This window comes from Pseudomonas migulae, assembly GCF_043225285.1.
GTDB classification, from domain to species: Bacteria; Pseudomonadota; Gammaproteobacteria; order Pseudomonadales; family Pseudomonadaceae; genus Aquipseudomonas; species Aquipseudomonas migulae_C.
In genome coordinates, this window is record NZ_CP171224.1 from 5515391 (window position 1) to 5571071 (window position 55681).

The 55681-nt window shown below is 60.9% G+C and carries 54 protein-coding genes (2 of these 54 cut by a window edge); 18 read left to right on the plus strand and 36 right to left on the minus strand.

From position 1 onward, the window contains the following. Positions 1-815, minus strand: partial view of an NAD(P)H-dependent flavin oxidoreductase gene (locus ACF6ZU_RS25435; RefSeq protein WP_392888107.1) — the 5' portion only. 250 nt of this gene lie to the left of the window's left edge; the window shows 815 of its 1065 coding nt (coding positions 1-815); the start codon lies at positions 813-815; its stop codon lies off the left edge, out of view. 194 nt (positions 816-1009) lie between these two features. Here ACF6ZU_RS25435 and ACF6ZU_RS25440 point away from each other — a divergent pair, with 194 nt between their 5' ends. After that, positions 1010-1993, plus strand: coding sequence for an MDR family oxidoreductase (locus ACF6ZU_RS25440; RefSeq protein ID WP_392888109.1), 984 nt, complete (start codon positions 1010-1012; stop codon positions 1991-1993). On the opposite strand, the gene ada is transcribed toward ACF6ZU_RS25440, so the two are convergent. The 5 genes from ada to ACF6ZU_RS25465 all read right to left on the minus strand — a co-directional run bounded on the left by ada (position 1994) and on the right by ACF6ZU_RS25465 (position 5149). After that, positions 1994-3058: a bifunctional DNA-binding transcriptional regulator/O6-methylguanine-DNA methyltransferase Ada gene (gene ada / locus ACF6ZU_RS25445; RefSeq protein WP_392888111.1), complete on the minus strand. Its 1065-nt coding sequence runs from the start codon at positions 3056-3058 to the stop codon at positions 1994-1996. It abuts the gene before it with no gap. 86 nt (positions 3059-3144) lie between these two features. Beyond that, entirely contained in the window at positions 3145-3825 is a 681-nt protein-coding gene (alkB, locus tag ACF6ZU_RS25450) for a DNA oxidative demethylase AlkB (protein WP_392888113.1), read from the minus strand. Continuing rightward, positions 3815-4522 (minus strand): 2OG-Fe(II) oxygenase, encoded by a 708-nt coding sequence (locus ACF6ZU_RS25455; protein ID WP_392888115.1) that lies wholly within the window; start codon positions 4520-4522, stop codon positions 3815-3817. Before ACF6ZU_RS25455 ends, alkB begins: the two co-directional genes overlap by 11 nt. Before the next feature lie 126 nt (positions 4523-4648). Next, entirely contained in the window at positions 4649-4825 is a 177-nt protein-coding gene (locus tag ACF6ZU_RS25460; RefSeq protein WP_392888118.1) for a hypothetical protein, read from the minus strand. A gap of 21 nt (positions 4826-4846) precedes the next feature. Next, the gene (locus tag ACF6ZU_RS25465) at positions 4847-5149 is read right to left on the minus strand and encodes a DUF1883 domain-containing protein (RefSeq protein WP_392888119.1); all 303 of its coding nucleotides are present in this window, start codon (positions 5147-5149) and stop codon (positions 4847-4849) included. A gap of 229 nt (positions 5150-5378) precedes the next feature. Between ACF6ZU_RS25465 and ACF6ZU_RS25470 the strand changes: the two genes are divergently transcribed. Further along, positions 5379-5738, plus strand: a complete 360-nt coding sequence (locus tag ACF6ZU_RS25470) for a hypothetical protein (protein WP_392888121.1) — start codon at positions 5379-5381, stop codon at positions 5736-5738. A gap of 73 nt (positions 5739-5811) precedes the next feature. Beyond that, positions 5812-6042: a hypothetical protein gene (locus ACF6ZU_RS25475; RefSeq protein ID WP_392888123.1), complete on the plus strand. Its 231-nt coding sequence runs from the start codon at positions 5812-5814 to the stop codon at positions 6040-6042. An 11-nt stretch (positions 6043-6053) separates the two neighbouring features. Here the strand turns inward: ACF6ZU_RS25475 and ACF6ZU_RS25480 are convergent, their stop codons facing one another. Continuing rightward, on the minus strand, positions 6054-6335 hold the full coding sequence (locus tag ACF6ZU_RS25480; protein ID WP_392888125.1) for a hypothetical protein: 282 nt from the start codon (positions 6333-6335) through the stop codon (positions 6054-6056). Positions 6336-6468: 133 nt separating this feature from the next. Then, positions 6469-6657 (minus strand): hypothetical protein, encoded by a 189-nt coding sequence (locus tag ACF6ZU_RS25485; protein ID WP_084323334.1) that lies wholly within the window; start codon positions 6655-6657, stop codon positions 6469-6471. Positions 6658-6935: 278 nt separating this feature from the next. Between ACF6ZU_RS25485 and galU the strand changes: the two genes are divergently transcribed. Both galU and gorA read left to right on the plus strand, forming a co-directional pair. Next, complete coding sequence (galU, locus tag ACF6ZU_RS25490; protein WP_003182953.1) at positions 6936-7775, plus strand: UTP--glucose-1-phosphate uridylyltransferase GalU; 840 nt, start codon at positions 6936-6938, stop codon at positions 7773-7775. Positions 7776-7905: 130 nt separating this feature from the next. Then, complete coding sequence (gorA, locus tag ACF6ZU_RS25495) at positions 7906-9264, plus strand: glutathione-disulfide reductase (RefSeq protein WP_392888129.1); 1359 nt, start codon at positions 7906-7908, stop codon at positions 9262-9264. A 79-nt stretch (positions 9265-9343) separates the two neighbouring features. On the opposite strand, the gene ACF6ZU_RS25500 is transcribed toward gorA, so the two are convergent. After that, positions 9344-10348 (minus strand): DNA-binding protein, encoded by a 1005-nt coding sequence (locus ACF6ZU_RS25500; RefSeq protein WP_392888131.1) that lies wholly within the window; start codon positions 10346-10348, stop codon positions 9344-9346. 281 nt (positions 10349-10629) lie between these two features. Here ACF6ZU_RS25500 and ACF6ZU_RS25505 point away from each other — a divergent pair, with 281 nt between their 5' ends. From ACF6ZU_RS25505 to ahpF, 3 genes are all read left to right on the plus strand, one after another. Further along, positions 10630-11562 (plus strand): site-specific integrase, encoded by a 933-nt coding sequence (locus ACF6ZU_RS25505; RefSeq protein WP_392888132.1) that lies wholly within the window; start codon positions 10630-10632, stop codon positions 11560-11562. Between the two features lie 256 nt (positions 11563-11818). Beyond that, positions 11819-12382 carry an alkyl hydroperoxide reductase subunit C gene (ahpC, locus tag ACF6ZU_RS25510; protein ID WP_010460707.1) on the plus strand — a complete coding sequence of 188 codons (564 nt, stop codon included), beginning with the start codon at positions 11819-11821 and terminating at the stop codon, positions 12380-12382. 124 nt (positions 12383-12506) lie between these two features. Beyond that, the gene (gene ahpF, locus ACF6ZU_RS25515; protein WP_392888134.1) at positions 12507-14072 is read left to right on the plus strand and encodes an alkyl hydroperoxide reductase subunit F; all 1566 of its coding nucleotides are present in this window, start codon (positions 12507-12509) and stop codon (positions 14070-14072) included. A 147-nt stretch (positions 14073-14219) separates the two neighbouring features. Here the strand turns inward: ahpF and gloA are convergent, their stop codons facing one another. After that, complete coding sequence (gene gloA / locus ACF6ZU_RS25520; RefSeq protein ID WP_392888135.1) at positions 14220-14741, minus strand: lactoylglutathione lyase; 522 nt, start codon at positions 14739-14741, stop codon at positions 14220-14222. Between the two features lie 144 nt (positions 14742-14885). On the opposite strand from gloA, the gene ACF6ZU_RS25525 reads away from it, so the two are divergent. After that, on the plus strand, positions 14886-15410 hold the full coding sequence (locus ACF6ZU_RS25525; protein WP_392888137.1) for a DUF4946 domain-containing protein: 525 nt from the start codon (positions 14886-14888) through the stop codon (positions 15408-15410). 166 nt (positions 15411-15576) lie between these two features. Here ACF6ZU_RS25525 and ACF6ZU_RS25530 read toward each other — a convergent pair whose 3' ends face one another. From ACF6ZU_RS25530 to ACF6ZU_RS25540, 3 genes are all read right to left on the minus strand, one after another. Further along, the gene (locus ACF6ZU_RS25530; protein WP_008075430.1) at positions 15577-15942 is read right to left on the minus strand and encodes a histone-like nucleoid-structuring protein, MvaT/MvaU family; all 366 of its coding nucleotides are present in this window, start codon (positions 15940-15942) and stop codon (positions 15577-15579) included. A gap of 233 nt (positions 15943-16175) precedes the next feature. Beyond that, complete coding sequence (locus tag ACF6ZU_RS25535; RefSeq protein WP_392888139.1) at positions 16176-17711, minus strand: EAL domain-containing protein; 1536 nt, start codon at positions 17709-17711, stop codon at positions 16176-16178. A gap of 115 nt (positions 17712-17826) precedes the next feature. Next, complete coding sequence (locus ACF6ZU_RS25540) at positions 17827-18699, minus strand: LysR family transcriptional regulator (protein ID WP_392888141.1); 873 nt, start codon at positions 18697-18699, stop codon at positions 17827-17829. Positions 18700-18777: 78 nt separating this feature from the next. Between ACF6ZU_RS25540 and ACF6ZU_RS25545 the strand changes: the two genes are divergently transcribed. Then, positions 18778-19722, plus strand: a complete 945-nt coding sequence (locus ACF6ZU_RS25545) for a DMT family transporter (RefSeq protein WP_392888143.1) — start codon at positions 18778-18780, stop codon at positions 19720-19722. A 252-nt stretch (positions 19723-19974) separates the two neighbouring features. Next, entirely contained in the window at positions 19975-21051 is a 1077-nt protein-coding gene (gene hppD, locus ACF6ZU_RS25550; protein ID WP_392888144.1) for a 4-hydroxyphenylpyruvate dioxygenase, read from the plus strand. Between the two features lie 130 nt (positions 21052-21181). Here hppD and rarD read toward each other — a convergent pair whose 3' ends face one another. From rarD to ACF6ZU_RS25565, 3 genes are all read right to left on the minus strand, one after another. Beyond that, on the minus strand, positions 21182-22063 hold the full coding sequence (gene rarD, locus ACF6ZU_RS25555) for an EamA family transporter RarD (protein WP_392888146.1): 882 nt from the start codon (positions 22061-22063) through the stop codon (positions 21182-21184). A 200-nt stretch (positions 22064-22263) separates the two neighbouring features. Next, entirely contained in the window at positions 22264-23277 is a 1014-nt protein-coding gene (locus ACF6ZU_RS25560) for an aldo/keto reductase (RefSeq protein ID WP_392888149.1), read from the minus strand. Between the two features lie 197 nt (positions 23278-23474). Beyond that, on the minus strand, positions 23475-24785 hold the full coding sequence (locus ACF6ZU_RS25565) for an MFS transporter (protein WP_392888151.1): 1311 nt from the start codon (positions 24783-24785) through the stop codon (positions 23475-23477). A gap of 161 nt (positions 24786-24946) precedes the next feature. On the opposite strand from ACF6ZU_RS25565, the gene ACF6ZU_RS25570 reads away from it, so the two are divergent. The 4 genes from ACF6ZU_RS25570 to ACF6ZU_RS25585 all read left to right on the plus strand — a co-directional run bounded on the left by ACF6ZU_RS25570 (position 24947) and on the right by ACF6ZU_RS25585 (position 30718). Continuing rightward, the gene (locus ACF6ZU_RS25570; protein WP_392888153.1) at positions 24947-26074 is read left to right on the plus strand and encodes a sugar diacid recognition domain-containing protein; all 1128 of its coding nucleotides are present in this window, start codon (positions 24947-24949) and stop codon (positions 26072-26074) included. 318 nt (positions 26075-26392) lie between these two features. Then, the gene (locus ACF6ZU_RS25575) at positions 26393-27535 is read left to right on the plus strand and encodes a glycerate kinase (protein WP_392888154.1); all 1143 of its coding nucleotides are present in this window, start codon (positions 26393-26395) and stop codon (positions 27533-27535) included. A 328-nt stretch (positions 27536-27863) separates the two neighbouring features. Then, entirely contained in the window at positions 27864-29489 is a 1626-nt protein-coding gene (locus ACF6ZU_RS25580; RefSeq protein ID WP_392888155.1) for a methyl-accepting chemotaxis protein, read from the plus strand. 41 nt (positions 29490-29530) lie between these two features. Next, a complete protein-coding gene (locus tag ACF6ZU_RS25585; protein ID WP_392888157.1) occupies positions 29531-30718 on the plus strand; it encodes a pyridoxal phosphate-dependent aminotransferase in 1188 nt (395 codons plus the stop codon). Between the two features lie 131 nt (positions 30719-30849). On the opposite strand, the gene ACF6ZU_RS25590 is transcribed toward ACF6ZU_RS25585, so the two are convergent. From ACF6ZU_RS25590 to ACF6ZU_RS25635, 10 genes are all read right to left on the minus strand, one after another. Further along, positions 30850-31827, minus strand: a complete 978-nt coding sequence (locus tag ACF6ZU_RS25590; protein ID WP_392893930.1) for an NAD(P)-dependent oxidoreductase — start codon at positions 31825-31827, stop codon at positions 30850-30852. 21 nt (positions 31828-31848) lie between these two features. Next, the gene (locus ACF6ZU_RS25595; RefSeq protein ID WP_392888159.1) at positions 31849-33147 is read right to left on the minus strand and encodes an MFS transporter; all 1299 of its coding nucleotides are present in this window, start codon (positions 33145-33147) and stop codon (positions 31849-31851) included. Between the two features lie 47 nt (positions 33148-33194). After that, on the minus strand, positions 33195-34259 hold the full coding sequence (locus tag ACF6ZU_RS25600; RefSeq protein ID WP_392888161.1) for a sugar kinase: 1065 nt from the start codon (positions 34257-34259) through the stop codon (positions 33195-33197). Next, positions 34252-35034 (minus strand): sugar phosphate isomerase/epimerase family protein, encoded by a 783-nt coding sequence (locus ACF6ZU_RS25605; protein ID WP_392888163.1) that lies wholly within the window; start codon positions 35032-35034, stop codon positions 34252-34254. The genes ACF6ZU_RS25600 and ACF6ZU_RS25605 overlap by 8 nt, the downstream gene beginning before the upstream one ends. Before the next feature lie 160 nt (positions 35035-35194). Next, complete coding sequence (locus ACF6ZU_RS25610) at positions 35195-36220, minus strand: LacI family DNA-binding transcriptional regulator (RefSeq protein WP_392888165.1); 1026 nt, start codon at positions 36218-36220, stop codon at positions 35195-35197. 136 nt (positions 36221-36356) lie between these two features. Continuing rightward, on the minus strand, positions 36357-36965 hold the full coding sequence (locus ACF6ZU_RS25615; protein ID WP_392888167.1) for a LysE family translocator: 609 nt from the start codon (positions 36963-36965) through the stop codon (positions 36357-36359). Positions 36966-37017: 52 nt separating this feature from the next. After that, positions 37018-37857: an AraC family ligand binding domain-containing protein gene (locus ACF6ZU_RS25620; protein ID WP_392888169.1), complete on the minus strand. Its 840-nt coding sequence runs from the start codon at positions 37855-37857 to the stop codon at positions 37018-37020. Positions 37858-37933: 76 nt separating this feature from the next. After that, entirely contained in the window at positions 37934-38575 is a 642-nt protein-coding gene (locus tag ACF6ZU_RS25625; protein WP_392888171.1) for a DUF1345 domain-containing protein, read from the minus strand. A gap of 169 nt (positions 38576-38744) precedes the next feature. Then, on the minus strand, positions 38745-41843 hold the full coding sequence (locus tag ACF6ZU_RS25630; protein WP_392888172.1) for a multidrug efflux RND transporter permease subunit: 3099 nt from the start codon (positions 41841-41843) through the stop codon (positions 38745-38747). 15 nt (positions 41844-41858) lie between these two features. Next, on the minus strand, positions 41859-43016 hold the full coding sequence (locus ACF6ZU_RS25635; RefSeq protein WP_392888173.1) for an efflux RND transporter periplasmic adaptor subunit: 1158 nt from the start codon (positions 43014-43016) through the stop codon (positions 41859-41861). 268 nt (positions 43017-43284) lie between these two features. On the opposite strand from ACF6ZU_RS25635, the gene ACF6ZU_RS25640 reads away from it, so the two are divergent. After that, positions 43285-43986 (plus strand): response regulator, encoded by a 702-nt coding sequence (locus ACF6ZU_RS25640; RefSeq protein ID WP_392888175.1) that lies wholly within the window; start codon positions 43285-43287, stop codon positions 43984-43986. A 4-nt stretch (positions 43987-43990) separates the two neighbouring features. Further along, entirely contained in the window at positions 43991-45292 is a 1302-nt protein-coding gene (locus tag ACF6ZU_RS25645; RefSeq protein ID WP_392888177.1) for an ATP-binding protein, read from the plus strand. Positions 45293-45398: 106 nt separating this feature from the next. Here ACF6ZU_RS25645 and ACF6ZU_RS25650 read toward each other — a convergent pair whose 3' ends face one another. Genes ACF6ZU_RS25650 through ACF6ZU_RS25665 form a run of 4 tightly spaced genes read right to left on the minus strand, consistent with a single transcriptional unit; the run spans position 45399 to position 47829 of the window. After that, a complete protein-coding gene (locus tag ACF6ZU_RS25650) occupies positions 45399-46166 on the minus strand; it encodes an anti-sigma factor family protein (protein WP_392888178.1) in 768 nt (255 codons plus the stop codon). Beyond that, on the minus strand, positions 46163-46660 hold the full coding sequence (locus ACF6ZU_RS25655) for an RNA polymerase sigma factor (protein WP_392893932.1): 498 nt from the start codon (positions 46658-46660) through the stop codon (positions 46163-46165). Before ACF6ZU_RS25655 ends, ACF6ZU_RS25650 begins: the two co-directional genes overlap by 4 nt. Positions 46661-46706: 46 nt before the next feature. Then, a complete protein-coding gene (locus tag ACF6ZU_RS25660; RefSeq protein ID WP_392888180.1) occupies positions 46707-47237 on the minus strand; it encodes a tetratricopeptide repeat protein in 531 nt (176 codons plus the stop codon). A gap of 28 nt (positions 47238-47265) precedes the next feature. Continuing rightward, positions 47266-47829, minus strand: coding sequence for a cytochrome b (locus ACF6ZU_RS25665; RefSeq protein WP_392888182.1), 564 nt, complete (start codon positions 47827-47829; stop codon positions 47266-47268). A 131-nt stretch (positions 47830-47960) separates the two neighbouring features. On the opposite strand from ACF6ZU_RS25665, the gene ACF6ZU_RS25670 reads away from it, so the two are divergent. Then, positions 47961-48734, plus strand: coding sequence for a class I SAM-dependent methyltransferase (locus tag ACF6ZU_RS25670; RefSeq protein ID WP_392888184.1), 774 nt, complete (start codon positions 47961-47963; stop codon positions 48732-48734). Between the two features lie 114 nt (positions 48735-48848). On the opposite strand, the gene ACF6ZU_RS25675 is transcribed toward ACF6ZU_RS25670, so the two are convergent. The 6 genes from ACF6ZU_RS25675 to ACF6ZU_RS25700 form a co-directional block, all read right to left on the minus strand. Next, positions 48849-49802, minus strand: coding sequence for a D-2-hydroxyacid dehydrogenase family protein (locus tag ACF6ZU_RS25675; protein ID WP_392888186.1), 954 nt, complete (start codon positions 49800-49802; stop codon positions 48849-48851). A gap of 13 nt (positions 49803-49815) precedes the next feature. Then, positions 49816-50838 carry an alpha/beta fold hydrolase gene (locus ACF6ZU_RS25680; RefSeq protein ID WP_392888188.1) on the minus strand — a complete coding sequence of 341 codons (1023 nt, stop codon included), beginning with the start codon at positions 50836-50838 and terminating at the stop codon, positions 49816-49818. An 85-nt stretch (positions 50839-50923) separates the two neighbouring features. Next, positions 50924-51358 carry a YqaA family protein gene (locus ACF6ZU_RS25685; protein WP_392888190.1) on the minus strand — a complete coding sequence of 145 codons (435 nt, stop codon included), beginning with the start codon at positions 51356-51358 and terminating at the stop codon, positions 50924-50926. Then, positions 51358-51804, minus strand: a complete 447-nt coding sequence (locus tag ACF6ZU_RS25690) for a DUF411 domain-containing protein (RefSeq protein WP_392888191.1) — start codon at positions 51802-51804, stop codon at positions 51358-51360. The genes ACF6ZU_RS25685 and ACF6ZU_RS25690 overlap by 1 nt, the downstream gene beginning before the upstream one ends. A 1048-nt stretch (positions 51805-52852) precedes the next feature. Further along, the gene (locus tag ACF6ZU_RS25695) at positions 52853-54844 is read right to left on the minus strand and encodes a methyl-accepting chemotaxis protein (RefSeq protein WP_392888193.1); all 1992 of its coding nucleotides are present in this window, start codon (positions 54842-54844) and stop codon (positions 52853-52855) included. Positions 54845-55022: 178 nt separating this feature from the next. Next, a protein-coding gene (locus ACF6ZU_RS25700; RefSeq protein ID WP_392888195.1) for an aldo/keto reductase crosses the window boundary here: on the minus strand, positions 55023-55681 show its 3' portion. Its footprint extends 337 nt past the window's final position; 659 of the gene's 996 nt are visible here — the last part of the coding sequence; its start codon lies beyond the right edge, outside the window — the gene reads right to left on this strand; the stop codon is at positions 55023-55025.

Sequence of the window (55681 nt, forward strand, 5' to 3'; positions counted from 1 at the left end):
GTGACGGCCGTCTCGCTTTCCTTGGCGGTGCGCAATGCCTTGTGGTGGGAAGCGCTGACCTTGGCCTCCGGCGTGAACAGATACGCCGTACCGACCTGCACGGCCGATGCACCCAACAAAAAGGCCGCTGCGACGCCACGTGCATCGGCGATACCGCCGGCGGCAATCACCGGCACTTTCACCGCATCAACGATCTGTGGGATCAACGCGAAAATGCCCACCTGACTGCTCAGGTCGTCGCTGAGAAACATGCCGCGATGGCCGCCGGCTTCGTAGCCCATGGCAATGATCGCGTCACAGCCATGCTCCTCCAGCCAGATGGCTTCTTCGACGGTCGTGGCGGAAGACAGCACTTTGGCCCCGGTTGCCTTCACGCGGTCCAGCAGGGATTTTTCCGGCAGGCCAAAGTGAAAGCTCACCACTTCGGGACGAAGTTCTTCGACGACTTCGCAGGTTGCGTTGTCGAACGGCGCACGATTGGACACCGGTGTCGGCGCATCGAAATCCACGCCCAGTTCCCGGTAGTAAGGTTCCAGCAGGTTCTTCCAGTCCCGGGCGCGTTGCTCGTCGGGGGCTGGCGGTTGATGGCAGAAAAAATTGACGTTGATCGGGCGCTGGGTCTGTTGGCGAATCGTCTTCAAGTCCGCGCGCAATTGTTCGAGGGTCAACATGGCCGCGGGCATCGAGCCCAGGCCACCGGCGTTGCTCGCCTCTATGACCATGGCCGTGCCGGTGGCGCCGGCCATCGGGGCCTGGATGATCGGCAGTTCGATCCCAAGCAGATCAAGAATTCGGGTGTCTGGCCATTGGCTCATTTGCAAGGTGCTCCGACGTCAAAACAGGGCAGGGACGGTAGTGGGGAAGTTGTACCAGCAATGACGGGCGCAAGACCAATGGAGTTTTTGCATGGGGAAGTGTTGTGGTCGGTTGGCTTAAAGTCGGGTACGACAAAATGTTGCCGTGTGTTATTTCAACTGCACCACAATCAGTGAATCAGCAGGAGACAGTCATGTTCCAGGGCATTTTGATCGACAAAGACGACAGCGGTTACCGGGCGACACTGCAAGAGATCAATGACGATCAACTGCCCGAGGGCGATGTGACGGTGCGGGTGGCGTACAGCACGCTGAACTTCAAGGATGGCCTGGCGATTACCGGCAGCAGCCCGGTCGTACGAAAATTCCCGATGGTGCCGGGCATCGATCTCGCGGGTACCGTCGAAAGCAGCGGGCATGCGGACTACAAGGTCGGTGATCAGGTCGTACTCAACGGCTGGGGCGTCGGTGAAGGGCATTGGGGCGGGCTGGCACAGAAGGCCCGTCTGAACGGCGACTGGCTGATTCCATTGCCCCGGGAGTTCACCGCCGCCCAGGCCATGGCCATCGGCACTGCGGGTTACACGGCGATGCTGAGCATTCTGGCGCTGGAGCATAACGGCGTGACGCCGGAGCAGGGCGATGTCCTGGTCACGGGCGCCAACGGCGGTGTCGGCAGTTTCGCCATCGCGTTGTTGAACAAGCTTGGCTATCGGGTCGTTGCGTCCACAGGCCGCACCTCCGAGCACGATTACCTCAAGCAATTGGGCGCCAGTGAAATTATCGACCGCGCCACGCTGTCCGAGCCGGGTAAACCACTGGCCAAGGAGCGTTGGGCGGCCGTGATCGACTCGGTCGGCAGCCACACCCTGGCCAACGCCTGCGCCAGCACCAAGGCCAATGGCACCGTCGCCGCCTGTGGCCTGGCGCAAGGCATGGACTTTCCGGCTTCTGTCGCGCCGTTCATCTTGCGCGGCGTGACCCTGGCCGGGATCAACAGCGTGACCCAGCCCAAGGCCAAGCGAGTGCTGGCGTGGAATCGCCTGGCCAAGGATCTGGACTTTGCCTTGCTGCCGCTGATCAGCCACGAAATCGGTTTGAGTGAAGCCATCGAGGCGGCGCCACGACTGCTCGCCGGTCAGTTGCGCGGCCGGGTGGTGGTCGACGTCAATCGCTGATTACGTCGCCTCACGCTCCAGCAACTGGCGTTTACGCTCCACACCCCAGCGATAACCCGAGAGGTTGCCGTCGCTGCGCACCACGCGGTGGCATGGAATCGCCACCGCCAGGCTGTTCGCGCCGCAAGCCTGGGCCACGGCGCGCACCGCTTTCGGTGCGCCGATGTGTCGGGCGATATCGGCGTAGCTGGCGGTGCTCCCGACAGGAATCTCCCGCAGGGCTTGCCAGACGCGCTCCTGAAACGCTGTACCGCGAACATCCAGCGGTAAATCCAGGCCCAGGGCCGGGGCTTCGATAAAACCGACGACCTTGGCGATCAATTGCTCGAATTCATGATCGGCGCCAATCAGGTTGGCGCGGCGGAATTTATCCTGCAGGTCGCACACCAATTGGTGCGGATCATCACCCAGCAAAATCGCGCAAACCCCGCGTGCACTTTGCGCCACCAGAATCGCCCCCAGCGAACACTGGCCGACGGCAAACCGAATGTCGTTGTTCTGCCCCTCGGCGCGGTAGTCACCGGGCTTCATGCCCAGCAGTTGATCTGCCGCTTCATAAAAACGGCTATTGGAGTTGAAACCGGCGTCATACAGGGCGTCCGTGACCGAGCTTCCGTCGGTCAGGTGTTGGCGAACCTTGCGTGAGCGATGGGCCGTGGCGTAACCCTTGGGTGTCAGCCCGGTGACGGTTTTAAACACCCGGTGGAAGTGAAAGCTGCTGAGGCCCGCGGTCTCGGCCAACTCGCTCAGAGCCGGCAGTTGCTCGGCGGTCTCGATCTGCCGGCAAGCAGCGGCCACCGCGGCGGCGTGTTGCGCGGCGACCTCGGTCTGGTCTTTCGCTGCGCGTTTGCTCGGGCGGTAACCTGCTGCCTGGGCTTGCTCGGCCGTGTCGAAGAACTCGACATTCTGCGGTTTCGGCAAGCGCGCCAGGCTGCTGGGGCGGCAATAGATGCCGGTGGTTTTCACCGCATACACGAACTGCCCATCGGCGCGGGGATCACGGGCGACGACGGCGGCCCAGCGGGGATCGTTCTCAATGGCGATTGTTGTTGATTGGCGTGTCATGGCTGCATGTCCTTTGACCTGTTTGATTCAGATTAACCAGCCGGTGGAGTCGTCGCACTCCGGGGCTTGCGGTCAAATTCGAAGACTCATTCAGCGGTACGAAAAGTGAAGTTGATCCGTTGCTCGCCCATTCGCGGGTGATGGCCCTCCTTGATCGGCAAGACCCCGTGATACCGCAGGCGATCAACGCCGCCCCAGACCACGATATCGCCATGCAGCAATGGCACTCGCTGGCTTTTATCGCTGCGCTCGAAACCGCCGAACAGAAAAAGGGCGGGCAAACCCAGCGACACCGAAACAATCGGTGCTGCGTAGGATTTTTCGTCCTTGTCCTGATGCAATGACATCTTTGCACCGGGGATATAGCGGTTAATCAGGCAGGAATCGGGCAAGAAATCAGCAAAACCGGCTTCTCGCGCCGCCGCCTGGGCGAGGGCGAGAAACACGTCTGGCATCGCGGGCCAAGGGGCGTCGGTCCGTGGATCGTTGCGGGTATAACGATAGCCGCTGCGGTCGGTGGTCCAGCCCCAGGTGCCGCAGCTGCTCATTGCTGCCGACATGGTGAAACCGCCGGGCGTGACCATCTGCCGAAACGGCGCAGCCGCCAGAACCGCCTCCAGCGCAGGCAGCAACTGATCCAGCCAGGGCAGGGCAAAGCCTCGCAAGACGTAGGACTGTTCGCCGATCTGTTCGCGCCGTGGCTGCTGCTCGGGTTCTGCGTCGGCAAACAAGTCGAAAGTGGTCGGGTTCATGGCGTCATAACGCATCGTGAAAGATGATCCCAAGGGTATGACGTTTTCCGCTGTGCAGGCGACTGACACCGTGCCGGAGCGTGACCCGATAATAGCCACGAACGCCTTTGACCGGTCGTTGATTGACGGCAAAGATCACCGCGTCGCCCTTTTTCAGCCCGATGACCTGAGGGCGTGACTGCATCCGTGGGCGTTGTTCGGTCAGGACAAACTCACCGCCAGTGAAATCATGCTCCGGTGCTGACAGAAGAATCGCCACCTGCAGCGGGAAAACGTGTTCGCCGTACAGGTCCTGATGCAGGCAGTTGTAGTCCTGCGGCCCGTATTGCAGCAACAGCGGTGTAGGTCGCTGCTGACCGGCGGCATGACAGCGTTCGAGAAACGCCTGGTGTTCTTCAGGGAAACGAATGGGCAGGTCTATCTGCTCGTACCAGCGATTGGCGATCGGCACCAACCGTGGATAGAGCGCACTGCGCAGTCGGGCGACGAGATCCGGCAAGGGATAGCTGAAGTATTTGTACTCGCCGCGGCCGAAACCGTGGCGGGCCATCACGACCCGGGAGCGGAAGGGCTCGGGTTTCGGGTAAAGCGCGCTGACATCGTCACATTCCGCTGCACTCAGCAGTGACCGGATAATGGCGCAACCATCCTGATCGAGCTGAAGCTGAAGACTGTCCCAGTCGAGTGCATCGAGCGTACGCTCGTTAAACATGTCCTGACTCCTTGGCTGGTGGGCAAAGTCGTCAGTCTGGGCAGCATGCGCGGTGTTGGCACTCCGGCGCTTGCGGTCGAATTTCAGCGGAGGGAGCAGACATCCCGGTTGTCGCTCCGAATCGTCCTACAGCGCTTTGCTGACGGTAATGTCGCTGATGACGTCTTCGCCCTGGCCATGAATGGCGTCCAGCGCGACTTTGGCTTCCGCTTCGGTGCCGTTTTCCAGCTGGGCGAATTCGAAGCGGCGTTCGCCGTTGAGTTTGTATTTGATGACGTACTTGGTCGTTTGGGCCACGGTCATGTCTACCTGTATTCGGGCGGCTCAGCTCAGTTTCGAGGTGGAGCGGCGGATGATCTTGATCGAGTGAGTCAGGGTCGGCTTGCGGGTCACGCTGATCGGCCGACGGTTGACGGTGTCGATGGTGATGTTCCAGAAACCGGTGCTCGGTGCAGTAATACGGGCCGGGAAGGTGTCGAAAGCACCACCATGGTAAGTGTGACGGCCGCCGTTCTTGAAGCTGCGGAAGTTGGCGTCGTTCATCAAGCGGATGTTGCACGTTTGGGAGCACTGGATGACGACGATATCGTCTTCATTGAGGTGCTCGCGCTGGTGGATAAATTTCATGAGGCGCCTCCAAAAGGGCTTTTTCTACAAAATCAAAACGATAGCAAGGGCGATTGGCGCGCAGTTTATCAGCCCGGACGGGTTATTATCCGGTCGTCGAGGTTCGCTTTGACAATTAAAAACAGTTATTCGCCGTTCCATGAGCAATACCGCCATGAGCGATAAAAGCAGTGAGCCTCGGAGAAAACCAGCATTTGTGCTGTCCGAGGGTCTTTATCGGAGGTTTAGTATGAAGTGGGGTGCGTGGGTCTTGCCGTTTGCATTAGTCATCAGTGGTTGTGCGAGTGTCTCGGAAATCAACGAGACGCTGCCCACCATGAACGTGATTTCCGGCAAGAAGCCCAATGAATACGCGCAATGCCTGACCGAGAAACTGGCCGGCAGCCGCGGTGCCCTGCAAATCGAACCACAGCCGAAGGAAGGTGTACGGGTGATCGTGCCGCAAAAGTTCTCCTCGGGCCCGGCCGCCGTATTCGATATCGAAGAACGTTCCAGTGGCAGCAGCATCAAGCTGCATGAGCGCATCTCCAACGTGCCATTGCGCCCCATGGATGTGCGCAACGCCGCCACCGCGTGTATCTCCGGCTGATAGACTGGCGACCGTCAGCATCGATGCCGTCAAAGCAAACGCTTTGGCGGCATTGTCATTTCTGGAGTCGAGCATGAAGCGAGAGCAGGTACGGGAGCGGCATAAGGAGGGTCTTATCGCGGCTACCCATGTGATTCAGAACCCGGCGAACTCGGGGGAGTGGATCGTGTTTTTCAAGAAAAGCGCCGGGCGCAGTTACTTCCTGGTGGATGACAACGACGAAGTCGAATCCTTCGCTCGTCTCGACGATCTGATCGAGACCGTGCGCGGTCTCGGGATCAAGTTCGCCGAAATTCACATGTAGGGCAGGGCGCCTTACTTGCAGACCACCACGACGCTGCGGTTCTTGTAGTTGCCGACGTCAACGCCCAGGGTCTTGTCGCTTTCCTTGGTCGAAGGTGTGCCGTCGGTGCCGACGATCCGATAGCCGGTGCCCGCACAGGACGCATCGGCTTTTTCGTAGCAGGACGCCCAGGAATTGGCTTCCCCGGAGCAATCGATGGCCAGGCCTTGCTCGCCGTTGTTCAGGTAGGTGGTTTCGGAGGTGGCGCAGCCGGTCAGGGCCAGCAGTGCAAACAAGGGCAACATTTTATTCATGGGGGTGATCGTCGTCAGGATAAGGGGCTAAGCCTGTGACAGCGCCGGAATCAAAAGGTTATAGCGAAAGGCCACTTCGTTTTCCGGCAATCGAAAAAAAGCCCTGCGCCAGGCAGGGCTTGAGCAAGACAGATCAGCTCTTGTCTTTACCGCGACGTTTCGGGGCCGGATGTTCCAGCTCCAGGACGGACGCCACTTCAATCGCCAGCGCCTCGGTCGGGAACGGCCCGGCAATGTTCTCGCCGCCTACGCTGTCCACCCACCACTGGCCGTCTTTCGCCTGATTGATCAGGAACCCGTTGACACTTTTCGCTACCGACATCTATCTGCCTCGTTGGCTGGTTCAATTGCGCCATGATAGCGCCAAATGCCCCAACGGGGGTTGATGGGCGTATGGTGGTGCGATTGCGTGGTTGGCAATAAGCCAGTGATGCTGCGAATTTCTGCTATCTATAAATGGCGCCAGAACGATCTGCGGAACTATCCGCGAGAATATTTCTCTATGATGGCATCGGTTAGCCAGCGCGGGGCATTGTAAGGTGCACGCCGCCTGATTAGACTGCGCCGAAACTCGTACACACAGCCCTTTCAAGGACTTATATGATCAAGAAATGCTTGTTCCCAGCAGCCGGTTACGGTACTCGCTTCCTGCCAGCGACTAAAGCCATGCCCAAAGAAATGCTGCCGGTGGTAAACAAGCCACTGATCCAGTACGGCGTCGAAGAAGCACTGGACGCCGGGTTGACCGAAATCTCCATCGTCACCGGTCGCGGCAAGCGCGCTTTGGAAGACCACTTCGACATTTCCTACGAGCTGGAAAACCAGATCAAGGGCACCGACAAGGAAAAATACCTGGTCGGCATCCGTAAACTGCTCGACGAGTGCTCGTTCTCCTACACCCGTCAGACCGAAATGAAAGGCCTGGGCCACGCGATCCTGACCGGTCGTCCGCTGATCGGTGACGAACCGTTCGCCGTGGTACTGGCGGATGACCTGTGCGTCAACCTCGAAGGCGACGGCGTCCTGACCCAGATGGTCAAGCTGTACAAGCAGTTCCGCTGCTCGATCGTTGCGATCCAGGAAGTCGACCCGCAGGAAACCAACAAGTACGGCGTGATTGCTGGCGAGATGATCCGTGACGACATCTACCGCGTTCACAGCATGGTTGAAAAGCCAAAGCCTGAAGATGCGCCATCGAACCTGGCCATCATCGGTCGCTACATCCTGACCCCGGACATTTTCGACCTGATCGAACAGACCGAGCCAGGCAAGGGTGGTGAAATCCAGATCACCGACGCCCTGATGAAACAGGCACAAAACGGCTGCGTCATGGCCTACAAGTTCAAAGGCAAGCGTTTCGACTGCGGTGGCGCCGAAGGCTACATCGACGCGACCAACTTCTGCTTCGAGAACTTCTACAAGACTGGCAAGGCTTACTGATAGCGCCTGACTTGTTTGTATTGAAAAGCCACCTTCGGGTGGCTTTTTCATTTTCCGCCCCCAGATAGTGCGCAGCGCTTGCCCAACCAGTGGCGGCGGGTATGCTGGTGGCCTGCCGAGGAGATTGAAAATGGCCTACGATTTTGACCTTTATGTGATTGGCGCCGGTTCCGGCGGTGTGCGGGCTGCGCGATTTGCCGCAGGTTTCGGCGCGAAAGTGGCCGTGGCCGAAAGCCGCTACCTGGGTGGCACCTGCGTGAACGTGGGCTGCGTACCAAAGAAACTGCTGGTCTACGGCGCGCATTTCGCCGAAGACTTCGAGCAATCGTCGGGTTTCGGCTGGACCCTGGGCGAAGCAGAATTCGATTGGGCGACATTGATATCCAACAAGGATCGCGAGATCAATCGCCTGAACGGCATTTATCGCACCCTGCTGATCAATAGCGGTGTGACCCTGCATGAAGGCCACGCGAAAATCGTCGATCCGCATACCGTCGAGATCAATGGCGAGCGCTTCACCGCGAAGAACATCCTGATCGCCACCGGCGGCTGGCCGCAGATTCCGGAGATTCCGGGGCACGAGCATGCCATCAGCTCCAACCAGGCGTTCTTCCTCAAAGAACTGCCAAAACGCGTATTGGTGGTGGGTGGCGGTTACATCGCCGTCGAATTCGCCGGCATCTTCCATGGTTTGGGCGCCGAAACCACCTTGCTGTATCGCGGCGACCTGTTCCTGCGCGGCTTCGATGGTGCAGTGCGCAAGCATTTGCAGGAAGAGCTGAGCAAGCGTGGCATGGACCTGCAATTCAACGCCGACATCGAGCGCATTGAAAAGCTCGCCGATGGCAGCTTAAAGGCGACGCTCAAGGACGGTCGTGAGCTGGAGGCGGATTGTGTGTTCTACGCCACTGGTCGGCGTCCGATGCTGGACAACCTCGGGCTGGAAAACACCGGTGTCACACTCGACAAGAAAGGTTTTGTCGAGGTCGATGAGCAATACCAGACCGCCGAGCCGTCGATCCTGGCCCTTGGCGATGTGATTGGTCGGGTCCAGCTCACGCCGGTCGCTCTGGCCGAAGGCATGGCGGTGGCGCGTCGCCTGTTCAAGCCTGAGCAGTACCGTCCGGTGGATTACAAGATGATCCCGACGGCGGTGTTCAGCTTGCCGAACATCGGCACTGTGGGCCTGACTGAAGAAGAGGCGCGCGAAGCCGGCCACGACGTGGTGATTTTCGAAAGCCGTTTCCGCCCGATGAAGCTGACCCTGACCGACTGTCAGGAACGCACGCTGATGAAGCTCGTGGTGGATGGCAAAACCGACAAGGTGTTGGGTTGCCACATGGTCGGGCCGGATGCCGGCGAAATCGTGCAGGGGCTGGCGATTGCCTTGAAGGCAGGCGCCACCAAGCGCGACTTCGACGACACCATCGGCGTGCACCCGACGGCCGCCGAAGAGTTCGTCACCATGCGTACGCCTGTGGCGGGGTAATCGACTATGCCCGGCGGTAAATCCCTGTAGGAGCGAGCCTGCTCGCGAAAAACTCAAGGACACCGCTGGGCATCAGACTTTACGCGTTATCGTTTACGTCCATCGCGAGCAAGCTCGCTCCTACAGTGCTTGCCTCAAGTTCTGCCTCGGTCTTGGCCAGTCTGGCCTCCAGCGCCTTATTGATCTGCGCCTGCTCCTCGACACTTTGTTTCAGTGACTGGCTTTCCAGCAGCGCTGCGCGCAAGCGTTCCTGGAGGAGGGTGCGCTCACTGTCGATACGGTTGACCTGCTCCAGCAATTGATCCTGCCGTGTGTGCGTCTGTTTGAGCTGTTCCTGCAACAGGCTCAGTTCCCGCAGCGTGCCGCGGTTTTCGGTGAGCAGGCGCTCGTTGTCTCGGTGTAGCTGGGTGACTTCATCCTGGCGCACCAGCGCGCTTTGCTGCGCCTGGCGCAACTCCATCTGAATCTGCTGCACCTGACCTTCGTGGCGTCGCTGTTCCTGTTCGCGCTGTTCTTTGACGGCATCGCGATAGTGTTCAAGCGCGTCCCGGGCGTGCAGGTGCTTTTCTTCCAGCGAGCGGATCTGCTCGTCCTTGTCCTGCAAACGCAGTTCGAAATCCGCGAGCGCCTGGTTCAGCCCGGCGTTGCGGGTTTGCTCGGTCTGCAGCATGGAGACGGTATTTTGCAGGGTGTCGGATTCCTGGGTCAGCGCCAGGGTTTGCAGTTCGTACTGTTGCTGTAATTCGCTGTTGGCTTCTTGCGCGTCGGTCAGCTGGATTTCCAGTGCCTGGCGTTGTTGTTCGAACTGCGCGCGTGCCTGATCGATGGGCTCCTGTGCTTGTTCCTTGAGGCGCTGCGCCAGGCGCGAGACCAGTCCTGCCAATTCGTCATCGATGGGTTCGGGGGAGGGGGCTGCGGGTTCGACGCCGTCATCCAGCTCCTTCAAATACCGGTGAATGGTGGTTTTTGAGCCCGTGTTACCCATTTCGATGCGTACCGCGTCGATGCTCGGGTGTTCACCACGGGCGAGGATTGCCAGGCGCGCCACTTGAACCACTGCTTTGTTTATACCGCCACGAGCCATGTGTTCTCCTACGATTTCGTACTGTGGTATGTACCACTAAAGTACGCAGTGTACCATGCGTGTGGAAATCGAAAAAAGTGTAAGTTATTGATACGGGATATACTGGTATTACCCAGTGTGAGCTCGCCCCGTGAAGAATTTTCAGTGCCTGATCCGTACACCAACCCCCTGTAGGAGCGAGCTCGCTCGCGAAAAACTTCAGGGCGCTTCGTGTATCCAGGCAGCAACCGTCATCGTTAACGTCCATCGCGAGCAGGCTCGCTCCTACAGGAACCATCGCCATGAGTGATCTGGATCGTTATCTCCAAGCCGCCACGCGGGACAACACCCGCCGTAGCTATCGCGCGGCCATCGAGCATTTTGAAGTGAGCTGGGGCGGGTTCCTGCCAGCCACGGCCGACAGCGTCGCGCGCTATCTGGTGGCGTATGCCTCTGAGTTATCGATCAACACCTTGAAGTTGCGCCTGTCGGCGCTCGCCCAGTGGCACAACAGCCAGGGGTTTGCCGATCCCACCAAGGCGCCCGTGGTGCGCAAGGTCTTCAAAGGCATTCGCGCGTTGCACCCGGCCCAGGAAAAACAGGCTGAGCCGCTGCAACTACAGCATCTGGAGCAGGTGGTCAGCTGGCTGGAGCAAGAGTTTCTAACTGCCCAATCCGCTAACGACCGACCGACGCTTCTGCGGGCAAGACGTGACACTGCGCTGATCCTGCTGGGCTTCTGGCGGGGTTTCCGCAGCGATGAGTTATGCCGTGTTGAGATCGAGCATGTGCAGGCCCGCGCCGGCTCTGGCATCAGCCTGTACCTGCCGCGGAGCAAGAGCGATCGCGAAAACCTCGGCAAGACCTATCAGACTCCGGCCTTGCAGCGCCTGTGCCCGGTGCAGGCGTACATCAACTGGATTACTGAAGCGGCACTGGTGCGCGGGCCGGTGTTCCGCGGCATCGACCGCTGGGGGCATCTGAGCGAGGAGGGGTTGCACGCCAATAGCGTGATTCCGTTGTTGCGCCATGCGCTGGAGCGCGCCGGGATATCGGCCGAGCATTACACCAGCCACTCTTTGCGGCGTGGTTTTGCCACCTGGGCGCACCAAAGCGGCTGGGACCTTAAGTCGCTGATGAGCTATGTCGGCTGGAAGGACATGAAGTCGGCCATGCGCTATATCGAGGCTAGTCCGTTCGTCGGTATGACCCGGCTAGTGGCTGACCCCATGTAGGAGCGAGCCTGCTCCGGGCGGCGTTCCGACGAAAAATTCAAGGACGCCGCCGGGCATCTGATTCACGCGTTATCGTTCACGTCCATCGCGGGCAAGCTCACTCCTACAGATTCCGTAGAGATCGTTTCCTTCTATTAATACTGCTGGCTAATAGCGAAAACCCATCAGCAGCATCAAGTTTGCCAATGAGCCATCCGTCGGTCGAGTGGGTAGAGTTCACCCCATCAACTTCTTAACCCCTGACGGAGAGTCAACGATGCCTATCATCAACAGCCAAGTTAAACCTTTCAAAGCTGACGCATTCAAAAACGGCGACTTCGTAAAAGTCTCGGACGCTGACCTGAAAGGCAAGTGGTCCGTAGTTTTCTTCTACCCAGCTGACTTCACCTTCGTTTGCCCAACCGAGCTGGAAGACCTGGCTGACAACTACGACGCATTCCAGAAGCTGGGCGTCGAAATCTACAGCGTTTCCACTGACACCCACTTTGCCCACGCTGCCTGGCACAACACCTCGCCAGCCATCGGCAAAATCCAGTACACCATGATCGGCGACCCGACCCACGCCATCTCCCGCAACTTCGACGTGCTGATCGAAGACGCTGGCCTGGCTGACCGTGGCACCTTCGTGATCAACCCTGAAGGCCAGATCAAAATCGTTGAACTGAACGACGGCGGCGTTGGCCGTGACGCTTCCGAGCTGCTGCGCAAAATCAAGGCCGCTCAGTACGTCGCTGCTCACCCAGGCCAGGTTTGCCCAGCCAAGTGGAAAGAAGGCGAGGCCACTCTGGCTCCGTCCCTGGACCTGGTCGGCAAGATCTAAGTCTGTGACACGCACCTCAGGGCGGAACTCCGCGCCTACTCAGTAAGCTGCACCGCCCTATAAAACGCCCGGGCGAGATTCGCTCGGGCGTTTTTTTTCGACACGAATAAAGGAAATCGCCCGTATGTTGGACGCCAATCTTAAAGCCCAGTTGAAATCGTACCTGGAACGGGTCACCCAGCCGATCGAGATCGTTGCCTCCCTCGACGACGGTGCGAAATCCCAGGAAATGCTCGAACTGCTGAAAGACGTTGCCAGTCTTTCGACACAAATTACCTTGATCGACAACGGTGACGACGCACGCAAGCCATCGTTCTCGATCAACCGCCCGGGTGCCGATATCAGCCTGCGTTTCGCCGGCATCCCCATGGGCCATGAGTTCACTTCACTGGTGCTGGCCCTGCTGCAAGTCGGTGGCCACCCTTCGAAGGCCAGTGTTGAAGTGATCGAACAGATTCGCTCGCTCAAAGGCGAGTTCAGCTTCGAGACGTACTTCTCGCTGTCCTGCCAGAACTGCCCGGACGTGGTCCAGGCGCTGAACCTGATGGCGGTCCTGAACCCGAACATTCGCCACGTCGCTATCGACGGCGCGTTGTTCCAGGCTGAAGTCGATGATCGCAAGATCATGGCCGTGCCCAGCATTTACCTGAATGGCGAAGTCTTCGGCCAGGGCCGTATGGGCCTGGAAGAGATCCTCGCCAAGATCGACACCAGCGGTGCCGAACGCCAGGCCGAGAAGATCAGCGCCAAGGAAGCCTTTGACGTGTTGGTGGTCGGCGGTGGCCCTGCCGGTGCTGCGGCAGCGATCTATGCGGCCCGTAAAGGCATTCGCACCGGTGTGGCGGCTGAGCGTTTTGGTGGGCAGGTGCTCGACACCATGGCCATCGAAAACTTCATCTCCGTGCAGGAAACCGAAGGACCGAAACTGGCCAGTGCGCTCGAAGAACACGTCAAGCAATACGACGTCGACATCATGAATCTGCAACGGGCCACTGCGCTGATTCCGGCGAAGAACCCGGGCGAGTTGCACGAAGTCCGCTTCGAAAGCGGCGCCACCCTGAAAACCAGGGCGCTGATTCTGGCCACTGGTGCGCGCTGGCGTGAAATGGGCGTACCGGGCGAGCAGGAATACAAAGCCAAAGGCGTGTGTTTCTGCCCGCACTGCGACGGCCCGCTGTTCAAGGGCAAGCGAGTAGCGGTGATCGGCGGCGGTAACTCCGGCGTTGAGGCGGCGATCGATCTGGCCGGTATTGTCAGCCACGTTACGCTGCTGGAGTTCGACAGCAAGCTGCGCGCCGATGCGGTGTTGCAGCGCAAGTTGTTCAGCCTGCCTAACGTCGACGTGATCACCAGCGCGCTGACCAGTGAAGTGAAGGGTGACGGTCAGAAGGTCAGCGGCCTGGTCTACAAGGATCGCGATTCAGGTGAGTTCAAGACGATCAGCCTCGAAGGCATCTTCGTGCAGATCGGTTTGCTGCCGAACACCGACTGGCTCAAAGGCACGGTCGAGTTGTCGCCGCGTGGCGAGATCATCGTCGACGCGCGAGGCGAGACTTCATTGCCGGGCGTATTCGCTGCCGGTGACGTGACCACTGTGCCGTACAAGCAGATCGTGATTGCGGTGGGCGAGGGCGCCAAGGCTTCCCTGAGCGCATTCGATCACCTGATCCGGACATCGGCCCCGGCTTAAACGACGGCGCTGAAAACACAAAACCCCATGAGTGATCATGGGGTTTTTTTATGCGCGGCAGATCCCTGTAGGAGCCGGCTTGCTGGCGATGGCGATCTTGCGGGCGCCATCGCCGGCAAGCCGGCTCCTACAGGGGCGTGGTGATGTTTACAGTGGCGCTGGCTGGATGATTTCAACCCAGTAGGCATCCGGGTCCTTGATGAACGCCAGGCTCTTCATGCGGCCGTCGTTCAGGTGCTTCTGGAAGTCGCAGCCCAAGGCTTCGAAACGTTCGCACGCAGCGACGATGTCCGGCACCGAGATGCAGATGTGGCCGAAGCCGCGCGGGTCGGTGTTGCCGTTGTGGTAGGCGAAATCCGCATCGTTTTCGGTGCCGTGGTTGTGGGTCAGCTCGAGAATGCCGGGGATCGACTTCATCCATTCAGTACGGGCTGCAGCATCGGCCGGGATCTGGTTTTTATCGACCAGCGCCAGGAAGTACAGGCTGAACTCGGCTTCCGGAAAATCGCGCTTTTCCACCAGCGAGAAACCGAGGATGCGGGTGTAGAAATCCAGGGATTTGGTGATGTCCTTCACCCGGAGCATCGTGTGGTTGAAGACGAACTTCTGGGTGGCGGTATCGGGTTGGGCGGTCACGCCTGGGAAGGTGTTCAATTCGTGCAGGCTCATGGGCCCTCCGGACAATAAGTGGGGCTGACGATGGCGCCAATGATACGCAAGGGCGCAGTCATCACCAAACCCAAACCATCGGCTATTGCCTGACAGGCGGGCGGGGCTCAGACTTTACGGCTCAATCCATGAGTGTTCATTGCAATGATCCGATCCTGTAAATCGCTGTTCGTTCTGCTGGGGCTGCTATCCGCTATGACCTGTGCCCATGCAGAAGCGCCGCTCGTGACCTGGCCGGACGGCTGGGAAGTCGAAGTGGTTCCGGCGGATGACGCCAAGCCTCAGGTGTCCCGGCAGCGCGCGGTGAAAAACGACCAGGGCGGCACGCCGGTGATGGTCATGGAATTGACCATGACTCCTGTGGACACCGGGCATCAGGTGAATTTGCAAGGCGTATTGCTGGAGATGCGCAAGTCCGTGCAGAAGGACTTCTTTCAGGGTGGCTATCAAAGCGTCTGCAACAAAATACATCCCGCGACCTTGAGCCGGCTATCGGCGCTGGAAACTACCTGCACCATCACCCAGAACGGACGACATGTGCTGTCGCAAACATTGGTCGCGGCGGTAGATGCCGATAAGGCTTATGTACTTTCGTACGCGGGGCAGGCTGATGCTTATAAGGCAAGCCAGGACGAAATTGAGGCGGCTCGTAACAGCTTGAAACTTTAGTTGATGATTCGCAGGGTCGTGCATTCTGCAATCTTTAGATACCCAAAGGGATTAAGCACAAAGTTAATCCGCAAGTAGCGAGTTGATCGATTCAAATCGTTGCATTTAACAGGTATCCATGAAAAAGCCCTGCTTTAGGCAGGGCTTTTTTTATCGCCGCGAGTGCTTAGCCGCGAAGCCAGGAATCAACGGTGGCAGCACCGTATTGTTCCTTCCAGGCTTTAAGACCGCGGTGGTTGCCGCCCTTGGTTTCAATCAGTTCACCGGTGTGCGGGTTCTGGTAAACCTTGACCACGCGAGCGCGGCGGGTTTTAGGCGCGGCAGCCTGTTGCAGACCAGATTTGGCCGGGTTCGGATCGAGAATGGCGATGATGTCGCGCAGGCTCTTGCCGTAGGTTTTCATCAGCCCCTGGAGCTTTTCTTCGAATTCGATTTCTTTCTTGAGCCCGGCATCGTTCTTCAGGGATTCCAGCTGCTTGAGCTGCTCTTGAAGGGCCTTTTCAGCTGCACGAAATTCAGCGAGTCTGGACAATATCTTTACTCCAATAGTGTGTTTGGCTGATACCAACCGCAAACAAAGCTATAAGCCAAGAGCCTTGAAGCGACTCGGTGATAATGGCTCACCTGCCAATCTAGCGCAGGCATGAAAAATTGTAGTAGTTAATTGCCAAAGAGTAAATCCTGACTTTTTCTTCATGTAACAAGAGTGGTCTTTTGAATCAAATCGGTGCACGGTCTCGTTGTCTTGTCGCATAAAGACGCTAGTTAATGGTGACTTAATGCATCAATGAAATCCGCGCCGGTCATGGGACGACCGTACAGATAACCCTGCAAGAAGTTAACGCCATGGGCGGTCAGATAATCACTCTGTTCTTCGGTCTCCACACCTTCGGCAACGATGCCCAGATCAAGCTTCGCCGAGAGCTCGATAATGCTGTCCAGAATGTGCCGGGAAAGCGCATCGGCACCGATCATCGCAACGAAACTCTGGTCGATTTTCAGGAAATCCACATTGAACTGGCGCAAGTAACCCAGGCTTGAGTGGCCGGTGCCAAAGTCGTCGATGGCGATCATCACGCCCAGCGCGTGCAGCTGTTCGAACAACTGCAACGTGATGGCTGTGGGTTCGATCAGTTCACGCTCGGTCAGCTCCAGCACCAGATGGATGGCGCCCGGCGAAAAGGCGTTGAGAAACTCCCGGCAATCCTCGACCAGTTCCAGGTCCTTGCAGTGGCTGGCAGTGATGTTGATACCGACGTGAAACGGTCCGTTGAACGAGGAGGAGACAGGCGCCAGCAACTGCGCGGTCTGCTGCATCAGCGAGCGCGTCATCGGCACGATCAGGCCGGAATGCTCGGCAAACGGGATGAACAGGTCCGGGCGCACCAGGCCTTCCTTTGGATGATTCCAGCGCATCAACACTTCGGCGCCGGACCACTGCTTGTTGGCGCCATGCACCACCGGCTGAAAGTACGGCACGAACTCCGCGGCTTCCAATGCGCGCTGCAGCTCATGACTGGGCGACGACGAACGCTTTTGCAGAACATGCCCGATCAGGCCGGACACCGCGCCAAAGAAAATTAACAGGCTGAACAGCGGCGGGTACTCGCTGCTCATGTAGCGCCAGGTCTCACCCTCAGGAAAGCCGGCCGTCACAGAGAAGGCGTAACGCGAGGAGTCGAGTCGGGTTTGCGCCACCTGCAACGTGGGGAGGGCGTCCTGGTGGAACTGGCCATCGGCGGACAGCCAATTGGGCCCGACTTGCAACATGAGCACCGTGGAGCGGCCGATCATGCGCAGGACGTTGCTCAAGTGATAACCGTCCAGCGTGCTTAGCGCACCCTTTTTGCCTTCGCTGATGCGGTACACCAGCACCGCGGTATCGGGCGTGACCAGATTGCCCTTCATCAGCAGCAACTTGCCGGTGCTGTAGTCGCCCGTATCGATCTTCTCCCGGAAGTCGCCGAACAGGGAGCTGCAGTAATTGATGTCGTCCCACACCAGATTGGTTGAGCGTACAAACGGTCGACGGGTGACTTGTTCGCGCAAGGCCAGATTGACGTCAAGGCAGCTTTGCCCGGCCAGCGGCAGCAACTCGCGCGCAGCCTGGGCGGTGTTGTCGAGCATCAGGTCAAATTGGCGGATGGCTTCTTCGGCGGTCAGGTGGGTGCTTTGCTCAAGCGCGCGTCCAGCCTGAAAGTACAGAATGGCGAACCCCAGCAGTATCGGGAGCAAACCGCTCAAAACGGTCACGGCAATCCGGGTGCTGCGCTTGCGGCGGGTTTTGACGGTCAGTGGCATTCGCGAAACCTGTATCGATGGAAAAGGGCTCTCAAATGCTGGCAGGACAACGTCACGCCTCCCAAAAAGAGCTCGCTCACCGGCCATGATAGTTGGCCTTCAACGCATGTGCCGCTCAACGGTAGTCCAGACGGCAGGCGAGTTTGATAAACGCCAGCGCAGCCGGTGAAGACTGGCGCTGGTCGAGCACCGCCAGGCCTACCTGACGGACGACTGCGGGTGACAGAGGCTTTTTTACGTAGCGCTTGTCAGGGGCCTCAGGCAACGAACCTTCGGCGACCACGGTCAAGGCATCGCCGCGGCCAACGGTGTCCAGCGTGCTCAAGAGTTGCGAGCAGCGGTAGCGAATGTTGGGCGTCAACCGCACGGCGCTGAACAACCGCGACACCAGCTCCGAAGAGCCGGCCTCGGTCAGCACGAACGGGTCGTGGCACAAATCCTCCAGGCTCAGGCTGTCGCGAGCGGCCAGCGGGTGGTCGACGGGCAGCAACGCGACCATCTGGTCTTCGATCAGCGCGAAGGTGTCGAACCGTTCTTGTGGCAACACCACGAAACCGATATCGATGCGGCGCTCCTCAAGCCACTGGATGACCTGGCGATCCGGTCCTTCATCAATATGAACCTCGATGCCCGGGTGAGCGACCCGGAAGTGCTGCAGGATCATCGGCAGCAACTTGATCGAAGAAGTCGGGCCAAACGAACCGATGCGCAATGTGCCGCTTTTCATTCCGCGGGCATCGGCGGCTTCCTGGCGCAAGGTGTTGGCCAGCCCGAGCATCGCCCGGGCCCGCAGCAGCAACTGTTGGCCGATATCGCTGAGCTCGATTCGGGATTGATGCCGATGCAGCAATTCCACGCCCAACTCCTGCTCCAGCGACTTGAGGGCGTGAGACACCGCCGATTGCGAGATCCCAAGGCGGTGGGCCGCCGCGGTGAAGCCGTGAAGTTCGGCGACCAGCGAAAAGATCTCCAGTTGAGTGAGGGTCATGAGTGTTTGCTCATTTTACGATGACTGGGTATTACAAGAATGATACGTCATCTGTTGAGCTTCTAACGCTGAGGACTTATGACAACGTGTGAACAAAGCCTGCCGGGAACCTCCGAGGTGGCGGTGTATTTCAAGCTGGCGGCCGTGACCATGATTTGGGGCGGCACCTTTGTTGCGGGGCGTTTTCTGGCGGACAGCCTCAGCCCGCTGTTCGCCGCCAGCCTGCGATTCCTCCTCGCCAGCGTGGCGTTGCTGCTGTTTTTAGTGTTGGCCCGCGTGCCACTGGCGCGGCCGACGCCTCGACAATGGATGCAGCTGGCCCTGTTGGGTTTCTTCGGGATCTTTTTCTACAACCTCTGCTTCTTTTATGGCCTGCATTACATCAATGCCTCCCGGGCGTCATTGATCGTGGCGCTGAACCCGGCGGTGATCGGGCTGGCCTCGTGGCTGTTGTTCAAGGAGCGCCTGAGCCGGGCCAAGGTCTTCGGCATCACGATCTGCATCGCCGGGGCGAGCCTGGTCATTGTCAGTCGCAATCCGCGGTTGCTGGTCGGCAATGCAGACGCGTGGATCGGCGACCTGCTGATTTTCGGCTGCGTGCTGGGGTGGGGGATTTACTCGCTGTTCTCCAAGGAGTTGAACCAGACCCTGGGGCCGGTGCAAACCGTGACCTATTCGATCCTGCTCGGCACCGCGATGCTCTGGATGGCCAGCGCCGCGAGGGGCGAGTTGAGTTTTTCGGCCCTGGCCAGTCTCGGGTCGCAACAATGGCTGAGCCTGATCTACCTGGGCGTATTGGGCTCGGCGCTGGCGTATATCGGCTATTACGACGGACTGCGCAAAATCGGCGCGACCCGGTCCGGCGTGTTCATCGCCTTGAATCCACTGACGGCAGTCATCTTCGGCGCGTTGCTGCTGGGCGAGCAGCTGACCGTAACGATGTGCCTGGGTGGCGGGCTGATCCTGACGGGGATTTTCCTCTGCAATAAACCCCTTGCGCGAGCAGGGAAAAAGGGGATTTGATACAGAAGGCGGACAAACCTATTTACGCTGTGTAGAATCCGGTTACGCATATAAGAATAAACGTCTTCTGCCAGCAGAAGCATCGCCCGCAATAGCCTTGGGTCGACAATGAAGAGTTTTGGGTTTCAATTGATCTATGGTGACTTCCTCGCCCGCAGCGTGCGGGGCATCTCCTGCGCGCCTCCCGCCAGCCTCAGCATCGCCAGCAACTAACGATCCGTTAATTGACCAGAACATGATGAGGCGCCAACCATGGCAGATTTATACGAAAACCCGATGGGCCTGATGGGCTTCGAATTCATCGAATTCGCATCGCCAACCCCGAACACCCTGGAGCCGATCTTCGAGATCATGGGCTTCACCAAGGTGGCGACCCACCGTTCCAAAGACGTGCACCTGTATCGCCAGGGCGCGATCAACCTGATCCTCAACAACGAACCCCACAGCGTCGCTTCGTACTTCGCGGCCGAGCACGGCCCGTCGGTGTGCGGCATGGCGTTCCGGGTCAAGGACTCGCAGAAAGCCTACAAGCGCGCACTGGAACTCGGCGCGCAGCCGATCCACATCGAAACCGGCCCGATGGAATTGCACCTGCCGGCGATCAAAGGCATCGGCGGCGCGCCGCTGTACCTGATCGACCGTTTCGGCGAGGGTAGCTCGATCTATGACATCGACTTCGTGTTCATCGAAGGTGTTGATCGCAACCCGGTCGGCGCGGGCCTGAAGATCATCGACCACCTGACCCACAACGTGTACCGCGGCCGCATGGCGTACTGGGCGAACTTCTACGAGAAGCTGTTCAATTTCCGTGAAATCCGCTATTTCGACATCAAGGGCGAATACACCGGCCTGACTTCCAAGGCGATGACCGCGCCGGACGGCATGATCCGCATCCCGTTGAACGAAGAGTCGTCCAAGGGCGCCGGGCAGATCGAAGAGTTCCTGATGCAGTTCAACGGCGAGGGCATCCAGCACGTTGCGTTCCTGGCCGATGACCTGGTGAAAACCTGGGACCACCTGAAAAGCATCGGCATGCGTTTCATGACCGCGCCGCCGGACACCTACTACGAAATGCTCGAAGGCCGTCTGCCGAACCACGGCGAGCCGGTTGATCAACTGCAATCGCGGGGCATTCTGCTGGACGGTTCGTCCGAGTCGGGCGACAAGCGCCTGCTGTTGCAGATTTTCTCGGAAACCTTGATGGGCCCGGTCTTCTTCGAATTCATCCAGCGTAAGGGCGACGATGGTTTCGGTGAGGGCAACTTCAAGGCGTTGTTCGAATCGATCGAGCGTGACCAGGTTCGTCGTGGCGTGCTGTCCACCGACTAAACCACTACCGCTGTAAAAAAACTGTAGGAGCGAGCCTGCTCGCGATAGCGGAGTGTCAGTCGACATTTGAGTTGTCGAATGCACCGCTATCGCGAGCAGGCTCGCTCCTACATTTGTTTTGTGTATGGGCTTAAGGTTTGCGCTGTCGAACCAGATGTTTGAACCCTTCGAACATCAACACCAGCACCGCCATCCAGATCGGAATGTAGGTCAGCCATTCCCCGGCCTTGATGCTTTCCCCGAGCAGCAACGCGACGCCCAGCAACAGCACCGGTTCGACATAGCTCAACAGCCCGAACAGGCTGAACGGCAGCAGTCGGCTGGCGATGATGTAGATCACCAGCGCCGAGGCACTGATGACACCGAGCATCGGGATCAACAGCGACAGCCATGGATGCTGATCAAACACGTTGAAGCCTTGCTCGCCCGTCTGCACGAACCAGAAAGCCACCGGCAGCGTCAGCGCCATGTCCAGCCACAAGCCGCCCAGGTTGTCCGTCGCCAGACGTTTGCGCAGGATGAAATAGGTCGGATAGCCCACGCACACCAGCAAGGTCGCCCAGGAAAAACCACCGACCTGATACACCTCGTTGATCACCCCGAGGCAGGCGAAAAACACGGCAACTTTCTGTAGGTAGGACAGGCGTTCACCGTAGGCGAGCCGTCCGGTCAGGACCATGGTCAACGGCAGCAGGAAATAGCCCAGCGACACATCGAGGCTGTAACCGTTGAGCGGTGCCCACATGAACAACCAGAGTTGCACGCCCAACAGGGCAGAGGAGGCGATCAGGGCGGCGATCAGTTTCGGGCGGGCAAAGACTCGCCGGACAATCTCGACCACGCGCTTCCATTCGCCGGACACCACCATGAACACGGTCATGCACGGCACGGTCAGCAACATGCGCCAACCGAAAATTTCCACACCGCTCAACGGGGTGAGCAATGAGGTGTAGTAATACATGACGGCAAACAGCACCGAGGCTGAAACCGATAGAGCGATACCTTTAGACAAACTGTCCTCGCGAAATTGAACGTGAAACGGGGTGCGGAGGATACGTGGTTTTTGTGCTGAATATTGTCCGGATGATCAATATTTACAACACCACAATCTACTGTAGGAGCGAGCCTGCTCGCGATGGTGTATCAGCCACATCGGTATCAACTGAAAGACCATCGCGAGCAGGCTCGCTCCTACAGTGGTTCGGTGTGTGTTCAGGTGGTGTGGGGTTTACGGCCCGACACGAAATGGCTCACATCATTGAACCCCGGCGTGGACGCATGCCCCGGCGTCACCAGCGAATCGATGAACGCCTCATCCTCGGCGGTGATCTTCACCGTCTGCGCCTTAGTGTAGGCGTCCCATTGCTCTTCGGTGCGCGGTCCGACAATGGCGGAGGTGACCGCGCTGTTGTTCAGCACCCAGGCAATCGCGAAATCGACGATGCCCACGCCACGGCCCTGGGTGTACTCCTGGATTTTTTGCGCGATGCGCAGGGATTCCACGCGCCATTCGGTTTCCAGAATGCGTTTGTCGGCACGCCCGGCGCGGCTGTTGGCATCGGGTTTCACGTCCGGCGCGTATTTGCCGCTGAGCACGCCACGGGCCAGCGGGCTATAAGGCACCACACCCAGGCCATAGGTGTGGGCGGCGGTGATCTGTTCGGTTTCGGCCTGACGGTTGACGATGTTGTATAGCGGCTGGCTGATGACGGGGCGATCGACACCCAGCTTGTCCGCTACGCGAATCACCTCGGCGATGCGCCAGCCGCGATAGTTCGACAACCCCCAGTAGCGGATTTTGCCTTGGCGAATCAGATCGCCGATGGCCGACACCGTGACTTCCAGCGGCGTGTTGTGGTCTTCGCGGTGCAGGTAATAGATGTCGAGGTAGTCAGTACCCAGGCGCGTGAGGCTGGCGTCGATGCCGTTGAAAATATGTTTGCGGCTCAGGCCGCTGCGGTTCGGCACGCCGTCCACCGGGCCAAAGCCGACCTTGGTGGCGAGCACCCACTCGTGACGGTTTCCGGCAATCGCTTCGCCGACGATTTCCTCGGAACGGCCACCGGTGTAGACGTCGGCGGTGTCGATGAAATTGATGCCCTGGTCCCAGGCCTTGTCGATGATCCGCAGGGAATCTTCGGTGCTGGTCTGTTCGCCGAACATCATGGTGCCCAGGGTCAGGGTGGACACCTGCAAACCCGAATGACCCAGCGTGCGGTAGCTCATGACGAATTCCTTTTACCAGTGGGAAAGGCTCAATCAGATACCAGAACGGTCGCGCGGATCAAAGTGAATTTTCGATCACCCCGAATCAAAAAATGTAGGAGTGAGCCTGCTCGCGAAGGCGGCGTGTCAGTCAACATTCAGATCAACTGACAGAACGCTTTCGCGAGCAGGCTCGCTCCTACAGTGTTTTGCGGTGATCAGACGCGCAGGGTACGCGTCATGCGCAACGCCAGCAGGCTACCGCAGACAATCACACCCGCCAGCAAGTACAGCGCGGCATCGGTGGAGCCAGTAGTGTCCTTGACCCAACCCACCAGGTACGGGCTGAGGAAACCGGCCATCTGGCCCATGGAGTTGATCAACGCCAGGCCACCCGCCGCAGCGCCGGCACTGAGCAGCGCGGTCGGCACCGGCCAGAACATCGGCAGGCCGGTGAGGGCGCCCATGGTGGCGATGGTCAGGCCGAGAATCGCAATGGCCGGCGTGGTGGCGAAGTTCACCGCGATCAGCAGGCCGACAGCGCCCATCAGCATCGGCACCACCAAATGCCAGCGACGTTCTTTGCGCAAGTCCGCCGAGCGGCCGACCATCAGCATGAACACGGCGGCCAGCAGGTAGGGAATGGCGCTCAACCAGCCGATTACCAGGTTATCGCTGAAGCCCAGGTTCTTGATGATCGACGGCAGCCAGAAGTTGATTGCGTAGACGCCACTCTGGATGCAGAAGTAGATCAGGCCGAAGGCCCAGATCGCCGGGTTCTTGAACACCGCCAGCAGCGAGTCGGTGGTGGTTTTCGGTTTGTTGGCCAGGTCTTCGGCGTGGTCGGCTTCCAGCACCGAGCGCTCGAACGGGGTCAGCCATTTGGCGTTTGCGTAGCTGTCGCTAAGCAGGAAGTAGGCGAGGGCGCCAAGGATCACGGTCGGGATTCCTTGCAGCAGGAACATCCACTGCCAGCCGGCCAGACCACCCTGGCCTGCGGCGAAGTGGTTGAGAATCCAGCCGGAAAACGGGCTGCCGAGCAGACCCGACACCGGGATCGCCGACATGAACAGCGCCATGATGCGGCCACGGCGGAAGGTCGGGAACCACTGCGAGAGGTAAAGCACCACGCCCGGGAAGAACCCGGCTTCAGCCGCACCGGTGAACAGGCGCAAGGTGTAGAACTCGGTCGGGGTGGTGACGAACAGCAGGCAGGTCGACAGCGTGCCCCAGGTGATCATCATCAGCGCGATCCAGCGGCGCGGGCCGAATTTGGTCAGGGCCAGGTTGCTCGGCACGCCGCACAGCACGTAGCCGATAAAGAAGATCCCGGCGCCGAGGCCGTACACGGTTTCGCTGAATTTCAGTGCGTCGAGCATCTGCAGCTTGGCAAATCCAACGTTCACCCGGTCGAGGTAGTTGAACAGGTAGCAGATGAAGATGAAGGGGATCAAACGCAGGGTAATGCGTTTGTAAACGGCATTTTTTTCGTCAACGATGGCCTGGGTAGCGGCGGCGCTCTGTGACATGGCGGGCTCTCTCTTTATTATGATTTTTTGCGATGCAAAGGGTAACGTTGATCGCCCTGAGAGTCTCGGTCACGCTCATGGCTGCTGTCTTTGTGCTTGAGCACAGGGTTTATCAACCCGCCCTGTGCGGCTGAACAGTCACCCCTTCAAGGATCACCCTTATGTTCGAACTCGATCACGACCTGGCGCAGGACATCGTCGACCGGGCGATGGCCATCCTGCCGTACAACGTCAACGTCATGGACAGCCAGGGATTGATTCTCGGCAGCGGCGAACCGGAGCGGGTCAACACCCGTCACGAGGGCGCGCAACTGGTGCTGGCCAACGGGCGCGTGGTGGAAATCGATGCGCAAACGGCCATTCACCTCAAGGGCGTACAGCCGGGGATCAACTTGCCGCTGTTGCTCGATCAGCGCCTGATCGGCGTGCTGGGCATCACCGGCGAACCGGAACAGCTGCGCACCTACGCCGAACTGGTGCGCATGACCGCAGAGATGCTGGTGGGCCAGCGCAACCAGCAGGCCGAGCAGCAATGGCGGCGACAGCGTTGCGATGATCTGCTGGCACTGTTGTTGAGCGAGGCGGGGGATTCGCCGCGACTGATCGATGAAGCGCAGCAGCTTGGGCTGAAGCCGCAAATGACCCGGGTGCCTTATCTGTTTGAGTTGGGCATGGAGCACGGGCCGGGGCAAACCGTTGAGGCGCTCAGCGCCTGGCTGACTTCCCGTTACCCGGACAGCTGGTGTGTGAGTTCGGCCAAGTCTTCGTTGCTGTGGTGTCGACCGGCCAGCCAGGCGATCGAGAATGACCGCTTGCTGGAGAAACTCGACGGCCTCGGCTGGAATATCCTGCGCATTGCGGTAGGCGGGCAGGCGGACGGCTTGTCCGGCCTGCGCCGTTGCTATCGGCGGGTCGGTGACTTGCTGGCATACGGGCGCGATGTCCTGCCCCATTCGCGCCTGCTGACGCTGACCCGTTATCGCTTGCCGGTGATGCTCTGGCGGCACCGCAACGACGATGCGCTGGACGAGTTGCTCAAGCCCCTGCGCAAAGTCATCGCCAAGGACAACAACGGCCAGTTGCTCGCCACCCTGCGCAGTTGGTGCGAGCACGACGGCCAGAGCCAGGCCTGTGCGGATGCGCTGGGCATTCACCGCAACAGCCTGCGTTATCGCATGGAGCGGATTGCCGAACTCAGCGGCGTCGACCCGCTGCGCCTCGATGGCATGCTGGCGTTGTACCTCGGCGTGCAACTGCTCCCACAAACCGAAACAACACCACCCCTGTAGGAGCCAGCTTGCTGGCGAAAAACGTCCAGACACCCGCGTTCGTCCAGACAACCCGCGTCATCGTTGATGTCCATCGCCGGCAAGCCGGCTCCTACAGTTTTGAATGTGACCCCAATTCCCGTGTAGGAGCCAGCTTGCTGGCGATCGATTCAACGCGGTGTCCATGATTCACCGCGTCGAATGCATCGCCAGCAAGCCGGTTCCTACAGGGTCGTTTTGTGGAAATGAACAATAATCCATCCTGCCGCTTGTGCACGGGACCGGCGTTATTGTTCAGGCCTGCTGGCAGCATGAGGGCATTGGAACTGGAGAATTCGCATGAAAATCGTCATCGCCCCCGATTCGTTCAAGGACAGCCTGAGTGCCCAGGGTGTGGCTGATGCCATCGCCACCGGGCTGGCGCACGTCTGGCCCGAAGCGCAGTTGATCAAGTGCCCGATGGCCGACGGCGGCGAAGGAACGGTAGAGTCGATTCTGGCCGCGTGCGAAGGCCAGCTGCGTCGCAACGACGTTCGCGGGCCGCTGGGCACAACGGTCAGCGCCGCTTGGGGCTGGTTGCCCCAGAGTCTCACCGCGATCATCGAAATGGCCGAGGCCAGCGGCTTGCAACTGGTCGCGCCGGGGCAGCGTGATGCCTGCGTCAGCAGCACATTCGGCACCGGCGAGCTGATCCGCGCTGCGCTGGATGCCGGGGCGCAACGGGTGATTCTGGCGATTGGTGGCAGCGCGACCAATGACGGCGGTGCCGGAGCGATGCAGGCACTGGGCGTGAAGCTGCTGGATGCTGACGGCGAAACCCTGGCACCGGGCGGCCTGGCGCTGGCGCAACTAGCCCGGATCGACCTGAGCGAGATCGATCCACGTTTGGCCGAGGTGCGTTTCGACATCGCCGCCGACGTCAACAATCCGCTGTGCGGGCCCCACGGTGCTTCGGCGATTTTCGGTCCGCAAAAAGGCGCGACGCCGGCGCAGGTGGAACAACTGGACTGCGCCCTCGGTCACTTCGCCGAACACTGCGCGAAAGTGCTGAACAAAGATGTGCGCGACGAACCGGGCAGCGGCGCGGCGGGCGGCCTGGGGTTTGCGGCCAAGGCGTTTCTCGGCGCGCAGTTCAAGGCCGGGGTCGAAGTGGTCGCTGAACTGGTTGGCCTGGCCGAGGCGGTGAAGGGCGCTGACCTGGTGATCACGGGCGAAGGCCGTTTCGACGCGCAGACCTTGCGCGGCAAAACGCCGTTTGGCGTCGCGCGCATCGCCCGGCAACAGGGCGTGCCGGTCATCGTTATCGCCGGAACTCTGGGGGAGGGTTATCAGGCCCTCTACGAACACGGCATCGACGCTGCGTTTGCCCTGGCCAGCGGTCCGATGACGCTGGAACAGGCGTGTGCCGAAGCGCCGCGGTTGCTACAGGAACGCGCGACCGACATCGCCCGCGTCTGGCGTATCGCCCAACGCAATCTGTGAACAACCTTCGTTCCCGGTAGGAGCGAGCCTGCTCGCGATGGACGTCAACGATAACGATCGTTTGCCTGGATAGAACCGGGCATCCTCACGTCCATCGCGAACAGGTTCGCTCCTACAGGGGTGAAGTGTTTCACGGATGAAACACTCGTAACCCGTTGAAATTTATTTCGCAAATCCCCGCAAAAATCCTCAAGCCCCGCCGATACAGATGACAGGCGCGTGAACACCTCTCACAAAAGTGGCGCCGAACTGACTGGCGAGTCAAAGTCTCGCCCGCCAGTGATCACGGCAAGGATGCTCGAAGCCTCAATCACCCGAGTATCGTCCTATGTCCCTGCGTAATCTGAACATCGCGCCTCGAGCTTTCCTGGGTTTCGCCTTCATCGCTTTGCTGGTGGTGGTGCTGGGTGTGTTTGCGGTGAACCGCATGTCGATCATCCGCCAGTCCTCGATCGACATGGGCAGCACCCAACTGCCCAGTGTCGGTTTCCTCGGCAACGTCACCGAAAATATCCTGCGCATGCGCATCCTGTCGTTCCGCATTCTGGTCAACCGCGAGCCGGCCAGCCTGCAGGAAGCCGAAACCCGCATCGGCGTGCTGACCGAGAAGGCGCGCAAGGCCCAGGCCAGCTACGCCGCGTTGCCCGCCGGCCCGGAGGAAGCCGCGCTGTATAAGGTGTTCAGCGCGACGCTGGACAATTACATGCAAGCCCAGCGCGAAATGATGGACCTGTCGCGCCAGAACAAGATTGACGAGATGCGCACCCTGATCAACACCAGGATCAAGGACGGCACCGACCAGATGGGCGAGCAGCTCGGCCGCCTGGTGGCCTACAACACCGACGGCGCCAAAGCCGCCGGGGTTGTTGCCGAAGACAACTACAACACCGCCGTGAACGGGATCATCGCGGTGTCCGTGGTGGCGGCGCTCATGACCGTGTTGCTGGCCTGGCTGCTGACCCGCAGCATCGTCACGCCGCTGAACCGTGCGGTGCAGGCGGCGGAAACCATCGCTGGCGGCAACCTGAGCAAAACCATCGAGATCGACGGCAAGGACGAGCCGGCCCGTTTGCTCGGTGCCTTGTCCACCATGCAGAGCAACCTGCGCAAAACCATCGAGCAGATCGCCGGTTCCGCCACGCAACTCGGCGCTGCCGCCGAAGAACTCAGCGCCGTGACCGAAGAAGCGTCCCGTGGCCTGCAACAGCAAAACAACGAAATCGAACAGGCCGCCACCGCCGTCAACGAAATGACCGCCGCCGTGGAAGAAGTGGCGCGCAACGCCGTCTCGACGTCCGAAGCGTCCAGCCAGTCGACCCAGGCTGCCCGCGAAGGACGCGACCGTGTGGTGGAAACCGTTGACGCGATCCAGACCATGACCCATGACGTGCAAAACACCTCGCTGATGATCGAAGGCCTGGCGACCCAGGGCCGCGACATTGGCAAAGTGCTGGACGTGATCCGCGCCATCGCCGAGCAAACCAACCTGCTGGCCCTCAACGCCGCGATCGAGGCCGCGCGTGCCGGTGAAGCGGGGCGCGGTTTTGCGGTGGTGGCGGACGAAGTTCGGGCGCTGGCCCATCGCACTGCGCAATCGACCCAGGAAATCGAGAAGATGGTCGCCGGCATTCAGAACGGCACGGGCGAAGCGGTGTCGTCGATGCAGCAAAGCAATCAGCGCACCCAAAGCACTTTGGAAATGGCTCGTGCCGCCGGCGTGGCGCTGGAGCAGATCACCCAGTCGATCCACCTGATCAACGAGCGCAATCTGGTCATCGCCAGCGCGTCCGAAGAACAGGCGCAGGTGTCCCGTGAAGTCGACCGCAACCTGGTGAACATCCGCGACCTGGCGACCCAGTCTGCTGCGGGCGCCAACCAGACCAGCGCCGCTACGCACGAACTGTCGCGCCTGGCTGTCGACTTGAATGCCATGGTGGCGCGTTTCGTGATTTGAGATAGGGTTGAGGCTAGGACCACGCGCGATTGGAGAAATACATGCGCTATTCAGCCTTGACCCAACGAATCGCCGGCGACGGCGCGGCGGCCTGGCAAATTCATTATCGAGCATTGGAGTTGCGGGAGCAGGGCGTCGATGTGTTGCTGCTGTCGGTGGGGGATCCGGATTTCGATACACCGCGCCCCATCGTCCAGGCCTGCATCGACAGCCTGCTGGCTGGCGACACTCACTACGCGGAAGTGCGCGGCAATCGCGGGCTGCGCGACAGCATCGCCCGCCGGCATCGACGGCACGGCGGTCAGGATGTCGATGTCGATCAGGTCATTGTGACGCCAGGCGCCCAGTACGGCGTGTATTCGGTGGTGCAATGCCTGCTCGATCCGGGCGATGAGGTGATCGTCGCCGAACCCATGTACGTGACTTATGAAGGTGTTTTCGGCGCCTGCGGAGCCAAGGTGGTGCCGGTGGCGGTGCGTCCGGAGAACGGCTTTCGCGTTGATCCGGCGGACGTTGCTGCACTGATCACGCCGAAGACCCGCGCCCTGTTGCTCAACAGTCCGAACAACCCGTCCGGCGCCAGTCTGCCGCTGATGGTCTGGCAGGAACTGGCGTCGCTGTGCATCCGCCACAACCTGTGGCTGATCAGCGACGAGGTCTACAGCGGTCTGCTGTACGAAGGCGAGCACATCAGTCCCGCCAGTCTGCCGGGCATGGCCGAGCGCACGGCGACCATCGACAGCCTGTCCAAATCCCATGCCATGAGTGGCTGGCGAGTGGGCTGGGTGATCGGGCCGAAAACCTTGATCGACCATCTGGAACACTTGTCGTTGTGCATGCTGTTCGGCATCCCGGATTTCGTGCAGAACGCGGCACAGGTCGCGCTGGACGGGGACCTGCCGGAAGTGGCGATGATGCGCGAGGAGTATCGCCAGCGTCGCGATCTGGTGTGCGCGAGTTTGAACGCGTGCCCCGGTTTGCATGCGGTCCGGCCGGATGGCGGGATGTTCGTGATGGTCGATGTGCGCCGGACCGGGCTGACGGCTCAGCACTTTGCCGAGCGCCTGCTGGAAGGGTATGGCGTGTCGGTGCTGGCGGGCGAAGCGTTCGGGCCGAGTGCGGCGGGGCATATCCGGATCGGGTTGGTGGTGGATCAACGCCAGCTGGCGGATGCGTGTCGGCGGATTGCGTTGTGTTCGATGGATCTTCTTGAAGCACGGCGCGCCTGACAGTTTTTTGTTGTTTGTGCTGACCTCATCGCGAGCAGGCTCGCTCCCACATTAGATCTGTGGGGTTCACAAAACCATGTGGGAGCGAGACCGGCTTGCCGGCGATGACTGACTTGCAGGCGCTAGATTTCTTAAACCCTCCACGCCCGTGTGTTCACCAAATTTTTAGGCCGCTCACCCGCCAACGCCGCCAGCAGGTTGTCCACCGCGCACGTCGCCATTGCTTCCCGCGTCTCATGGGTCGCCGAGCCAATGTGCGGCGTCGCCACCACGTTGTTCAACTGCAACAACGGCGAATCCAGGTTCAGCGGTTCACGCTCGAACACATCCAGCCCCGCCGCGCGAATCTGCCCCGTGCGCAACGCCGCGATCAGCGCCGTTTCGTCCACCACCTTGCCTCGGGAAATGTTGATGAAGATCGTCTCGGGGCGCATCAATGCAAACTGCTCGGCGCCGATCAACCCCTCGGTTTCCGCCGTCAGCGGCAAGGTCAGGCAAACGAAGTCCGCCTCTTGCAACAGCGCTGGCAGGCTGCGGTACTGCGCATCGAAGCGTTGTTCCACCGCCGGTTTTGGCGAATGGCTGTGATAGATCATCGGCATGCCAAAACCGAAATGCCCGCGCTGGGCCAGCGCTTCGCCAATCCGCCCCATACCGATGATGCCGAGGGTTTTGCCGTGCACATCGCTGCCGAACTGCGCCGGCCCGACGTTGCGTTTCCACTGGCCGGAGCGAACCATGTTCGCCAGTTCCACCACGCGCCGCGCCGTCGCCAGGATCAGCGCGAAACCGGTGTCGGCAGTAGTTTCGGTCAGCACATCCGGGGTGTTGCTGAGCAGGATGCGCCGCTCGGTCAGGTAGTCGATGTCGTAGTTGTCGACACCCACCGAGACGCTGGCGATGGCTTGCAGGTGCGGCGCCCGATCCAGCAAACCGGCGTCGAGCTTGAGGCTGGCGCCGAGCAAACCGTGGGCGCGGGGCAGGGCCTCGCGCAGTTGCGCCAGGCCATCGGCGTCGAGGCTGTCGATCAGCGTGACTTCGGTCTGCTCGTGCAGGCGCGCCATCAGCAGCGGCGAGAGTTTCTTGTACAGGACGACCTGCTTTTTCATCGTATTCATCTCTACATCAGTTCAAGGGTGGGCCGCTGTCGGGCGTGTTACCGCGACCGTGGGACGCTCCCGGTCACTGGCGCCGGGCTTGAGGAAAATCGTTAGCACCACCGAGAACATCAGCGCGCCGCTCATCAGTAGGTACGACGCACCCGGCGAACCGGTGGAGCTGTTCAGGTAACCGACCAGATAGGAACCGCCAAACGAACCCAGCGCGCCCATGCTGTTGATCAACGCCATGGCGCCACCGGCGACGTTGGCCGGGAGGATTTCCGGGATGATCGCGAAGAATGGCCCGTAAGGCGCGTACATGCAGGCGCCGGCAATTACCAGCAGGGTGTAGGACCACCAGAAGTGTTCGGCGCCCAGTGCGTAGGAACCGTAGAACGCGATCGAGGCGATCAGCAGTGGCGGCCAGACGAAGCGTTTGCGTTTCTGCAATTTGTCCGAGCCCCAGGACACCAGCAGCATGCCGATCACCGCCGCCAGATAAGGCAGGGCGGACAGCCAGCCGGCTTCGACCATGTCCATCTGCGCGCCGGCCTTGAGGATCGACGGCAGCCACAGCACGAAACCGTAGACACCGATGCTCCAGCAGAAAAACTGCAGGGCCAGGATGATCACTTTCGGCGAACGGAAGGCTTCGGCGTAGTTCTTCACCGCCTTGATGCCCACCTGTTCGGCAGCGAGGGCGCTTTCCAGATCGTGCTTTTCGGCATCGCTGAGCCACTTGGCCTGGGCCGGACGATCATCCGCCAGGCGCCACCAGATAAACGCCCAGAGCACCGCCGGCAAGCCTTCGATGATGAACATCCAGCGCCAGCTGTAATGCTGCACCAGATACCCCGACACCACCGACATCCAGAGCATGGTCACCGGGTTGCCGAGGATCAGGAAAGTGTTGGCCCGGGAGCGCTCGGCACGGGTGAACCAGTGGCACAGGTAGATCAGCATCGCCGGCATCACCGCCGCTTCGACCACGCCGAGCATGAAGCGAATGACGATCAGCCAGTAGGCGTTGGAGACGATCCCGGTCAAGGTGGCCAGGCTGCCCCAGAGAATCAGGCTGACGAAAATCAGCTTCTTCACGCTGTGTTTTTGCGCGTAGATCGCTCCCGGCACCTGGAAGAAAAAGTAGCCGAGGAAGAACAGCGCGCCGAGCATCGACGACAGGCCGGGGGTGATCATCAGGTCGGCGGCCATGCCTGAGGCGGCGGCGAAGCCGTAGTTGGCGCGGTCCAGATACGCCAGGCTGTAGGTGATGAACACGATGGGCATGATGTACCACCAGCGGCGGGTGGCGAGCGTTGCGGTTTTCATGAGTGGTGCTCCTGAGCTTGTTGTTTTTGTCGCAGCAGGTAACGGGTTTAAATCTCGAGTGACTGTGCGGGCCTCTTCGCGAGCAGGCTCGCTCCCACAGTTGGTTCAGTGCCAGACACAAATTGAGGGGATGGCCCGGGTCCAATGTGGGAGCGAGCCTGCTCGCGATTGGCGGCCTCGAATTCGGCGGACATCTCGGCGCGGGTCGGCAACCCCTCCATGTCCCCGCGGCTCTGCACCGCGCGGCTGCCAATCCAGTTGGCGCGCTTCACCGCATCGGCAAAGCTGTAGTTCTCCAGCAGCGCGCTGATCATGCCCACGGCAAAACCATCGCCGGCGCCCACGGTGTCGACCACCGTTTCCACCGGCACGCCCGCGACGAAACCCTGGTCCAGGTGCGTGCGGTAATACGCGCCGTGCGGGCCGAGCTTGATCGCCACCGCTTCGGCGCCCTGGTCGAGGTAGAACGCGGCGATGTCGGCAGGGTCTTCGTAACCAGTGAGCAAACGGCCTTCACTCAGCCCTGGCAACACCCAGTGGGCGAGGGCGGCGAGGCGGTTGATTTCGTTGATCATCTGTTGCGTGCTGGCCCACAGGCTCGGGCGCAGGTTCGGGTCGAAGGACACACTGCGTCCAGCTTCGCGCATGCGCGTCATGAGCTCGAAAGACATCTGCCGCGCGCTTTCCGACAGCGCCGGCGGAATGCCGGTGGCGTGCAGGTGCCGCGCCATGAGCAGTCCGGGAACGATCGACTGCGGCGACAGATGACTCGCCGCCGAGCCGCGTCGGAAGTACTCGACCAGTGGATCGTCACCGTCGTCGGTGCGTGACTTGAACTGGAATCCGGTCGGGTGTGCGCTGTCGATCGCGACGTTGCTGCAATCCAGGCCTTCTTTCTGCAACGTATCAATCACGAACCGCCCCAGGGAATCGGCGCCTACCCGGCTCAGCCACGCTACGTTGAACCCCAGCCGCGACAAACCGATGGCGACGTTGCTGTCGGCTCCGGCGATGCGCTTGTGAAAGTGGTCGACGTTGGCCAGGTCGCCATTTTGATCGGCGACGAACATCGCCATGGTTTCGCCGAACGACAGGATATCGATCTCAGACATGAGCGTTCTCCAGGCGTGCGTGCCCCAGGTGGGCGAGGGCGGCGACGTGCTCGGTGGTGAGCTGCACCAGGTCATCGCCTTGCAGTGGATATTCCGCGGCCCGCATCACGCCTTGGGCCATGTGCCGCAGCAGTTGTTCCCATGAATGCAGGTCGCTGGCGGTCGGCGGGATGGCAACCAGCTTGCCGTCGGCGCGACGGGAGACGGCTTTGCAGTGCACGTAGCCGACGTGGCGACCCAGCAGGCGCGCGGCGCTGCTGGCGGACTGGTCCTGCCACTGCCAGTTGCCGATGTCGAAGGTCATCCTGATCGGCAAGTTGTGCTGCTCGACCGCTGCAAAAAAGCGCTGGAACGGTTCGATGCGACCACCGTGCAACGTCTGGTCGTTCTCCACCAGCAAGTGCACGGCGCTTTTGCCCAGTGTCTGCGCGAGGTTTTGCAGGTCGCAGGTGTCGGTGAAGTAACCGAGGGACACCTTCAGCCATTTGGCGCCGAAGGCCTGGGCGCGTTGCAGGGCGCTGATCAATTCGGGATTGGGCTTCGACTGGCCGGCCAGCCACAGTTCCATCGGCGAGGAGTACACGCTTTCCAGACCCTGGGCCTGGGTGGCGTCGGCCAGTTGGGCGGGGTCTTCGACCGTCAGCAGTTCTTCACGCCATTCGATACGGGTGGCGCCGGCGGTGGCCAGCAACTCGATGAAACTGCCCTGGCCGCGCTGGCGTACCAGGTCGGCGCCGTAGCTGGAGAGGCTGATGGAGACGGGTGGTTTATTCATTGTTATGGACCTCTGAAACCGGTTTCATTTTTGTTCAAAAAAAAGGGGAGGATTTGTGGTGGTCTTTCGGGCCCCATCGCCAGCAAGCCGGCTCCTACAGGGTTTTGTGTACGTCCACGATCCTGTAGGAGCCGGCTTGCCGGCGATGGGGCCGGAACATTCACCGAAGATTCCCAAGTGTCGACCCTCTAACAATCAACTGCGCCGAAAAATCCAGGGTCCGCACCGGCCCGTCATCCCCGCGCAAACGCTTGAGCAGGCATTCAAACGCACTCGCGCCAATCTCGGCGGTCGGTTGCGCGAGGGCCGTGATGCCGCTGCCCACCAGCGGATACCAGTCCAGGTCATCCAGGGCGATCAGGCCCACCTCTTCGAACAGGTTGCAGTTCAATTCACGCAAGGCATGAGTACTGGCCAGCGCCGCAATCCCATTGGCGCAAAACAGCGCTTTCGGGCCAGGGCCGGGGGTGTCGAGGAAGGTTTTCAGATTCGCCGCCAGTTCGCTGCCGGTTTCAATCAGCGTGCCGCGCAGCGCCGGGCGCTGGGCGATCTGTGCCTTGAAACTGCTCACGCGTTCGATCCGCGAACTGGTGCCGTCATAGGGTTCGGTCACCAGCAGCACATCGCGATAACCGCGTTCTTCAAGGTGCGCGATGGCCAACTCGACGGCGGCCGGGTTATCGAGCCCGACCAGATCACTGTCCAGTTGCTCGACCTTGCGGTCCACCAGCACCATGGGCATTTCCCGGTGCAGTTCCTGGAGTTCGTCGCGGTGGTGACCGAGGGTGTTCACGATCAACCCTTCGATGTTGTAGGAGCGCAGCAGGGCCAGGTGTTGGCATTCCTGCTCGTCGTCGCGGTCGGTGTTGCACACCACCAGGCTGTAGCCGTGCTGACGGCAGGCGGTTTCCACCCCGTGCATCACGGCAATCGAATACGGGTTACGGATGTCGGCGACCAGCATGCCGATCAGGCGGGTGCGCCCGCGTTTCAGGCCGCGGGCCATCTGGTTCGGGCGATAGCCGAGCTCAGCGATGGCCTGTTCGATGCGCAACGCCGTGGCATCGGAGAGCAGGGCGCGATCATCGCCAATGAAGCGCGACACACTGGCCTTGGAGACCTTGGCGTGTTCGGCGACATCAAGCATGGTCACGCGGCTGCGCTGGGCGGCGGAGAAATCGTTCACGGTCTGAAACCTTCTTATTGGATTTATAAGGTTCGTGCGATGAGGTAGCACTGAAACCGGTTTCAGAAGACACCAAAAGCCAATTACCCGTCAAGCCCCGCTTCAGGAATTGTCCGACAATGGCCGACGAATGGGCTCAGACCCACAGGCTCATCCATGCCGATCCCAGCAGCAACAAGGCCATGCACCGATTGAAGCGCTGCATCGAGCGCGGCGAGTGCAACCAGCGCGCAGACCCCGCGCCGAGCAACGCCCAGACACCGAGGCAGGGCAGGGAAATCAGGAAAAACACCAGCGACAACACCATCACATGGGCCAGGCGTTCCTCGCCGCCGCCGGCAAAGACGCTGACGACCGCCAGCGCCATCATCCAGGTTTTCGGGTTGATCAGTTGCAGGCCGGCGGCGCCCACCAGACCGAGTCGGGATCCGGAGTCTTGCGCGGTGACGGCTGCGGCGGGGGCGCTGAAGATCTGCCAGGCCAGGTAACTCAACCACGCCACGCCGATCCATTGCATCGCGGTTTGCACGCCGGGCCATGCGGTCAACGATGAGCCGGCTCCGCTGCCGACCACCAACACCAGGGTCGCGGCGCCGGCACACGCGCCGAGGATGATCGGCACGGCGGCCGCCAAGCCGTAGCGGGCGCTGTTGCTCAACACCAGAATGTTGGTCGGGCCGGGCGTGATCGACGCCACGAATGCAAACAACAGGAAGGGCAGTAACGTCGGGAAAGTCGACAGCATCGCGGGCAAACTCCGGTGAAGATCATTGAATCCGATCTTCACAATCTGCCGGTCAACTGTCTGGAAGATTTGAGCAGCGCTTGCGGTACAGCGCCGGCGTCAGTCCGTAAGCCCGCACGAACCAGCGCCCCAGATGGCTCTGATCGGCAAACCCCAATGCCATCGCCACCGCCGCCGGTTGCTCGCCACGAGCGAGCATTCGTCGCGCCGTGGCCAGACGCAATTGCACCAGGTACGCGTGGGGCGCGATGCCGTAAGCCGCCTTGAATGCGCGCGTCAGGCGGAAGCGGTCGACGCCCGTCGTGGCGGCCAGCTGATCGAGGCCGATGTCCTCGTGGGCATGGGCGTGCAGGTACTCCCGAGCCTTCTGCGCCACCCGTGGCAAACGCGGGTCTTCGCCATCGCGGGCGCGCCAGTGCAGGTGCGTGGTGAGGCGTTCGAGCAAGCCGTCGAGGGCGGTCTGGCGGACGATCTTCAGTTCGCCGTGATGCAGCGTCTGAAACGCAACGCTGGTGGCCTGGGCCAGGCGGACGTCGCTGGCCAGGGTGTTGGCGAAGCTCAACTGGCTGTTGTCGGGCGCGTGGTCGAACACGGCGCCGAGTTCACGCTGCAACCACTGCGGGTCGAGGTACAGCATGCGGTAAGTGAAACCGTCGGCCGTCGGCGCATCGCCATCGTGAATGTCCCCCGGCTCAAGCAGGAACACCTTGCCCGGCGTGCTCTGGTGTTTCGCGCGCCGACAGTTGAACTGCTGAACGCCTTGCTCGGTGACACCCACCAGGTAGCTGTCATGCCAGTGCGGGTCGTAGGCGTGGCCTTCGAAATGCGCGCGCAGCGTCTCGATGCCGGTGTCGGCATCCTGGGCCAGGTCGATCCAGTTGTGAGTCGTCATGCTGCACCTGTGAGACGGATTGCCGACTTATTTAACGCCCGTGGCGCGGGCGATGCCTAGAACGTTTGTGCACGGATCAGTTGAACAGCCCGGCGGCGATGTTGATCGAGAACCCGAGAATCGCCGTGTTGAACAGAAACCCGATCAGCGACTGCGCCAGCACAATCTTGCGCAAATCCCGCGTGGCCACCCCGACATCGGAGGTCTGCACCGCCGCACTGATGGTGAACGAAAAATACAGGAAGTCCCAGTAATTGGGGGTGGTCAGGCCTTCGGCGAAACGCAGCGCCGGGTCTTTGCCGGCCCAGGTGTAGAACAGGCGGGCGTAGTGCACGCTGAAAATCACCCCGATCAACAGCCATGAACCGAGCACGGTCAACGCGGTGAAAGCGTAATGCAGCAGCTTGCGGGTGGTTTCCAGGTCCTTGCTGCCGGCCAGTTCGAAGGTGATGGTCGCCAGGCTGGCAATCGCCGCGATGCATACCACGAACAGCACCAGCCCGGCGTTCTCGTCCTCGACCTCGGCGATGCGCCTCACATCCGGCGCCTTGGCCCGGGCGGCGAGCCAGAGCATCAACAGCAGGTAGGTCCAGACCGCGGCGTTCCAGCCGAACAGGATTTTGCTGATGATCGAATCGGCCGGAGCCAGAATGCCCACCGCGACACCGAATGTGGCTGCGGCGGACAGGCGAGGGTGGGTGCGGGCGAGGAAGGGCATGGAGGCTCGATGGGCTGGAGTAGTGCAATTACCTTAGCCCAGCGCAGCCCCTTCTGACCAACACCGATCCTTGTAGGAGCCGGCTTGCTGGCGATGGCGGCCTCAATAACGATGCAGTATTCGAGGGCCCCATCGCCGGCAAGCCGGCTCCTACACGGAATGTGTATGGTCAGTTGGTTTTGTGGCGTTTGTGGACCAGCTTCATCACCACCACGAAAAACACCGGCACAAACACCACCGCCAACGTCGCGGTGATCATCCCGCCGATCACGCCGGTGCCGATGGCTTGCTGGCTCGCCGAGCTGGCGCCGGTGGCGATGGCCAGCGGCACCACGCCGAGGATGAACGCCAGCGACGTCATCACAATCGGCCGCAGACGCAGGCGCGCGGCTTGCAGGGTGGCGTCGATCAGGTCGTGGCCCTCGTCGTACAGGCTCTTGGCGAACTCGATGATCAGGATCGCGTTCTTCGCCGACAGGCCGATGATGGTGATCAGCCCGACCTTGAAGAACACGTCGTTGGGCATGCCGCGCAAGGTCACGGCCAGTACCGCGCCGAGCACGCCGAGGGGCACCACCAGCAGCACCGAGGTCGGAATCGACCAACTCTCATACAGCGCCGCCAGGCACAGGAACACAATCAACAACGACAACCCGAGCAGGATCGGCGCCTGACTGCCGGACAGCCGTTCCTGCAACGACAACCCGGTCCATTCCTGACCCAGCCCCGGCGGGCCGAGCGAAACCAGGCGTTCGATTTCCGCCATCGCTTCACCGGTGCTGTGGCCCGGTTTTGGCTCGCCGGAAATGCTGATCGCCGGATAACCGTTGTAACGGGTCAACTGCGCCGGTCCCTGGGTCCATTGGGCCTGGACGAAGGCCGACAGCGGCACCATTTTTCCGTGGCTGTTGCGCACATGAATCTTCAGCAGGTCGGCGACCTGACTGCGCTGATCGCCTTCGGCCTGGACCACCACCCGCTGCATCCGCCCCTGATTGGGGAAGTCGTTGATGTAGGCCGAACCGACGGCGGTGGACAGCACGCTGCCAATGTCGGCAAACGAAACACCCAGCGCATTCGCCTGTTTACGGTCGACGATCAGTTGCACCTGCGGCGCTTCGGCCAGTGCGCTTTCACGCACGTTCATCAGGATCGGGCTTTTCTCCGCTGCCGCCAGCAACTCGGTGCGCGCCTGCATCAGCGTCGCGTGACCGAGACCGCCACGGTCCTGCAAGCGGAACTCGAAACCGCTGGAGGTGCCGAGGCCGTCCACCGGCGGCGGTAGCACTGCGAACGCCACGGCGTCCTTGATCTGGCTCAGCGCGATGTTGGCGCGGTCGGCAATCGAACTCGCCGTGTCATCGCTGCCGCGCGCCGACCAGTCTTTCAACGTGGTAAACGCCAGCGCCGCGTTCTGTCCGCTGCCGGAGAAGCTGAAACCGAGGATCACCGTGCTGTCGCCGACGCCGGGTTCGGTGGCGTTGTGGGCTTCGATCTGCTCGACCACCTGCACCGTGCGATTCCTGCTCGCGCCGGGCGGCAGTTGAATGTCGGTGATGGTGTAGCCCTGATCCTCCACCGGCAGGAACGAGGAGGGCAGACGACTGAAGCACAGGCCCAGACCGACCAGCAGCACGCCGTAGATCAGCAGGTAGCGACCGCTGCGTTTCAGCGCATAGGCGACCCAACCCTGATAACGCTCGGTCAACTGCTCGAAACGCCGGTTGAACCAGCCGAAGAAACCGCCCTTGGCATGGTGCTCGCCCTTGGCAATCGGCTTGAGCAAGGTCGCGCACAGCGCCGGGGTCAAGGTCAGTGCGAGGAAGGCCGAGAACAGGATCGACGTCGCCATCGACAACGAGAACTGCCGGTAAATCACGCCGACCGAACCTTGCATGAACGCCATCGGGATAAACACCGCCACCAGCACCAGGGTGATGCCGATGATCGCCCCGGTGATCTGCTTCATCGCCTTGCGCGTCGCTTCCTTCGGCGACAGGCCTTCGCTGACCATGATGCGTTCGACGTTCTCCACCACGACGATGGCGTCGTCCACCAGAATGCCGATGGCCAGCACCATGCCGAACATGGTCAGCACGTTGATCGAATACCCCAGCGCGAGCATGGTCGCGAAGGTGCCCATCAATGCGACCGGCACCACCAGGGTCGGAATCAGCGTGTAGCGGATGTTCTGCAGGAACAGGAACATCACCGCGAACACCAGCACCATGGCTTCGAGCAGGGTGTAAACCACCTTGGTGATCGAGACTTTGACGAAGGGCGAAGTGTCGTAGGGGATCTTGTATTCGACGTTGGCCGGGAAGTAGCGCGCCAGTTCATCCATCTTCGCCCGCACCAGGGTCGCGGTGCTCAGGGCGTTGGCGCCGGGGGACAATTGCACGCCGACGGCGGTGGACGGTTTGCCGTTCAGGCGGGTGCCGAACTGGTATTCCTGGCTGCCGATCTCGACTCGCGCGACATCGCCGATGCGCACCGTGGAGCCGTCGGGATTGGCCTTGAGCACGATGTCGGCGAATTCTTCCGGGGTCGACAGCTGGCCTTTGACCAGAATGGTCGCGGTGATTTCCTGGGTGGTGCGGGTCGGCAAATCGCCGATACTGCCCGCCGAGACCTGGGCGTTCTGCGCGACGATGGCGGCGTTGACGTCAGCCGGGGTCAGGTTGAAACCGATCAGTTTCTGTGGGTCGATCCAGATCCGCATCGCCCGTTCGGCGCCATACAGCTGCGCCTTGCCGACGCCGTCCAGACGCTTGATCTCGTTCATCACGTTGCGCGCCAGGTAATCGCTGAGCGCCACGTCGTCGAGCTTGCCGTCCGTGGACGTGAGGGTGATCAGCAACAGGAAACCGGCGGAGACTTTCTCGACCTGCAAACCTTGCTGGTTGACCGCTTGCGGCAGGCGCGACTCGACGACTTTCAGGCGGTTCTGCACATCGACCTGGGCCATTTCCGGGTCGGTGCCCGGCTGGAACGTCGCCTTGATCGTGGCGCTGCCGAGGCTGCTTTGCGACTCGAAGTACAACAGGTGATCGGCGCCGTTGAGCTCTTCCTCGATCAGGCTGACCACGCTCTCGTCCACGGTTTGCGCCGAGGCGCCCGGGTACACGGCATAGATCTCGATTTGCGGCGGCGCGACGTCGGGGTACTGCGCCACCGGCAACTGCGGGATGGCCAGCGCACCGGCCAGCAGGATAAACAGCGCAACCACCCAGGCGAATACCGGGCGATCGATAAAGAACTGCGGCATGGAAAAGCGTCCTGCTTACTGACCAGTCACCTGGGCAAGTGGAAGAGGGGTGTCGTCGATCTGCACTTTCTCGCCGGGCTTGGCGTGTTGCAGGCCTTCGATGACGATGCGGTCACCCGGCTTTAGGCCGGCGGTGACGATCCAGCGGTCGTTCTGCACGGGCCCGAGCTCGACCGGTTGCTGGCCGACCCGTTGCTCCGCGTCCAGCAACAGGACCTGCGCCACACCGGCGCTGTCACGCTGGATCGCGCGTTGCGGGACGCTGATGCCTTGCTGGTTCACCGCTTGCTCCAGACGCACCCGCACGAAGCTGCCGGGCAGCAGGTCGAGGTCCGGGTTGGGAAACTCGCTGCGCACAATGATCTGGCCGGTGCCGGGGTCAACGGTGATGTCACTGAACAGCAACTTACCCGGCAGCGGGTAAAGGCTGCCGTCATCCTGAATCAGCGTGGCTTTGGCCTGGCCCTGGCCGACTTCCTTCAACTGGCCGGAACGGAAGGCCCGGCGCAGGTCGTTGAGTTCACGGGTCGACTGGGTGAGGTCGGCATGAATCGGGTTCAGTTGCTGGATCAGTGCCAGCGGCGTGGTTTCGTTCTGCCCGACCAGCGCGCCTTCAGTGACCAGCGCGCGGCCGATGCGGCCGGAAATCGGCGCGGTGACCGTGGCGTAGCCGAGGTTGAGTTTCGCCCGCTCGACCGCCGCTTTGTTGGCGGCGACTTCGGCGGCGGTTTGCCGCACGGCGGCGCGGGCGTTGTCGTAGTCCTGGCCGCTGATGGCGTTGCCTTCGACCAACTGGGCGTAACGCTGCTCTTGCAGACGCGCCTGGAACGCATTGGCCTCGGCCTTGCGCAGGTCCGCTTCGGCGCTGTCGAGGTCAGCCTTGAACGGCGCCGGGTCGATGCGGAACAGCACGTCGCCTTTTTTCACGTCACTGCCTTCGTGAAAGACCCGTTGCAACACCACGCCGGCGACACGGGCACGGACTTCGGCCATCCGTGGCGCGGCGATCCGCCCGCTCAGTTCGCTGGTGATCGACAGGGGGCGGGCTTCGAGGGTTTCGATGCGCACGGTGGCCAGCGGCGCCTGTTCTTCGGCGTTCGAGGACTTGTCACAAGCGCTCAGCGTCAACGCCAGGGCAAGCAGGCTGAGCTTGGCAAGCAGGTTCTTCGACATGTAAATACCCCAATAATGAACTCCCGCATCCTACGGGCCGCGCACGAGGTTAGCGGTGAAGCTTTGTTGGTGCTGTGTGAAATTGTGTAAGGGTTTTGCTCGGGGGCGGGTGAGGGCGTATATCCTTCACCCCTTGAAATTTATTGCGCCTGTCAGGCCGCCATCGCGAGCAGGCTCGCTCCCACAGTTGAAATGCGGTCACCTGTGGGAGCGAGCCTGCTCGCGAAGGCGTCATAACAGACGCCACTGCACTTTCTGGAAACACCCAATGCCCAACATTCTCCTGGTCGAAGACGACTCCGCGCTCTCGGAACTGATTGCCAGCTACCTGGAACGCAACGGCTATTCCGTCAGCGTGATCAGCCGCGGCGACCACGTGCGTGAACGGGCGCGGCTCGATCCGCCGGACCTGGTGATCCTCGACCTGATGCTGCCCGGCCTTGACGGCCTGCAGGTTTGCCGCTTGCTGCGGGCGGACTCGGCGGCGTTGCCGATCCTGATGCTCACCGCCCGCGACGACAGCCACGACCAGGTGCTGGGCCTGGAAATGGGCGCCGACGATTACGTCACCAAACCCTGCGAGCCCCGTGTGCTGCTGGCCCGCGTCCGTACCCTGTTACGCCGTAGCAGCCTCAGTGAACCGCAGACTGCCAACGACCGGATTCTCATGGGCAACCTGTGCATCGACCTGTCCGAGCGCACCGTGACCTGGCGCGAGCAACCGGTCGAGCTGTCCAGCGGCGAATACAACCTGTTGGTGGTGCTGGCCCGGCATGCCGGCGAAGTGCTGAGCCGCGACCAGATCCTGCAACGTCTGCGCGGCATTGAGTTCAACGGCACGGATCGCTCGGTGGACGTGGCGATTTCCAAGTTGCGCCGCAAATTCGACGACCACGCCGGCGAGGCGCGCAAGATCAAGACCGTATGGGGCAAGGGCTATCTGTTCAGCCGCTCCGAGTGGGAATGCTGAGGCGATGTTCAGACTCCTGTTTCGCCTGTATCTGGTGACGATCGTCTCCTACAGCGCGGCGATCTATCTGGTGCCGGACGTGGTGATCAAGGTCTTCCATGAACGCTTCGTCACCTACAACCTCGATTACTCCCGTGGTTTGCAATCGCTGATCGTCAAGCAGTTCCGCACCGTGCCGGAGGCAGAGTGGCCGGCGTTGGCGGCGGAGATGGACAAGCAGTTCAATCCGCTGCACATCGTCCTGAGTCGCAATGACGATGACGGTTTCACCCTCACCGAACAGCAGCGTTTGCGGCGTGGCGAGAACGTTGTACGCATCGGCGACTGGGGCTGGCGCACGCTGGCGGTGGCACCGTTGAACGAGCACACCGTGGTGCAAATGGTCGTGCCGCCGGACCCACTGGACGTCAATTTGCTGTACTGGAGCATCAACGTGCTGATCGGCGCGACCATGCTCGCGTGCCTGTTGCTGTGGCTGCGCCCGCACTGGCGCGATCTGGAGCGCCTCAAAGGTACGGCGGAGCGCTTCGGCAAAGGCCAGTTGAGCGAGCGCACGCGGATTTCCCCCAGCTCCAACATCGGCAGCCTGGCCAATGTGTTTGACACCATGGCCGGCGACATCGAGAACCTGTTGAATCAGCAACGGGATTTGCTCAACGCCGTGTCCCATGAACTGCGCACGCCGCTGACACGCCTGGATTTCGGCCTGGCCCTGGCGCTGTCCGACGACTTGCCGACAGCCAGCCGCGAACGCCTGCAAGGGTTGGTTGCGCACATTCGTGAGCTGGATGAATTGGTGCTTGAGTTGCTGTCGTACAGTCGCCTGCAAAACCCGGCGCGGGTGCCGGAGCAGGTTGAAGTATCGCTGGATGAATTTATCGACAGCATTTTGGGCAGTGTCGATGAAGAACTGGATTCTCCTCAGATCGTCATCGACGTATTGCTTCATGGCCAGCTCGAGCGCTTTACCCTCGATCCGCGCCTGACCGCCCGCGCGATTCAGAACCTGCTGCGCAACGCCATGCGCTATTGCGAGAAGCGCATTCAGATTGGCGTTCAGGTGTGTGCCAAGGGCTGTGAAATCTGGGTCGATGACGACGGCATCGGTATTCCGGACGACGAACGCGAGCGGATTTTCGAGCCGTTTTATCGGTTGGATCGCAGTCGTGACCGGGCGACGGGCGGGTTTGGACTGGGGCTGGCGATCAGCCGCCGGGCACTGGAAGCGCAGGGCGGTACGCTCACCGTCGAGCCGTCACCGCTGGGCGGCGCACGGTTCCGCCTATGGCTCCCAACCCCGACCTGATAACTGCCGAAACCCTTGTAGGAGCCGGCTTGCCGGCGATAGAAATCACCACGGTTCACCTGATACACCGAGGCGTCTGGATCGCCAGCAAGCCGGCTCCTACAAGTCAGGCGTTGGTCCGGGTTTTGATCAATGTCGCCATTTCTTCCAGCTCCGACAGCGGGTTATGCCCGATCAGCATCCAGGCATGTTCCATGTCGGCCCAGTACACCACGTTCATTTCATGTCGACGCTCGTGGGCGAGGTTTCGGCTGCCGGTGTTGGAGCGTGTGACGCACAACGCCACAGGTCCATGCGCCGGGTCCAGGTAGGTAATCTGGGCGATGGCCACGCCGTCGTATTCGAGGATTTGCGCGCGCTTGAATTCGGCTCGCGGCAATGCCAGTTGAGCGGGCGAAAGGTTCAGGCCCAGGCGTGAATCAAGGGTGCGCAGTTGTGCGCGCTGGACGGCTTCGTCGTTGGGCAGGTGTTCCAGGGTTTCCGGCACGTACAGCGCCATATAGTCCGCCACCAGCCCGCGCCAGTTGTGTTTCGGCTGACTCGCCTGCCAGCCGAGAAACAGCCGGTCCGCCAGCACACCGCTCATCACCAGGCCGGCGGCCGCCGCGAGGAACCAGCGTCGATTCATCCCGGGCCGCGCCGGTGAAGGCAAGGTGTCGAGCATGGCTTGCAAGCGATCCACGGGGGCCTGGCGTGCCAGTTCGTCGTAGGCCTCTTGGAACGGCAGGCTGCTGCGGGCCAGCCATTGCAGGCGCAGGTTGAGTGTCGAGTCTTCGGCGATGGCAGCGGCAACACGGTTACGCTGATCCGTGTCGAGCTGGTCATCAAGGTAGGCCACCAGTTGCTCGTCTGACGGTCTTGCATGTTCGTTCATCGACGTTCTCCGGTGGAAGGGTTGGGCACGGCGTGTAAGGGCGGATACTCAGCCAGTTTGGCCCGTGCGGCAGCCAGACGGCTCATGACCGTGCCGATGGGCACGTCCAGCACTTCAGCGACTTCGCGATAAGACAAGCCTTCGACGTAGGCCAGGAACACGGTTTCGCGCTGGGCTTCGGGCAGCGCATCGACGCGCCGGATCACCTGCGTCGCGAGGACATGGGTCTGCGCGGCGTACTCCCCGTCGAACGACAGGGCGTTATCGGCATCCACCAACCCCTGGCCCTGACGCACCCGGCGCGAGCGCACTTCGTTGAGCCAGATCGAATGCAGAATGCTCAGCAGCCAGCGGTCCATGCGGGTCCCGGGAACGAACTGGCCCGCCCGTTCAAGCGCGCGCACGCAGGTGGCCTGCACCAGGTCCTCGGCGACATGCTGTTGCCGGGACAGCAGCAGGCCGTAACGCCATAAACGCGCCAGGTGCTGGCCCAGTTCTGCCCGTATTGCCTGATCGCTGGCGATGGCGACCTCCGTCCTGTCAGGTTTTCGATGACTCGTTGATGGCTTCGGCCAGGTCCTGGTATTCCTCACAGGCGCTGCCGCAGATCGATTTTATCTGCTGCAACTGCTCTTGGGCGAGGTCCAGTCGGCCTTTGATCACATAGGCCTCGCCGAGGTACTCGCGAACTTGCGCATACTGCGGATCGAGTTTGACCGATTGCAGGTAATAACCGATGCCTTCGTCGGTGCGCCCCAGTTTACGCGTGGCATAACCACGATAGTTCAGCGCCTTGGCGGTGTTCGGGTTTTTCAGCGTGTCGAGCAATGCCAGGGCTTCTTCATAGCGCCCGTCCTTGGCCAGGCGATAGGCGTAATCGGTGCGGTCGGCGTCGGGCACCAGACTGCTGGTCTGCAGGACGCACTTCTGCGATTTGGTGTCGAACACCTGGCCTTTCGGGCAATTGGGTTTGGCGGGCGCGTCATCCTCACCATTGGCCAGGGCCAGGGTGCTGGTCAACACAACGGCGAGCAGTAACTGGGTGGTAATAACAGCAAGACGGACATTCATGATCATGCTCCACGGGGTTTTGTTCGTATCAGTTCGAACCATGCGGCAACATCCGGCGCAGGGTGTTATCCCGCAGGACGTAGTGATGAACCAGCGCCATGACCGCATGCAGCCCGGCGAGTATCACGATGACCCATGCCACCTGTTCGTGCAGACCACCGAACACCGATTTCAGGCTTTTATCGAAGGTGATCAATGTTGGGACATCGAACAGGCCAAAAAAGTTGAACGGTTCTGCCTGGGCCCAGCGGAACACAAAACCCAGCACGATCTGGCTCAGCAACAAGGCGTACAGCGCCACGTGCGCGGTCTTCGCCATCAGGTTCATCACACCCCGGTTGGCCGGTGACAGGCGTAGGCCAGCGGACAGTCGCCAGAGCAGGCGGACGACAACGATCACCGCGAGCAGGATGCCGCAGGAGATGTGCAACGCCTGCAACTCCTTGCGCAATGGCGTGCCCTTGGCCAGTTGCTCCCAGACCTGGGCACTGGCGAACAGGCCAATCACCAGCAGGGCGGTCAGCCAGTGCAGCGTCATGGTCAAGCGGTCGTAACGTGTCGGCGAATCCGGGTTCAGGTTGATCACTGGCAATCCTCATGGGTGATGGCCAATGAACACTCCGGCGTGAACAATTATTCATTTCTTTCTCAGGCTTTTTTCAAGGAAAGCGCAAATCGAGGCGCTATGCTCGACAGCGTTCGCAGTCCTTCTGGAGCGTTGCCATGAAAGATCACGTCCATCACTCAGCGGCCACCGGTTACAAGACCGCCGCCGATACCTACGTTCGCGGTCGTCCGGATTACCCGCCGCAAGTCGCCGACTGGCTGACGGCCACACTGGGGTTGAACGCGGATACCTCCGTGGTCGATCTGGGCGCCGGGACCGGCAAGTTCACCGCTCGACTGGTGGCCACCGGGGCTCAGGTGATTGCGGTGGAACCGGTGCCCCAGATGCTGGAAAAACTATCCGAGGCCTTTCCCGGGGTGCTCGCCGTCAACGGCACCGCCACTGACCTGCCGCTGCCTGACGCGTCGGTGGACGTGGTGGTCTGTGCCCAGGCCTTCCACTGGTTTTCCAGCGCGGATGCCTTGACGGAAATAGCCCGGGTACTCAAGCCCGGCGGCAGGCTGGGGCTGGTGTGGAACTTGCGTGATGCCCGGGTCAGCTGGGTGCCGAAACTGGATGCCATCGTCAATGCTCTGGAGGGCGATACCCCGCGTTTCTACACCGGAGCCTGGCGTCGGGCGTTTCCCCACCCGGCGTTCGGACCGTTGCAAGCGCAACAGTTCGGCCATGGGCATACCGGGTCGCCGGAAGACGTAATTTTCAACCGCGTGCGCTCCACCAGTTTTGTCTCGGCATTGCCGGCGGCAGAGCGGGCGAGGGTGGATGAGCAGATGCGCGATTTGATTGCCGCCGAGCCTGAATTGCGGGGCAGGGAGGTGTTGACGGTGCCTTATGTGACAGAGGCGTTTGTCGCGGTGAAAACCTTGTAGGAGCGAGCTTGCTCGCGATTCACTGGAAAGCGCCGCGTTGATAAAGAAAACACGCGTTATCGTTATCCATCATCGTCGGAACGCCGCCCGGAGCAAGCTCGCTCCTACATAAGATCAGCCAAGCAACCGAATCGGCGAGCCAGCAGACCAAGCCTTAATATCCTCGATCATCTGCGAGAAAAACTGGTGGTAATTCTGCTGGCTGACATACCCCACATGCGGCGTCGCCAGCACATTCTCCAGCGTCCTGAACGAGTGATTCGCCGGCAGCGGCTCTTCTGCAAAAACATCCAGCGCCGCACCGGCCAGTCGTTGTTTCTGCAGCGCCTTGATCAGCGCCGCTTCATCGACAATCGGCCCGCGCGCGGTGTTGACCAGCAGCGCCGTCGGTTTCATCCAGTCCAGCGCCTCGGCGTCGACCAGTCCGCGGCTGCGGTCGCTGAGCACCAGGTGCACCGACAGCACGTCGGCCTGTTCGAACAGTTCCTGCTTGCTGACATAGGTCACGCCAACTTCAGCAGCACGTTCGGCCGTGAGGTTTTCGCTCCAGGCGATGACGCGCATGCCGAACACTTGGCCGAACTGGGCGACACGCTGGCCGATGCTGCCCAGGCCCAGGATCGCCAGGGTCTTGCCATGCAGGTCGCCACCCAGTCCTTGCTGCCATTTCCCGGCACGCAGGGCGTTGGCTTCCACGACCAGGTTGCGCGTGGCGGCCATGATCAGTGCCCAGGTCAGTTCCGGCGCGGCGTGTTTGTAACTGTCGGTGCCGCTGACTTGAATGCCCAGTGCCGCGGCCGCTTTCAAGTCCAGCGCCGCGTTGCGCATACCGCCGGTGACCAGCAGTTTCAGCTTCGGCAGGCGCCGCAGAAGATCCTCGTCGAAGCGGGTGCGTTCGCGCATCACGCAGATCACTTCAAAGTCAGCCAGACGTTCTGCCAACGTGTCGTTGTCGGCCGGGTAGTCGTGGATGAAATTCACTTGGCCAATGGCGTCCAGCGTCGACCAGTCCAGCACCTTGCGCGCGACATCCTGCCAGTCATCGATTACCGCGATCTGCACAGCCATCAGCCTTACCTCATCAACGAACAGGGTTGGTTTTGTTCAGCCAGGCGAGCAAGGCCTGGTGGAATTGTTCCGGCTCTTCCATCTGCGGCGCATGGCCCATGCCGGGGAATTCGACCAGTGTCGACTGGGGAATCAGTTTGGCCACTTGCTTGCCGAGTACCTCGTAGTGGCCGATTTTCGCCTTGACCTCCGGCGGCGCGATGTCGCTGCCGATGGCCGTGGTGTCGGAGGTGCCGATCAGCAACAGGGTCGGCATTTTCAGGTTCTTGAACTCGTAGTACACCGGCTGGGTGAAGATCATGTCGTAGATCAGCGCCGAGTTCCACGCCACTTGCGTATGCCCCGGTCCTTTGTTCAGGCCGGCGAGCATGTCCACCCAACGATCGAACTCGGGTTTCCAGCGGCCGCCGTAGTAGGTGTTGCGCTCGTAGGTGCGGATGCCGTCGGCGGTCAGTTTCAGCTCGCGTTCATACCATTGATCCACGGTGCGATACGGCACGCCGAGAGCTTTCCAGTCTTCCAGGCCGATCGGGTTGACCAGCGCCAGTTGTTCGACCTGATCGGGGAACTGCAGCGCATAACGGGTGGCGAGCATGCCACCGGTGGAATGTCCGAGCAGGGTGGCTTTCTGGATGCCGAGGGCTTTGAGCAGTTGCTGGGTGTTGGTCGCCAGTTGCTGGAAGCTGTACTGGTAATTGTCGGGTTTGCTGGAGGTGCAGAAACCGATCTGGTCCGGGGCAATCACTCGGTAACCGGCGTCGCTCAAGGCTTTGATCGAGCTGTCCCAGGTGGCGCCGCAGAAATTCTTGCCATGCATGAGTACGATGCTGCGCCCGTTGGCCTTGCCGTGGGCGGCGACGTCCATGTAACCCATTTGCAGGGATTTGCCCTGGGACTGGAAGGCGAAATGCTTGACCGTGTACGGGTATTCGAAACCTTGCAGCTCCGCCCCGTATTCCGGGCCTTCGGCAGCGAGGACAGGCAGTGCGGCGGTCAGCAACAGGCTGGGTAGCCAGCGGGAACGGGCGAGGGACATGGGTTAACTCCACGGGAAATCGGCCGATGCTGGATCGGTATGATTAGGGCGACATTAAACACAGGCAATCTCGATGAATGATCGTTCAACTCATCCAGCCTGTTGTCGCGAGGGCCAATACGCCATAACGCGCGCCTTTGGCCAGGGTCACGATCAGCAGGAAGCGCCCGAGCGGCTCGCGCATTACCCCGGCCACCAGCGTCAGTGGATCACCGATGATGGGCACCCAGCTCAGCAACAGCGACCAATGGCCGTAGCGCTGATAGTGAACCCGGGCTTTCTCCAGATGCCGGGGGCTGACCGGAAACCAGCGGCGATCACGGAAACGCTCGATGCCGCGCCCCAGCCACCAGTTCAGCAACGAGCCGAGGACATTGCCCAGGGTCGCGACCGCCAGCAGCGACCAGAGCCAGTACTGTTCGCTGAGCAACAGCCCCACCAGCAGCGCTTCGGACTGCAAGGGCAGCAGGGTCGCTGCACCGAATGCAGCGAAAAACAGCCCGATGTACGCCCCGAACATCAATGGGCCGGGTAGTCCGCCACCACCACATCCGTGCCGTCCTTTTTCAGGCCGATCACTTGATAGGCATCGCTCATGCCGTCCATTTCCATGCCCGGCGAGCCCATGGGCATGCCGGGGGCGGCGACACCCAGCAGATCGTCGCGCTTGCTCAGGGCCAGCACCTGATCGGCCGGCACATGGCCTTCGACGAATTTGCCGTTGATCAAGCCGGTGTGGCAGGAGGCGAGGCGGGGAGGCACGCCGTGTTGTTGCTTGAAGGTGCTCATGTCGGTTTCGACGTGGTCTTCGACCTTGAAGCCGTTGGCTTCCAGGTGGCTGATCCATTTTTTGCAGCAGCCGCAGTTGGCGTCGCGGTGGACTTCGATCGGGATCAGATCGGCGGCCTGGGCCAGGGAAGAAATGAACAGGGCGCTCAGGGCGACCAGACGCAGGTGGGTTCGCATGGAGGGATCTCGGTTCGGGTGGTGGTCAAAAAAGAGGCATTTTGACTACTTTAGCCGGGAAAGAGCGGTGAGATTGTTTCGAAGTAATGCTGGGTGCGGGGAGGTCAACCTGGGGGGCTTGGGCTTTGTGTGCATATCCGTTTCTGCGATCACGGCGGCTAATGGTTTCGCCCTTACGGCGAGTTACTTGGAAGAGCGCCAAGTAACCAAGCGCTTTTGCCCCTTTCGTTCGGTGCCTCGCCATGGCTCGGCATGCCCTCGCTCCGGTCCTGCTCCGTGGGCCCGCCGCCATCGGCCATCCATGGCCGGCGGCGGCTAACCCGGCATCCATGCCGGGTTGCCCACTGCGCAGAACCTCCACTCGGCCTCTCGAGGGGGCGACCACCGCCACAGCCGCCGAGGCGGCCTTAAAGCCGACCTGGCTCTCCATTTGTCCGCGTTAACCCATTCCGGATATCTACACCTCCCCTTGTAGGAGCCGGCTTGCTGGCGATGGACGTCAACGATAACGCTAGCTGTCTGAATCAACGCGATGTGTTGGCGTTTTTCGCGAGCAGGCTCGCTCCTGCACCGGGATTGGGTTCAGAGGGTCAAAACTGTAGGAGCCAGCTTGCTGGCGGTGGACGTCAACGATGACACGGGATGTCTGAATGAACGCGGTGCCTGGGCGTTTTTCGCCAGCAAGCTGGCTCCTACAGGGAATCGCGTACGCTTTTGATTTTCACCACTCATCAGGCCGAGCGTTAGCTCGCCTTGGCTTTTGATCTTGCGGTGCACGCCCCCTCGAGAGGCCGAGTGGAGGTTCTGCGCAGTGGGCACCGCGGCAAGGATGCCGCGGTAGCCGCCCCCGGCCATGGATGGCCGATGGCGGCGGGCCCACGGAGCAGGACCGGAGCGAGGGTATGCCGAGCCATGGCGAGGCACCGAACGAAAGGGGCAAGAGCGCTTGGTTACTTGCCGCTTTTGCAAGTGACTCGCCGTAAGGGCGAAACCGCCAGCCGCCGTTACCGCAGGAATGGATATGTACACCTCCCACAGACCGTGGCAATCAACGAACCTTGAACCGCCCCATGATCGCACTCACCCGCGAGTTGGCCTCCAGCAACTGCCGGGTATTCAACTCACTGGCCTGACCGCTTTTCACCAGCTCGTCCACCATATGACGGATCTGCACCATGCTGCGGTTGATCTCCTCGGTCACTGCACTTTGCTGCTCGGCGGCCGTGGCGATCTGGGTGCTGAGGCTGTTGATGTGGCTGACGGAACCGGCCATTTCATCCAGCCCGGTATTAACCCGCGCCGTGGCGTCGGCGGCCGACTGGCAGCTGGCCTGGGTGTTTTCCATGGCGCTGACCGACGAACTCACGCCTTGGGTCAGGCGGCTGAGCATCTCGTTGATTTCCGAGGTGCTGGCCTGGGTGCGGGCGGCTAGGGCGCGGACTTCGTCGGCCACCACCGCAAAACCGCGACCCTGCTCACCGGCACGGGCGGCTTCGATGGCGGCATTGAGTGCCAGCAGGTTGGTTTGCCCGGCAATGGCGCCGATCACCCCGAGAATCTCGGTGATGCGTTGGGCGTCCTGCTGCATGCTTTCGACTTTGTGGGTGGCACTCGCCACCTCGTCGATCAGCGCGACCACACTGCTGGAAGCTTCGCCCACGACCACCCGCGAACGGTCGGCGTTTTCATTGGCGCGTTTGGTGAAGGCAGCGGTTTCGGCAGCATTCTGCGCCACACTTTCGGCGGTCGAACTCATCTCGGTGATCGCGGTAACGGTCTGATCGGTTTCCGAGGCGTGGCGCACCAGAATCTGGCTGGTGTGCGCCGACGTGCGTTGCAGGTTGTCGAGACTGGACGCCATGGCGCCGGTGGCCTGGGTGACTTCGCCGATCATGTTTTGAAGGTACACGATGAAGGCGTTGACCGAGTGGCCGATGGCACCCAGTTCATCTTCGGCGCGGATGGTGATGCGTTTGGTCAGGTCGGCGTCGCCGGCGGACAGCGCGTCAATGTTGGCCTTCAAGGTCTTCATGCGCTGGATCAACTGGCGGATCGCGTAGATCTGCAGCAACACCAGCAGGATCACCATCGGGATTTGCAACAGGCTCAAGGTACTGAGCACGTCGTCACGCTGGGCGGTGATCAATTTGGTCGGCAGCGAAGTGGCGAGGAACCACGGCGTACCCTCGATCGGGCGCATGAAAAAGGTGCTGGCCTCGCCGTTGTTGTCGAATTCGACGCGTTGCAACTGATCACGACTCTGCAGGCCGGCTTTCACCTGACTGGCGAAGGGCGAGTTGCCCGCCAGTTCACTGATGTTCTTCAGCACGATCGGCCCGCTGATGCGCGAACTGTTGCTGATGATCTTGCCGTCGGCTTCGACGATCAGCATTTCGGCGCCGAGGTCTTTCTCCTTGCGTGCCACCAGGTCGTTGAAAAAGCCCAAGGTCACGTCGATGGTGGAGACGCCGTATGCCGCGCCGTTTTTCTGAATGGCCATGGCGCAATTGGTGCGCGGCTCGGCGCTGGCGTCATCTTTATAAGCGGCTGCCCAGGCGCATTGCCCGCGCGGGGTTTGCATCCCACCCTTGTACCAGGTCTGGTCGTAATAATTGGGCGCGGCGTCGCTGTTCCAGAACGTGTTGACTGCCAGCTTGCCCGAGGCATCGCGGTGCCAGAAGGTGCTGAATTTGTTGCGTCCGGCTTCACGCTGGCCGGGCAGGGGCCAGATGCCGCCGCCGAAGACTTTCAGCTCGCCGTACTGATCGACCAGGCCCGGCAGGACGGTGTCGATGGCGGCGCTGTCGAGCAGGGGAATGGTCTGGGTGATGCTGCGCTGCTGTGCTTGAACCTTGTTCAGCTCGCCCTGGATTTGCTCGGCGACTTCGGCAATGCGGTTGAGGGCCACTTGTTCTTCCGTGTGGCGCAGTTTCGGCGCAACCAGCTGGCTGATGCCGACTACGGTGAGCGCGAACAACAACAGGATAAACAGGACCAGAAACAGCGTGTAGCGAGTCTGAATGGTGCGGAATGGGGGCATGGAGCCGGGTCCTTTTTAGCAGCGATCTTATTGTGGGTGTCGGTATGAAATTCGGCGCTTCGAAGGGCTATCGGCTGACCCGGATCGGGCTTTAGGTACGATCGTGCAAGAACGGGCGGGGTGACGGGTGGCGCGGTTGTCCTGGCCCGTTCGAATAATCGGACGGGCCAGGCACACATCAACGATCGAGCAACTTCATGACTTCTTCCGGGTACCGTAAACCGGCGGTGGCATTCGCTGGAAATATCGCTTCCAGCGCTTGCAACTCTCCGCCGCTCAGTTTGACGTCCAATGCCGCCACGTTCTCTTCCAGGTACTTGCGCTGCTTGGTGCCAGGGATCGGGATCAGGTAATCACCCTGCGCCAGCACCCAGGCCAGCGCGAGTTGTCCTGCCGTTACGCCTTTTTCCGCCGCCAGACGCTCGACTTGCTGCACCAATAACAGGTTCTTTGCGAAGTTCTCGCCTTGAAACCGTGGGCTGAAGCGACGGTAATCGTCTGCGGCGAAATCGTCCGGGCTTTTCAGTGCGCCGGTCAGAAAACCCCGACCCAACGGGCTGTACGGAACAAAGGCAATGCCCAGTCGCTGGCACGCAGCCAGGCAACCGTTTTCTTCCTGATCACGGCTCCACAACGAATATTCGCTTTGCAGCGCGCTGATCGGATGGACCTTGTGCGCTCGTTCCAGCGTCGCCGCCGAAGCTTCACTCAGTCCCAGGTAACGCACCTTGCCGGCCTTCACCAGCTCGGCCATGGCGCCGACCGTTTCTTCGATGGCCACTTGTGGGTCGATACGGTGCTGGTAGTACAAGTCCAGGGTCTCGACACCGAGGCGCT

Bases quoted from the DNA above. Each gene is read 5' to 3' on its own strand.
- ACF6ZU_RS25500 (WP_392888131.1), bottom strand. From the start codon at position 10,348: ATGGCTCGTGGCGGTATAAACAAAGCAGTGGTTCAAGTGGCGCGCCTG.
- ACF6ZU_RS25575 (WP_392888154.1), top strand. From the start codon at position 26,393: ATGAAAATCGTCATCGCCCCCGATTCGTTCAAGGACAGCCTGAGTGCC.
- ACF6ZU_RS25605 (WP_392888163.1), bottom strand. From the start codon at position 35,034: ATGAATAAACCACCCGTCTCCATCAGCCTCTCCAGCTACGGCGCCGAC.
- ACF6ZU_RS25455 (WP_392888115.1), bottom strand. From the start codon at position 4,522: ATGTTTAACGAGCGTACGCTCGATGCACTCGACTGGGACAGTCTTCAG.
- gloA (WP_392888135.1), bottom strand. From the start codon at position 14,741: ATGAGCCTGCACGAATTGAACACCTTCCCAGGCGTGACCGCCCAACCC.
- ACF6ZU_RS25675 (WP_392888186.1), bottom strand. From the start codon at position 49,802: ATGGCTGTGCAGATCGCGGTAATCGATGACTGGCAGGATGTCGCGCGC.
- ACF6ZU_RS25565 (WP_392888151.1), bottom strand. From the start codon at position 24,785: ATGTCACAGAGCGCCGCCGCTACCCAGGCCATCGTTGACGAAAAAAAT.
- ACF6ZU_RS25580 (WP_392888155.1), top strand. From the start codon at position 27,864: ATGTCCCTGCGTAATCTGAACATCGCGCCTCGAGCTTTCCTGGGTTTC.
- ACF6ZU_RS25670 (WP_392888184.1), top strand. From the start codon at position 47,961: ATGAAAGATCACGTCCATCACTCAGCGGCCACCGGTTACAAGACCGCC.
- ACF6ZU_RS25460 (WP_392888118.1), bottom strand. From the start codon at position 4,825: ATGACCGTGGCCCAAACGACCAAGTACGTCATCAAATACAAACTCAAC.
- ACF6ZU_RS25620 (WP_392888169.1), bottom strand. From the start codon at position 37,857: ATGACGACTCACAACTGGATCGACCTGGCCCAGGATGCCGACACCGGC.
- ACF6ZU_RS25660 (WP_392888180.1), bottom strand. From the start codon at position 47,237: ATGAATGTCCGTCTTGCTGTTATTACCACCCAGTTACTGCTCGCCGTT.
- ACF6ZU_RS25640 (WP_392888175.1), top strand. From the start codon at position 43,285: ATGCCCAACATTCTCCTGGTCGAAGACGACTCCGCGCTCTCGGAACTG.
- ACF6ZU_RS25540 (WP_392888141.1), bottom strand. From the start codon at position 18,699: ATGACCCTCACTCAACTGGAGATCTTTTCGCTGGTCGCCGAACTTCAC.
- ACF6ZU_RS25635 (WP_392888173.1), bottom strand. From the start codon at position 43,016: ATGTCGAAGAACCTGCTTGCCAAGCTCAGCCTGCTTGCCCTGGCGTTG.
- ACF6ZU_RS25560 (WP_392888149.1), bottom strand. From the start codon at position 23,277: ATGAGCTACCGCACGCTGGGTCATTCGGGTTTGCAGGTGTCCACCCTG.
- ACF6ZU_RS25475 (WP_392888123.1), top strand. From the start codon at position 5,812: ATGAAGCGAGAGCAGGTACGGGAGCGGCATAAGGAGGGTCTTATCGCG.
- ACF6ZU_RS25570 (WP_392888153.1), top strand. From the start codon at position 24,947: ATGTTCGAACTCGATCACGACCTGGCGCAGGACATCGTCGACCGGGCG.
- ACF6ZU_RS25545 (WP_392888143.1), top strand. From the start codon at position 18,778: ATGACAACGTGTGAACAAAGCCTGCCGGGAACCTCCGAGGTGGCGGTG.
- ACF6ZU_RS25625 (WP_392888171.1), bottom strand. From the start codon at position 38,575: ATGCCCTTCCTCGCCCGCACCCACCCTCGCCTGTCCGCCGCAGCCACA.
- alkB (WP_392888113.1), bottom strand. From the start codon at position 3,825: ATGCGTTATGACGCCATGAACCCGACCACTTTCGACTTGTTTGCCGAC.
- ACF6ZU_RS25470 (WP_392888121.1), top strand. From the start codon at position 5,379: ATGAAGTGGGGTGCGTGGGTCTTGCCGTTTGCATTAGTCATCAGTGGT.
- ACF6ZU_RS25680 (WP_392888188.1), bottom strand. From the start codon at position 50,838: ATGTCCCTCGCCCGTTCCCGCTGGCTACCCAGCCTGTTGCTGACCGCC.
- galU (WP_003182953.1), top strand. From the start codon at position 6,936: ATGATCAAGAAATGCTTGTTCCCAGCAGCCGGTTACGGTACTCGCTTC.
- ahpC (WP_010460707.1), top strand. From the start codon at position 11,819: ATGCCTATCATCAACAGCCAAGTTAAACCTTTCAAAGCTGACGCATTC.
- ACF6ZU_RS25695 (WP_392888193.1), bottom strand. From the start codon at position 54,844: ATGCCCCCATTCCGCACCATTCAGACTCGCTACACGCTGTTTCTGGTC.
- ACF6ZU_RS25630 (WP_392888172.1), bottom strand. From the start codon at position 41,843: ATGCCGCAGTTCTTTATCGATCGCCCGGTATTCGCCTGGGTGGTTGCG.
- hppD (WP_392888144.1), top strand. From the start codon at position 19,975: ATGGCAGATTTATACGAAAACCCGATGGGCCTGATGGGCTTCGAATTC.
- ACF6ZU_RS25650 (WP_392888178.1), bottom strand. From the start codon at position 46,166: ATGAACGAACATGCAAGACCGTCAGACGAGCAACTGGTGGCCTACCTT.
- ACF6ZU_RS25600 (WP_392888161.1), bottom strand. From the start codon at position 34,259: ATGTCTGAGATCGATATCCTGTCGTTCGGCGAAACCATGGCGATGTTC.
- ada (WP_392888111.1), bottom strand. From the start codon at position 3,058: ATGACACGCCAATCAACAACAATCGCCATTGAGAACGATCCCCGCTGG.
- ACF6ZU_RS25685 (WP_392888190.1), bottom strand. From the start codon at position 51,358: ATGTTCGGGGCGTACATCGGGCTGTTTTTCGCTGCATTCGGTGCAGCG.
- ahpF (WP_392888134.1), top strand. From the start codon at position 12,507: ATGTTGGACGCCAATCTTAAAGCCCAGTTGAAATCGTACCTGGAACGG.
- ACF6ZU_RS25465 (WP_392888119.1), bottom strand. From the start codon at position 5,149: ATGAAATTTATCCACCAGCGCGAGCACCTCAATGAAGACGATATCGTC.
- ACF6ZU_RS25590 (WP_392893930.1), bottom strand. From the start codon at position 31,827: ATGAAAAAGCAGGTCGTCCTGTACAAGAAACTCTCGCCGCTGCTGATG.
- ACF6ZU_RS25525 (WP_392888137.1), top strand. From the start codon at position 14,886: ATGATCCGATCCTGTAAATCGCTGTTCGTTCTGCTGGGGCTGCTATCC.
- ACF6ZU_RS25485 (WP_084323334.1), bottom strand. From the start codon at position 6,657: ATGTCGGTAGCGAAAAGTGTCAACGGGTTCCTGATCAATCAGGCGAAA.
- ACF6ZU_RS25585 (WP_392888157.1), top strand. From the start codon at position 29,531: ATGCGCTATTCAGCCTTGACCCAACGAATCGCCGGCGACGGCGCGGCG.
- ACF6ZU_RS25505 (WP_392888132.1), top strand. From the start codon at position 10,630: ATGAGTGATCTGGATCGTTATCTCCAAGCCGCCACGCGGGACAACACC.
- ACF6ZU_RS25535 (WP_392888139.1), bottom strand. From the start codon at position 17,711: ATGCCACTGACCGTCAAAACCCGCCGCAAGCGCAGCACCCGGATTGCC.
- ACF6ZU_RS25595 (WP_392888159.1), bottom strand. From the start codon at position 33,147: ATGAAAACCGCAACGCTCGCCACCCGCCGCTGGTGGTACATCATGCCC.
- ACF6ZU_RS25480 (WP_392888125.1), bottom strand. From the start codon at position 6,335: ATGAATAAAATGTTGCCCTTGTTTGCACTGCTGGCCCTGACCGGCTGC.
- ACF6ZU_RS25615 (WP_392888167.1), bottom strand. From the start codon at position 36,965: ATGCTGTCGACTTTCCCGACGTTACTGCCCTTCCTGTTGTTTGCATTC.
- ACF6ZU_RS25440 (WP_392888109.1), top strand. From the start codon at position 1,010: ATGTTCCAGGGCATTTTGATCGACAAAGACGACAGCGGTTACCGGGCG.
- gorA (WP_392888129.1), top strand. From the start codon at position 7,906: ATGGCCTACGATTTTGACCTTTATGTGATTGGCGCCGGTTCCGGCGGT.
- ACF6ZU_RS25645 (WP_392888177.1), top strand. From the start codon at position 43,991: ATGTTCAGACTCCTGTTTCGCCTGTATCTGGTGACGATCGTCTCCTAC.
- ACF6ZU_RS25690 (WP_392888191.1), bottom strand. From the start codon at position 51,804: ATGCGAACCCACCTGCGTCTGGTCGCCCTGAGCGCCCTGTTCATTTCT.